The sequence below is a fragment of the Palleronia abyssalis genome (assembly GCF_900302445.1).
Classification (GTDB): domain Bacteria; phylum Pseudomonadota; class Alphaproteobacteria; order Rhodobacterales; family Rhodobacteraceae; genus Palleronia; species Palleronia abyssalis.
Map to the genome: position 1 here is coordinate 111100 of NZ_ONZF01000005.1, position 55668 is coordinate 166767.

At 63.5% G+C, this 55668-nt stretch carries 60 protein-coding genes (2 of these 60 cut by a window edge); 36 read left to right on the plus strand and 24 right to left on the minus strand.

Going from position 1 to position 55668, the window contains the following annotated elements:
• From PAA8504_RS12495 to PAA8504_RS12545, 11 genes are all read left to right on the plus strand, one after another.
• A protein-coding gene (locus PAA8504_RS12495) for a hypothetical protein (protein WP_108894524.1) crosses the window boundary here: on the plus strand, positions 1-55 show its 3' end. The gene continues 386 nt to the left of window position 1, outside the view; the window shows 55 of its 441 coding nt (coding positions 387-441); its start codon lies off the left edge, out of view; it ends in the stop codon at positions 53-55.
• Positions 52-459: a holo-ACP synthase gene (gene acpS, locus PAA8504_RS12500; protein WP_108894525.1), complete on the plus strand. Its 408-nt coding sequence runs from the start codon at positions 52-54 to the stop codon at positions 457-459. The genes PAA8504_RS12495 and acpS overlap by 4 nt, the downstream gene beginning before the upstream one ends.
• Positions 460-524: 65 nt before the next feature.
• On the plus strand, positions 525-1013 hold the full coding sequence (locus tag PAA8504_RS12505; RefSeq protein WP_108894526.1) for a deaminase: 489 nt from the start codon (positions 525-527) through the stop codon (positions 1011-1013).
• Positions 1014-1064: 51 nt separating this feature from the next.
• Positions 1065-1850, plus strand: a complete 786-nt coding sequence (lepB, locus tag PAA8504_RS12510; RefSeq protein ID WP_108894527.1) for a signal peptidase I — start codon at positions 1065-1067, stop codon at positions 1848-1850.
• A complete protein-coding gene (gene rnc, locus PAA8504_RS12515) occupies positions 1847-2524 on the plus strand; it encodes a ribonuclease III (protein WP_108894528.1) in 678 nt (225 codons plus the stop codon). Before lepB ends, rnc begins: the two co-directional genes overlap by 4 nt.
• Positions 2521-3408, plus strand: coding sequence for a DMT family transporter (locus PAA8504_RS12520; RefSeq protein WP_245897619.1), 888 nt, complete (start codon positions 2521-2523; stop codon positions 3406-3408). Before rnc ends, PAA8504_RS12520 begins: the two co-directional genes overlap by 4 nt.
• A gap of 13 nt (positions 3409-3421) precedes the next feature.
• The gene (era, locus tag PAA8504_RS12525; protein WP_108894529.1) at positions 3422-4321 is read left to right on the plus strand and encodes a GTPase Era; all 900 of its coding nucleotides are present in this window, start codon (positions 3422-3424) and stop codon (positions 4319-4321) included.
• Positions 4318-4650: a DUF1491 family protein gene (locus PAA8504_RS12530; RefSeq protein WP_370739691.1), complete on the plus strand. Its 333-nt coding sequence runs from the start codon at positions 4318-4320 to the stop codon at positions 4648-4650. Before era ends, PAA8504_RS12530 begins: the two co-directional genes overlap by 4 nt.
• An 82-nt stretch (positions 4651-4732) precedes the next feature.
• Positions 4733-5944 carry a zinc-dependent alcohol dehydrogenase gene (locus PAA8504_RS12535; protein ID WP_108894531.1) on the plus strand — a complete coding sequence of 404 codons (1212 nt, stop codon included), beginning with the start codon at positions 4733-4735 and terminating at the stop codon, positions 5942-5944.
• A 90-nt stretch (positions 5945-6034) separates the two neighbouring features.
• Entirely contained in the window at positions 6035-6757 is a 723-nt protein-coding gene (gene recO, locus PAA8504_RS12540; protein WP_108894655.1) for a DNA repair protein RecO, read from the plus strand.
• Positions 6758-6797: 40 nt separating this feature from the next.
• Positions 6798-6977, plus strand: coding sequence for a hypothetical protein (locus PAA8504_RS12545; RefSeq protein WP_108894532.1), 180 nt, complete (start codon positions 6798-6800; stop codon positions 6975-6977).
• A 32-nt stretch (positions 6978-7009) separates the two neighbouring features.
• Here PAA8504_RS12545 and PAA8504_RS12550 read toward each other — a convergent pair whose 3' ends face one another.
• From PAA8504_RS12550 to PAA8504_RS12560, 3 genes are read right to left on the minus strand one after another with little or no spacing between them, the layout of a single operon-like run.
• Complete coding sequence (locus PAA8504_RS12550; protein WP_108894533.1) at positions 7010-9289, minus strand: NADP-dependent malic enzyme; 2280 nt, start codon at positions 9287-9289, stop codon at positions 7010-7012.
• A gap of 51 nt (positions 9290-9340) precedes the next feature.
• The gene (locus tag PAA8504_RS12555) at positions 9341-9562 is read right to left on the minus strand and encodes a DUF3072 domain-containing protein (RefSeq protein ID WP_108894534.1); all 222 of its coding nucleotides are present in this window, start codon (positions 9560-9562) and stop codon (positions 9341-9343) included.
• Between the two features lie 57 nt (positions 9563-9619).
• Positions 9620-9841 carry a DUF3072 domain-containing protein gene (locus PAA8504_RS12560; RefSeq protein WP_108894535.1) on the minus strand — a complete coding sequence of 74 codons (222 nt, stop codon included), beginning with the start codon at positions 9839-9841 and terminating at the stop codon, positions 9620-9622.
• Positions 9842-9935: 94 nt separating this feature from the next.
• Here PAA8504_RS12560 and PAA8504_RS12565 point away from each other — a divergent pair, with 94 nt between their 5' ends.
• From PAA8504_RS12565 to PAA8504_RS12590, 6 genes are all read left to right on the plus strand, one after another.
• Positions 9936-10331 (plus strand): cytidine deaminase, encoded by a 396-nt coding sequence (locus tag PAA8504_RS12565; RefSeq protein ID WP_108894536.1) that lies wholly within the window; start codon positions 9936-9938, stop codon positions 10329-10331.
• Positions 10328-11635, plus strand: a complete 1308-nt coding sequence (locus tag PAA8504_RS12570) for a thymidine phosphorylase (protein WP_108894537.1) — start codon at positions 10328-10330, stop codon at positions 11633-11635. Before PAA8504_RS12565 ends, PAA8504_RS12570 begins: the two co-directional genes overlap by 4 nt.
• Positions 11632-12810 carry a phosphopentomutase gene (locus PAA8504_RS22510; protein WP_108894538.1) on the plus strand — a complete coding sequence of 393 codons (1179 nt, stop codon included), beginning with the start codon at positions 11632-11634 and terminating at the stop codon, positions 12808-12810. The genes PAA8504_RS12570 and PAA8504_RS22510 overlap by 4 nt, the downstream gene beginning before the upstream one ends.
• Positions 12807-13781 (plus strand): adenosine deaminase, encoded by a 975-nt coding sequence (locus tag PAA8504_RS12580; protein WP_108894539.1) that lies wholly within the window; start codon positions 12807-12809, stop codon positions 13779-13781. The genes PAA8504_RS22510 and PAA8504_RS12580 overlap by 4 nt, the downstream gene beginning before the upstream one ends.
• A complete protein-coding gene (gene upp, locus PAA8504_RS12585; RefSeq protein ID WP_108894540.1) occupies positions 13778-14410 on the plus strand; it encodes a uracil phosphoribosyltransferase in 633 nt (210 codons plus the stop codon). The genes PAA8504_RS12580 and upp overlap by 4 nt, the downstream gene beginning before the upstream one ends.
• Before the next feature lie 66 nt (positions 14411-14476).
• The gene (locus PAA8504_RS12590) at positions 14477-15616 is read left to right on the plus strand and encodes an SPOR domain-containing protein (protein WP_181375792.1); all 1140 of its coding nucleotides are present in this window, start codon (positions 14477-14479) and stop codon (positions 15614-15616) included.
• Here PAA8504_RS12590 and PAA8504_RS12595 read toward each other — a convergent pair.
• On the minus strand, positions 15613-16614 hold the full coding sequence (locus PAA8504_RS12595) for a hypothetical protein (protein ID WP_108894542.1): 1002 nt from the start codon (positions 16612-16614) through the stop codon (positions 15613-15615). The genes PAA8504_RS12590 and PAA8504_RS12595 overlap by 4 nt on opposite strands.
• A 92-nt stretch (positions 16615-16706) precedes the next feature.
• A complete protein-coding gene (locus tag PAA8504_RS12600) occupies positions 16707-18326 on the minus strand; it encodes an AMP-binding protein (RefSeq protein ID WP_108894543.1) in 1620 nt (539 codons plus the stop codon).
• A gap of 59 nt (positions 18327-18385) precedes the next feature.
• Here PAA8504_RS12600 and PAA8504_RS12605 point away from each other — a divergent pair, with 59 nt between their 5' ends.
• Together PAA8504_RS12605 and PAA8504_RS12610 are read left to right on the plus strand one after the other, a co-directional pair.
• The gene (locus PAA8504_RS12605) at positions 18386-19033 is read left to right on the plus strand and encodes a sulfotransferase family protein (RefSeq protein ID WP_108894544.1); all 648 of its coding nucleotides are present in this window, start codon (positions 18386-18388) and stop codon (positions 19031-19033) included.
• Positions 19034-19139: 106 nt separating this feature from the next.
• Positions 19140-19751, plus strand: a complete 612-nt coding sequence (locus PAA8504_RS12610) for a Hint domain-containing protein (protein ID WP_181375793.1) — start codon at positions 19140-19142, stop codon at positions 19749-19751.
• Positions 19752-19822: 71 nt separating this feature from the next.
• Here the strand turns inward: PAA8504_RS12610 and PAA8504_RS12615 are convergent, their stop codons facing one another.
• Genes PAA8504_RS12615 through PAA8504_RS12635 form a run of 5 tightly spaced genes read right to left on the minus strand, consistent with a single transcriptional unit; the run spans position 19823 to position 25990 of the window.
• Positions 19823-22024 carry a 3-hydroxyacyl-CoA dehydrogenase NAD-binding domain-containing protein gene (locus PAA8504_RS12615; RefSeq protein ID WP_108894546.1) on the minus strand — a complete coding sequence of 734 codons (2202 nt, stop codon included), beginning with the start codon at positions 22022-22024 and terminating at the stop codon, positions 19823-19825.
• On the minus strand, positions 22017-22493 hold the full coding sequence (locus PAA8504_RS12620) for a hypothetical protein (protein ID WP_108894547.1): 477 nt from the start codon (positions 22491-22493) through the stop codon (positions 22017-22019). The genes PAA8504_RS12615 and PAA8504_RS12620 overlap by 8 nt, the downstream gene beginning before the upstream one ends.
• Before the next feature lie 4 nt (positions 22494-22497).
• Positions 22498-23709 (minus strand): acetyl-CoA C-acetyltransferase, encoded by a 1212-nt coding sequence (locus PAA8504_RS12625; protein WP_108894548.1) that lies wholly within the window; start codon positions 23707-23709, stop codon positions 22498-22500.
• 10 nt (positions 23710-23719) lie between these two features.
• Entirely contained in the window at positions 23720-24349 is a 630-nt protein-coding gene (locus tag PAA8504_RS12630; RefSeq protein WP_108894549.1) for a glutathione S-transferase family protein, read from the minus strand.
• Between the two features lie 51 nt (positions 24350-24400).
• Positions 24401-25990 (minus strand): sodium:solute symporter, encoded by a 1590-nt coding sequence (locus tag PAA8504_RS12635; protein WP_108894550.1) that lies wholly within the window; start codon positions 25988-25990, stop codon positions 24401-24403.
• A gap of 58 nt (positions 25991-26048) precedes the next feature.
• Between PAA8504_RS12635 and PAA8504_RS12640 the strand changes: the two genes are divergently transcribed.
• Entirely contained in the window at positions 26049-26921 is an 873-nt protein-coding gene (locus tag PAA8504_RS12640) for a 50S ribosomal protein L11 methyltransferase (protein WP_108894551.1), read from the plus strand.
• Positions 26922-27021: 100 nt separating this feature from the next.
• Positions 27022-27375, plus strand: coding sequence for a hypothetical protein (locus tag PAA8504_RS12645; RefSeq protein WP_108894552.1), 354 nt, complete (start codon positions 27022-27024; stop codon positions 27373-27375).
• Here the strand turns inward: PAA8504_RS12645 and PAA8504_RS12650 are convergent.
• Positions 27369-27566, minus strand: a complete 198-nt coding sequence (locus tag PAA8504_RS12650; RefSeq protein ID WP_108894553.1) for a YjiS-like domain-containing protein — start codon at positions 27564-27566, stop codon at positions 27369-27371. The genes PAA8504_RS12645 and PAA8504_RS12650 overlap by 7 nt on opposite strands.
• A gap of 237 nt (positions 27567-27803) precedes the next feature.
• On the opposite strand from PAA8504_RS12650, the gene ruvC reads away from it, so the two are divergent.
• From ruvC to PAA8504_RS12720, 14 genes are all read left to right on the plus strand, one after another.
• Positions 27804-28301 carry a crossover junction endodeoxyribonuclease RuvC gene (gene ruvC / locus PAA8504_RS12655; RefSeq protein ID WP_108894554.1) on the plus strand — a complete coding sequence of 166 codons (498 nt, stop codon included), beginning with the start codon at positions 27804-27806 and terminating at the stop codon, positions 28299-28301.
• Complete coding sequence (gene ruvA / locus PAA8504_RS12660; RefSeq protein ID WP_108894555.1) at positions 28298-28960, plus strand: Holliday junction branch migration protein RuvA; 663 nt, start codon at positions 28298-28300, stop codon at positions 28958-28960. Before ruvC ends, ruvA begins: the two co-directional genes overlap by 4 nt.
• Before the next feature lie 54 nt (positions 28961-29014).
• The gene (gene ruvB, locus PAA8504_RS12665; protein WP_108894556.1) at positions 29015-30040 is read left to right on the plus strand and encodes a Holliday junction branch migration DNA helicase RuvB; all 1026 of its coding nucleotides are present in this window, start codon (positions 29015-29017) and stop codon (positions 30038-30040) included.
• A 36-nt stretch (positions 30041-30076) separates the two neighbouring features.
• Positions 30077-30703, plus strand: coding sequence for a hypothetical protein (locus PAA8504_RS12670; RefSeq protein WP_108894656.1), 627 nt, complete (start codon positions 30077-30079; stop codon positions 30701-30703).
• Entirely contained in the window at positions 30703-31080 is a 378-nt protein-coding gene (ybgC, locus tag PAA8504_RS12675; protein WP_108894557.1) for a tol-pal system-associated acyl-CoA thioesterase, read from the plus strand. Before PAA8504_RS12670 ends, ybgC begins: the two co-directional genes overlap by 1 nt.
• A 151-nt stretch (positions 31081-31231) precedes the next feature.
• Complete coding sequence (gene tolQ, locus PAA8504_RS12680; RefSeq protein WP_108894558.1) at positions 31232-31927, plus strand: protein TolQ; 696 nt, start codon at positions 31232-31234, stop codon at positions 31925-31927.
• 1 nt (position 31928) lies between these two features.
• Positions 31929-32399: a protein TolR gene (gene tolR, locus PAA8504_RS12685; protein WP_108894559.1), complete on the plus strand. Its 471-nt coding sequence runs from the start codon at positions 31929-31931 to the stop codon at positions 32397-32399.
• A 21-nt stretch (positions 32400-32420) separates the two neighbouring features.
• On the plus strand, positions 32421-33581 hold the full coding sequence (tolA, locus tag PAA8504_RS12690) for a cell envelope integrity protein TolA (protein ID WP_108894560.1): 1161 nt from the start codon (positions 32421-32423) through the stop codon (positions 33579-33581).
• Positions 33582-33626: 45 nt separating this feature from the next.
• Entirely contained in the window at positions 33627-34949 is a 1323-nt protein-coding gene (tolB, locus tag PAA8504_RS12695; protein WP_108894561.1) for a Tol-Pal system beta propeller repeat protein TolB, read from the plus strand.
• Between the two features lie 63 nt (positions 34950-35012).
• Positions 35013-35549 carry a peptidoglycan-associated lipoprotein Pal gene (gene pal / locus PAA8504_RS12700; RefSeq protein ID WP_108894562.1) on the plus strand — a complete coding sequence of 179 codons (537 nt, stop codon included), beginning with the start codon at positions 35013-35015 and terminating at the stop codon, positions 35547-35549.
• 4 nt (positions 35550-35553) lie between these two features.
• Positions 35554-36360, plus strand: coding sequence for a tol-pal system protein YbgF (gene ybgF, locus PAA8504_RS12705; RefSeq protein WP_108894563.1), 807 nt, complete (start codon positions 35554-35556; stop codon positions 36358-36360).
• 3 nt (positions 36361-36363) lie between these two features.
• A complete protein-coding gene (gene tilS, locus PAA8504_RS12710) occupies positions 36364-37590 on the plus strand; it encodes a tRNA lysidine(34) synthetase TilS (protein WP_108894564.1) in 1227 nt (408 codons plus the stop codon).
• Positions 37591-37674: 84 nt separating this feature from the next.
• Complete coding sequence (gene ftsH / locus PAA8504_RS12715) at positions 37675-39588, plus strand: ATP-dependent zinc metalloprotease FtsH (protein ID WP_108894565.1); 1914 nt, start codon at positions 37675-37677, stop codon at positions 39586-39588.
• Between the two features lie 78 nt (positions 39589-39666).
• Positions 39667-40254 (plus strand): MOSC domain-containing protein, encoded by a 588-nt coding sequence (locus PAA8504_RS12720; protein ID WP_108894566.1) that lies wholly within the window; start codon positions 39667-39669, stop codon positions 40252-40254.
• Positions 40255-40453: 199 nt separating this feature from the next.
• Here PAA8504_RS12720 and PAA8504_RS12725 read toward each other — a convergent pair whose 3' ends face one another.
• From PAA8504_RS12725 to PAA8504_RS12740, 4 genes are all read right to left on the minus strand, one after another.
• The gene (locus tag PAA8504_RS12725; protein ID WP_108894657.1) at positions 40454-40810 is read right to left on the minus strand and encodes a PaaI family thioesterase; all 357 of its coding nucleotides are present in this window, start codon (positions 40808-40810) and stop codon (positions 40454-40456) included.
• Positions 40811-40848: 38 nt separating this feature from the next.
• Positions 40849-41520, minus strand: coding sequence for a ligase-associated DNA damage response endonuclease PdeM (gene pdeM / locus PAA8504_RS12730; protein WP_108894567.1), 672 nt, complete (start codon positions 41518-41520; stop codon positions 40849-40851).
• A gap of 80 nt (positions 41521-41600) precedes the next feature.
• The gene (locus tag PAA8504_RS12735) at positions 41601-44042 is read right to left on the minus strand and encodes a ligase-associated DNA damage response DEXH box helicase (RefSeq protein ID WP_108894568.1); all 2442 of its coding nucleotides are present in this window, start codon (positions 44040-44042) and stop codon (positions 41601-41603) included.
• A gap of 50 nt (positions 44043-44092) precedes the next feature.
• Positions 44093-45400 carry an ATP-binding protein gene (locus tag PAA8504_RS12740; RefSeq protein ID WP_108894569.1) on the minus strand — a complete coding sequence of 436 codons (1308 nt, stop codon included), beginning with the start codon at positions 45398-45400 and terminating at the stop codon, positions 44093-44095.
• A gap of 132 nt (positions 45401-45532) precedes the next feature.
• Between PAA8504_RS12740 and PAA8504_RS12745 the strand changes: the two genes are divergently transcribed.
• Positions 45533-47134 (plus strand): hypothetical protein, encoded by a 1602-nt coding sequence (locus tag PAA8504_RS12745; protein ID WP_108894570.1) that lies wholly within the window; start codon positions 45533-45535, stop codon positions 47132-47134.
• Here the strand turns inward: PAA8504_RS12745 and PAA8504_RS12750 are convergent.
• The 9 genes from PAA8504_RS12750 to PAA8504_RS12790 all read right to left on the minus strand — a co-directional run.
• Positions 47107-47604 (minus strand): A24 family peptidase, encoded by a 498-nt coding sequence (locus PAA8504_RS12750; protein WP_108894571.1) that lies wholly within the window; start codon positions 47602-47604, stop codon positions 47107-47109. The genes PAA8504_RS12745 and PAA8504_RS12750 overlap by 28 nt on opposite strands.
• Positions 47604-48464: a tetratricopeptide repeat protein gene (locus PAA8504_RS12755; protein ID WP_108894572.1), complete on the minus strand. Its 861-nt coding sequence runs from the start codon at positions 48462-48464 to the stop codon at positions 47604-47606. The genes PAA8504_RS12750 and PAA8504_RS12755 overlap by 1 nt, the downstream gene beginning before the upstream one ends.
• Positions 48465-48505: 41 nt before the next feature.
• On the minus strand, positions 48506-49054 hold the full coding sequence (locus PAA8504_RS12760) for a tetratricopeptide repeat protein (protein ID WP_370739689.1): 549 nt from the start codon (positions 49052-49054) through the stop codon (positions 48506-48508).
• Between the two features lie 6 nt (positions 49055-49060).
• A complete protein-coding gene (locus PAA8504_RS12765; RefSeq protein WP_108894574.1) occupies positions 49061-50041 on the minus strand; it encodes a type II secretion system F family protein in 981 nt (326 codons plus the stop codon).
• Between the two features lie 3 nt (positions 50042-50044).
• Complete coding sequence (locus tag PAA8504_RS12770; protein WP_108894575.1) at positions 50045-51013, minus strand: type II secretion system F family protein; 969 nt, start codon at positions 51011-51013, stop codon at positions 50045-50047.
• Positions 51014-51016: 3 nt separating this feature from the next.
• The gene (locus PAA8504_RS12775) at positions 51017-52444 is read right to left on the minus strand and encodes a TadA family conjugal transfer-associated ATPase (protein WP_108894576.1); all 1428 of its coding nucleotides are present in this window, start codon (positions 52442-52444) and stop codon (positions 51017-51019) included.
• Between the two features lies 1 nt (position 52445).
• Positions 52446-53696: a CpaE/TadZ family protein gene (locus PAA8504_RS12780; RefSeq protein ID WP_108894577.1), complete on the minus strand. Its 1251-nt coding sequence runs from the start codon at positions 53694-53696 to the stop codon at positions 52446-52448.
• Positions 53697-53857: 161 nt separating this feature from the next.
• Positions 53858-54520 (minus strand): OmpA family protein, encoded by a 663-nt coding sequence (locus PAA8504_RS12785; protein ID WP_108894658.1) that lies wholly within the window; start codon positions 54518-54520, stop codon positions 53858-53860.
• Between the two features lie 5 nt (positions 54521-54525).
• Positions 54526-55668, minus strand: partial view of a type II and III secretion system protein family protein gene (locus tag PAA8504_RS12790; protein ID WP_108894578.1) — the 3' portion only. 264 nt of this gene lie beyond the right edge of the window; only the last 1143 of its 1407 coding nucleotides appear in the window; its start codon lies beyond the right edge, outside the window — the gene reads right to left on this strand; its stop codon occupies positions 54526-54528.

Consider the following 55668-nt stretch of genomic DNA (forward strand, 5'->3'; position numbering starts at 1 on the left):
CGTCACGGTCAACCAGCAGACTGGCGTCCTGACCGCGTCACACGGGGCCCCATGATCCTGGGCATCGGCACCGATCTAGCGAATATAGATCGGATCGCCGGCGTGCTGGACCGGTTCGGCGACCGGTTCCGCAACCGCGTCTTCACCGAGACCGAGCAGCGCAAGGCTGAACGCCGTGCCGATACGCCGGGCACCTATGCCAAGCGCTGGGCCGCGAAGGAGGCATGTTCCAAGGCGCTGGGTACCGGGCTGCGCATGGGGATCGCGTGGAAGGACATGGCGGTGACGAACCTTCCGACGGGCCAGCCGGTGATGCATGTCACCGGATGGGCGGCGGACCGTCTGGCGCAGATGACGCCCGCGGGGCATGAGGCGATCATTCATGTAACCCTGACGGACGACCATCCCTGGGCGCAGGCCTTCGTGGTGATCGAGGCGCGGCCCTTGGCCGCGACCTGAGGGCGGAACGCGCCGCCCGAGGATGGCGTTGGCGCGGGCAACTTCCCCGAAAGGACACCCGCCGCATGTCGAACGACCACACGATAGAGCCTACCGAGGCCGAACTTGGCGCGCTGGGCAAGGCGATCCGCCGTGCGCTCGAGATCAGCGAGACTCATGACGACCGCGCGCCCATCGTCGCGGCTTGCCTGATCGACGACGAGGTCGCGGCCTGGGGCGACAACGAGGTCCATGTCGCCAACGACCCCTCGCGCCATGCCGAGATCGTGGCGATGGCCAATGCCTGCGGCGACCGGCCCGAAGGCATCGATGGCGCGTCGGTCGTCACGACGCTTCAACCTTGCGAGATGTGCCTGGGCGCGATGCGCATGGCCGGTGTCACCCGCGTTGTCTTCGCCGCAGGCCGTCCGGCCGTCCGCGATAAGTATTTCGTATATCCGGGCCTCAAGCTCGAGGATTTCGCGGGTTCGGCCGACGGGCCTTTCGGATGGGCGGGACCAGTGATGCAGGATGACGTCCTGCGCCTTTATGCGGACCCCCAGCGCGAGGATTGACACCCGGTTGAGAGCCGACCATCTAGGCGCGGCACCAGCGGGAGAGCGCAATTGTCCAAGGGCGAAAAGGAAGGCGGTATCCTCGAGACCGTCAAGACGGTAGTCTATGCGCTGCTGATCGCGGGGGTCTTCCGTACCTTGTTCTTCCAACCTTTCTGGATTCCCTCGGGCTCGATGAAGGACACGCTTCTGGTCGGCGACTTCCTGTTCGTGAACAAGATGGCTTACGGCTATTCGCAATATTCCTGCCCGTTCTCGATCTGCACCTTCATCGATGGACGGTGGCTGGGGTCCGAGCCTGATCGCGGCGATGTCGTCGTCTTTCGCCACCCCGTCACCGGGTCGGACTTCATCAAGCGCCTGATCGGGATGCCGGGCGACCGCATCCAGGTTCGCGATGGTGTCCTTTACATCAACGATGAGGCCGCACCGCAGCAGGATGCTGGTACTTTCGTCGAGACGTTCGACAAGCAGGGACCCGTCGGCAACCTGCCCCAGTGCGAAAACGCGGGCGTGGCCCTCGGGCAGGACTGCCTGAAGTCGCGCGCCATCGAGACGCTGCCGAACGGGGTCGAACATTCGATCCTGAACGTGCGCAACTCGCGGCTGGACAACACTCCAGTCTATACCGTCCCCGAAGGACACTTCTTCTTCATGGGCGACAACCGCGACAACTCCACCGATAGCCGCGTCAGCCAGAACGCCATGGGCGTCGGCTTCGTGCCGTTCGAGAACCTGATCGGGCGGGCCGACCGGGTGATGTTTTCGTCCGCGGGCCGGTCGATGCTGTTCTTCTGGACATGGCGTCCCGACCGCTTCTTCGAGAAGATCGTGTGAAGCTGTCGGCCGAGCAGACCGCGTTTGCGCGCCGGCTTGGCCATGATTTCGCGCGCCCCGAGCTTCTGGTCCGTGCGCTGACCCACGGCTCCATCGCCAGCGTCACGCGCCCCGACAATCAGCGGCTCGAGTTTCTGGGCGACCGCGTGCTTGGCCTCGTGATGGCCGAGGCGCTGCTGAACGCCGACGCGGATGCGGCCGAGGGGCAACTGGCCCCTCGGTTCAACGCGTTGGTCCGCAAGGAAACTTGCGCCGAAGTCGCCCGCCAGATCGGGCTGGGCGATGTCCTGCGCCTGGGCCGGTCCGAAATGATCTCGGGCGGACGCCGGAAGGAGGCGCTTCTAGGCGACGCGATGGAGGCGGTGATCGCCGCGGTCTATGTCGATGCCGGGTTCGACGCCGCCCGCGCATGCGTCGTGCGTCTATGGGGAGAGCGGACACAGCAGGTCGAGGCGGACGCCCGTGATCCCAAGACCGCGCTTCAGGAATGGGCGCAGGCCCGCAAGCTTCCGCCCCCGGAGTATATCGAGGTGAAGCGCACCGGCCCCGACCACGCCCCCATCTTCACCATCGAGGCGCGGCTGGCGGATGGACAGTCCGAGCAAGCCACTGCGAAGTCGAAGCGCGAGGCCCAGCAAGCCGCCGCGCACGCGCTTCTGGATCGACTGGGGTGAAGGACAATCTGACCGGAAGCGCCCTGATGGTCGCGGCCATGCTGGGCTTCGCAGTAGAGGACGCGCTGTTCAAATCCGCCACTGCGACAGTCTCGCCCGGCCTTGGCACGCTTCTGTTCGGGTCCACCGGCCTGCTGATCTTCGCCACGTTGTCGCGCCTTTCGGCGGAATCCATCTGGCCCCGCGGACTTTTCGAAGGGGCCATGCTGTGGCGGTCGGGGTTCGAACTGACGGGCCGCTTGTTCTTCGCCCTGGCGCTTGCCTTCGCGCCTCTGTCGTTGACCTCGGCCATTTTGCAAGCCGCGCCGCTTGCTGTGACGGCGGGGGCCGCGCTTGTGCTGGGCGAACGGGTCGGGATGTCGCGTTGGGTCGCGATGGCGGTGGGCTTTCTGGGCGTCCTGTTGATTTTGCGGCCATGGGGTGCGGCCTTCACGCCTGCCTTGATCTTTGCCCTTCTGGGCATGATCGGGTTCGCGGGGCGGGACCTTGCCACGCGGGCCAGTTCTCCCACATTGTCATGGCGCCAGCTCGGAACCTCGGGCTTTGCCATGGTGGTGGTCGCGGGCGCTCTCATCACCTTGTTCGAGCCTGCCAGTCAAGGACCCGATCCCCGCGCCGCGGTGCGTTTGATCGCGGCTGGCTGCGTCGGCACGTGCGCCTACACCGCGCTGACCGGGGCGATGCGCACGGGCGAAATTTCCGTGGTTGCTCCGTTCCGCTACTCGCGCCTTCTGTTCGCTTTGGTCCTTGCCTTCCTCCTGTTCGGGGAACGCCCCGACGTGCTGACCCTGCTGGGCTGCGTGTTGATCGTGGGCAGCGGCATCTACACTCTCATCGGTTCTGGTAAAGCGCGGCGTTCTGGCGTATCAGACGGCCGCCCTTGAGAGGATCCCGTCCATGACACGCGCCGGTTTCGTCGCCCTGATCGGAGAGCCCAATGCGGGCAAATCTACGCTTCTGAACCGCATGGTCGGCGCGAAGGTGTCGATCGTGACCCACAAGGTTCAGACCACCCGTGCCCGCATCCGCGGTGTCGCGATGGAGGGTGACGCGCAGATCGTCTTCGTCGACACGCCGGGCCTGTTCAAACCCCGTCGCAGGCTGGACCGCGCGATGGTCGCGGCCGCTTGGGGCGGCGCTGCGGATGCCGATGTCGTGGTGCTTCTGGTCGAAGCACATCGTGGACTGACCGAGGGGGTCGAGGCGATCCTGACCGCGCTGGAAGACCGCGAAGCGAAAGACGTCATCCTGGCCATCAACAAGATCGACCGGGTCGAGGCACCAACCCTGCTGGCCCTGACCAAGAAGTTGAACGACCGCTTTCCCTTTGCCGATACCTTCATGATCTCCGCCGAAAAGGGCCACGGCATTGCAGACCTGCGCAAAGCGCTGGCCGAAAAGCTACCCGAAAGCCCGTGGCTGTATCCCGAGGATCAGATCGCCGATCTGCCGATGCGCATGATCGCCGCCGAGATCACGCGCGAGAAGCTGACCCTGCGCCTGCACCAGGAACTGCCCTATCAGCTGACGGTCGAGACCGAGTCATGGGAAGAGCGGAAAGACGGCTCGGCCCGGATCGACCAGATCATCTATGTGATCCGCGACGGTCACAAGGGCATCGTGCTGGGCAACAAGGGCGAGACGATCAAGGCCATCGGCAAGGCCGCCCGCGAGGAACTGACCGAGCTGCTGGGGCGTCCCGCCCACCTGTTCCTTCAGGTCAAGGTCCGCCCCGGCTGGCTGGACGAGGCCGAGCGCTATTCCGAGATCGGCCTCGACTGGTCCGACGGCGCCTGATGGCCCGCCTTGCCACCTGTATCTGGGTTTCGGCCTATCTTCATCGCCTCGCGCAAGAGAATATCCCGGCCTACGTCACATCTCGCGGCGACGACACCGCCGGGGCGGTTTTCGTGAAATGCGCTACGCTCGACGGGCAGGCCCGGGTGATGGCGCGGCAATACGATTTCGACGCCGACGCCCGCCTCTGGACCGAATGGACCAGCGGCACGGAAGGGGATGTGGACGCCGCGATCACCTCCGAGCGCGGCCGCGACCCGGACCTGTGGGTGATCGAACTGGAATCGCGCGAGGGTCGGACACTTCTGGAAGACCCGTCCCTGGCTTAAGCCATCCCATCTCGCGGGAACGGTTGGCGGCGTCGGGAATTGACCCGTCGTGTAAACAGTTAACCTTTTCAGGAGGCCAGCCATGAAAGCGGTCGTATTTCATGACGTGGGCGACATCCGTCTCGATGATGTGCCCGATCCCCAAATCCAGGAACCCACCGACGCGGTGATCCGCATCACCTCGTCTGCGATCTGCGGGACGGATCTGCACATGGTAAGGGGGACTTTTGCCGGTATGAAGCCTGGCACCATCCTTGGGCACGAGGCCGTGGGCATCGTGGAAGAACTTGGCGACAAGGTACGCAATTTCGAGGTCGGGGACCGCGTTGTGGTCTGTTCGACCATCGCCTGCGGATCGTGCTCCTACTGCCGAGCGGGCTACTATTCGCAATGCGACAACGCCAACCCCAACGGCAAGCGGGCGGGAACCTCGTTCTTCGGGGGCCCAGAACCGACCGGACCGTTTGACGGGCTTCAGGCCGAAAAGGCCCGCATCCCCTTCGCCCATACGACGTTGGTCAAGCTGCCGGACGAGGTCAGCGACGATCAGGCGATCCTGATCTCCGACATTTTCCCGACCGCGCATTTCGGTGCTGACGCGGCGGAGATCGTGGAAGGCGACAGCGTCGCGATCTTTGGCGCAGGACCCGTGGGATTATTCGCGATCATCTCGGCCCGCCTGATGGGCGCCGGCCGCATTTTCATGGTGGATGAACGCGACGACAGGCTGGCTATGGCGCGTAAACTTGGCGCCGAAGTCATCAATTTCTCGAAGGAAGATCCGGTCGAGACAATCGTGGAGATGACCGGAGGTATCGGGGTCGATCGGGTGATCGACGCGGTCGGCGTCGATGCGCAGCACGCCCATGGCGGGCCCGCGCAAGACGAAGCCGAACAGAAATCGGATAAGTTCGACCAGCAGGTTGATACAGTGGCCCCCGAACAGAACGTGCAGGGTGACCTCTGGAAACCCGGTGATGCGCCCAGTCAGGCGCTGGAATGGTCCGTTCAGGCGCTGGCCAAGGCGGGTACGCTATCCATCATTGGGGTCTATCCCCCGACCATGCAGAACTTCCCCATCGGCATGGCCATGAACAAGAACCTGACCATCAAGATGGGCAACTGTCCGCACCGCCGGTACGTCCCGTACCTGGTCGATCTGGTTCGCTCGGGCACCGTCGATCCCGTCCAGGTGCTGTCCCATGTCGAGCCCGTCGAGAATGCCATCGACGCGTTCGAGACGTTCGACAAGCGCAAGCCCGGCTGGGTGAAAGTCGAACTGGAAACCGCCTGACCTATCGGTAGGCGCCACCTGCGACAACGGCGGGGGCTTTCCCCTCGCCGCCGCGACCGTCATATCTGTTTCATCGAGGGGACAGACATGATCGAATGGCGTGAGGAGGGCATGGTTCTGTCGGTCCGCCGTCACGGCGAGAATGACGCCATTCTCGAAGCCCTGACGCACGATCACGGGCGGCACGCTGGTGTCGTGCGGGGCGGGGGTGGACGGCGTCTGGCCCCGCTGATGCAGCCCGGCGCGCAATTGTCCTTCACTTGGCGCGCCCGGATCGCGGATCATCTGGGTCACTTCGCGGTCGAGCCTGTGCGATCCCGTGCGGCGGTTCTTTCGGACGGCCTCGCGCTGGCGGGGCTAAGCTCGATGACGTCACTTCTTTCCTTCGCCTTGCCGGAACGAGAGGCGCAACCCGGGCTTTACGAGGCGACCCTAACGGTGGCCGACCTGATGGAGGCAGATTCCCTCTGGCCGCTGGCCTACCTGCGATGGGAGATGGGGCTGCTCGACCGGTTGGGTTTCGGGCTGGATCTGACGCGATGCGCGATCAGCGGGACGCGCGATGACTTGGCTTATGTCTCGCCGAAATCGGGCCGCGCCGTGGCCCGCGATGCCGCCGGGGAATGGGCTGACCGCCTATTGCCGCTGCCATTGTGCATGATGGGACAGGGGCCTGCGACGATCCCCGAGATCGTGCAGGGCCTGCGCATCACCGGCCATTTCCTGGAAAACCGCCTTGCCCCATCCCTGGGCGACCGGCCACTGCCGGTCGCACGCGAAAGGCTGGTGGGCCGCTTGTCGCGCATTGGCTGAAACCGACGCGGTTCTGGTCGCAAACGGAGCAGATCACCCGATGAGCGCGGCGCATCCTTCGCTGATGATGGACAATGCGCCCGTCATTCTGCGGAAAGACCATGCCCATGGGCGACAAGAACCCAAAGAAGAAACCGAAATCCCCGAAGCCCGCGCCAAAAGCCGAAATAGAGCCTTTGGCGCCGCTCAAGCCGGCGAAAGGCGGCAAACGCTAGGCTGAAGATCGCCGCGCCTGCCGTTCCGGCGCGGCGGTCACCCGTAATGGGCGACCGGGGTTCCTGCGATGGCGCTCATGTTCAGAAGTCCGCGCGCAGTGATCGAGGTCGTGACAATATGCGCCCGGTTCCCCAGCCCCATCAGGATCGGTCCGACCTCCAGCCCGTTCGCCTTCATCTTCAGGATGTTGCGTACGCCTGACGCGGCATCGGTGTTCGCGAAGATCAGGACGTTCGCCGCTCCGGACATGCGCGAGTTGGGGAAGATGCGGGCCCGGACATCCTCGTCCAGGGCTGCGTCCGCGTGCATCTCCCCTTCGTAAACAAAATCGCGCGGCGCGCTGTCCAGGATCTCCAGCGCCGCGCGCATCCGGATCCCGGTATCGCAATCGAAATTGCCGAATTGCGAATGCGAACACAGCGCGACCTTCGGCATGATACCGAACCGCTTGACGTGGCGGGCCGCGCCGATCGCCGTTTCGGCAATCTGTTCGGGCGTCGGCTGCGGGTTCACGTGCGTATCGGCAACGAAAAGCGGCCCGTCTTCGAGGATCATCAGCGACAGCGCGGCGATGGGTTGGCGCCCCTCGGTCGCCAACACCTGCGTGATGTAGTTCAGGTGCCAAAGATACTGCCCGAACGTGCCGCAGATCAGGCTGTCGGCCTCGCCTCTATGTACCATGATCGCGCCGATCGCGGTGGTGTTAGTGCGCATGATCGCCTTGGCGATGTCGGGCGTCACGCCGCGCCTTTGCATGATCTCGTGGTAGGTGGTCCAGTAATCGCGATATCTGGGGTCGCCTTCGGGATTCACCAGGTCGAAATCCCTATCAGGACGGATCGACAGGCCCGCGCGTTCGGCGCGCTGGGCGATCACGTCCGGACGGCCGATCAGGATGGGGCGATCGGTCGTCTCTTCCAGCATCGCGTGGGCAGCGCGCAGGACCCGCTCGTCCTCGCCCTCTGCAAAGACGATCCGGCGCTGTGCCGTTGCCGCCGCTTCGAAAACAGGGCGCATCAGAAAGGCCGAACGGAAGACGCTTGCATCCAGCTTGCGTTTGTAAACGTCGAGGTCCGCGATGGGCCGTTCGGCCACGCCCGATTCCATCGCGGCCCGTGCGACGGCGGACGCGACGACGCCCATCAGGCGGGGGTCGAAGGGCTTGGGGATCAGGTAATCCGCCCCGAAGCTCAGCTGTTCGCCCTGATAGGCCGCGGCCGCTTCGGCACTCGTGGTCTTGCGGGCCAGTTCGGCGATGCCTTCGACGCAGGCGATCTTCATCTCGTCGTTGATCGTCGTGGCACCAACATCCAAAGCCCCGCGGAAGATGAACGGAAAACATAGGACGTTGTTGACCTGATTGGGGAAATCCGACCGCCCCGTTGCAATCAACGCGCCGGGCGCGACCTCGCGGGCGGCGTCGGGATCGATCTCGGGCGAGGGGTTGGCGAGGGCGAAGATGATCGGACGGTCCCGCATCCTGGCGACCATCTCGGGCTTCATGACGTTCGGCCCCGACAATCCCAGAAACAAGTCGGCCCCGTCGATGACGTCGCCCAACGTGCGCGGTCCACCCGGCTGCGCATAGGCCGCCTTCTGTTCGGTCATCGACGTTTCGCGTCCCTCGTGAACCAACCCGTCCAGATCGCACAGCCAGACATTCTCGCGCTTGACCCCCAGCTTCAGTAGCATGTCGAGGCAGGCGATGCCGGCCGCCCCGCCCCCGGTCGAGACGACCTTGATCTCCTCGAACGTCTTGCCGGCCACGCGCAGGGCGTTGGTCGCCGCGGCGCCGACGACGATGGCGGTGCCGTGCTGGTCGTCGTGGAACACCGGGATGTTCATGCGCTCGCGGCAGATCCGCTCGACCACGAAACAGTCGGGCGCCTTGATGTCCTCAAGGTTGATCGCCCCGAAAGTCGGCTCCAGCGCGCAGACGATCTCGGCCAGCTTCTCGGGGTCGGACTGGTCCAGCTCGATATCGAAGCAGTCGATATTGGCGAACTTCTTGAAGAGGACCGCCTTGCCCTCCATCACCGGCTTCGACGCAAGCGCGCCGATGTCGCCCAGGCCCAGGACGGCCGTTCCGTTCGTTACTACCGCGACTAGGTTGCCTCGCGCGGTATAGTCTCGGGTCGTGCGCGGGTCCGACACGATCTCGCGACAGGCCTCGGCCACGCCCGGGGAATAGGCCCGCGCCAGATCGCGTCCGTTCGCCAATGGCTTGGTCGCCCGGATCTCGAGCTTCCCGGGCGTCGGTTCGCGATGGTAGGCGAGGGACGCCTCGCGCAGGGCGGTCTGTTTGTCGTCGGTCATGGCGTATCCTCCCGAAAGCGCGGCGTCAGCTTTCGGGGATACGCCAAGGGGTCAACCCCTGCCAGTCCGTTCCTGCAGAGCGTCGATCAGTTTCGAGGCTTCGGCCTTCGTCAGGTCAGGATTGAAGTCCTCGCCGCATTCTTCGCACAGCGTCTTGAGGTAGGACGCCTGCGCACCTGTCATATCTTCGTCGCCGGTGGTCCACTCCTCGACCGGCTTGTCGGCGTTCGAGGGGGCTTCGGTTTTCGGATGCTGCATCGGATCGTCTGCCATGGTGTCACCTGTTCCGGTTACGTTCCGTGACGAACACCGGGGCAAAGCACCAGTTCCCTAGGCTTTCTCCAATGCGGCAATCCGCGCATCCGCTTGTTCCCGGGTCAGCGTCGTATCGAACGCTTCATCGTGTTTTTCGCAAAGGTCGCGCAGCCTTGCCGCCTGAACCTCGGTCATCGGTTCGTCGGCGTCGGTGTTTTCATCGTGAACGACGGCGCCGGCGACGGGAAACGACGCCGTGCCTGTCTTCTTGTCGGCGGGAAAATCATCGTCTGACATGGTGGGCCTCCGTTGGGTTTACATAGGGAAATGCCGCGGGGTCGGTCGGGGTTCCCGCTTGCCAAAGGGCGGGTCAGGGCGCACGATAAGAGGCATGGAAGACCTTATTGCTGCCGCCGCCGCCGTGCGTGAAAACGCCCACGCCCCCTATTCCGGCTTCAAGGTCGGCGCCGCCTTGGTGACGCCCGAGGGGCAGGTCTTTGCCGGGTGTAATGTGGAAAACGTCGCCTATCCCGAAGGCACCTGCGCCGAGGCGGGCGCCATCGCCGCGATGATCGCGGGCGGGGCGACGCGGATCGCTGGCATTGCCGTGATCGCCGACAGCACGTCGCCCGTGCCGCCTTGTGGCGGCTGCCGGCAGAAGATCGCCGAATTCGCTGATGCCGACGTTACGGTGACCATGGCGACGGTGGGGGGAGAGCGGAAAGACGTCTCGGTCCGCGACCTGCTGCCCGGGGCCTTCGTTGCCGGGCATATGGGGCAGGTTTGACGACCCGCGCCCTGCTGAGCGACCTTCGTGCAGGGCACGTGCCGGACCCGGACATGCTGGCCCGGTTCGCGCAAGAGGTTGCAGACGGCACGGTCAGCGCCGGGCAACTGGGCGCCTTCGCGATGGCGGTCTGCATGGGCCCCGGCCTGGGGGAGGCCGGGCGCGTCGCGCTGACCAACGGGATGGCCCGCAGCGGACGCCACCTGTCCTGGGACCTTGGCGGACCGATCCTGGACAAGCATTCCACGGGCGGCGTCGGCGACCCGGTCAGCCTTGTCCTTGCGCCCATGCTGGCGGCGGCGGGGGCCTATGTCCCGATGATCTCGGGCCGGGGTCTGGGGCATACGGGCGGAACTCTGGACAAGCTGGAGGCCATTCCGGGCGTGTCGTGCGATCTGGACACCGATACCTTCCGATCCGTGGTGCGCGAGACGGGGGCGGCCATCGTCGCGGCGACGAGTGACATCGCGCCCGCCGACCGCCGACTCTATGCTGTCCGGGATGTGACCTCGACGGTGGATCAGATCGACCTGATCACCGCCTCGATCCTGTCGAAAAAGCTGGCCGCGGGGCTGGATGCGCTTGTCTTGGACGTGAAGGCCGGATCGGGAGCCTTCATGACAGACATCGCGGCCGCACGAGAGCTGGCCCGAGCGCTGGTCACGACCGCGAACGGGGCGGGGTGTCGGACGGCCGCGCTGGTCACCGCGATGGACGAACCCCTGGCCCCGTCATGCGGCAATGCTCTGGAGATCATTGCAGTCATGGAGGTTCTGACCGGCGTCGCCGCCGACGCCCGCTTACGGGAAGTGACATTGGCCTTGGGCGGAACCCTGATGCGGATCGGGGGCCTAGCCGGCGACGATGCCGAAGGCGCGGCCCGGTTGGCCCAAACCTTGGATGACGGCAGCGCGGCCGAGCGGTTCGGCCGGATGATCGCGGCGATGGGGGGGCCGGTGGACTTCGCCGCAAGGTGGAAGGATCGGCTTCCCGCGGCACCTGTGGTACGGACGGTCGCCAGCGAAGCGACCGGAACGCTTGCCGCCATTGACGGGACCGCGCTGGGCCTTGCGGTCGTCGCGTTGGGCGGCGGTCGGGCGCGGGAAGACGATACCATCGACCCGTCCGTGGGTCTTAGCCAGATCGCCCGCATCGGCACCGCGTTGGACCCTGGCACCCCGCTGTGCCGGATCCATGCCGCCAGTGACGCGGATGCGGATGCCGCCGAAGCCGCCGTTCGCAAGGCGTTGCACGTGGGGGACGCGCCAAGCCTCAAACCCCTGATACTGGAGCGTCTGCCATGAGCCGCGCGTTTCTCGTCGTCCTCGACTCGGTCGGGATAGGCGGCGCACCGGACGCCGCCGATTTCGGGGATGAAGGCGCCAACACGGTCGGCCACATTGCAGAGGCGCTGGATGGGGGCGACACCCCGCTTCGGCTTCCGAACCTCGACCGGCTGGGACTGGGGCGTGCGTTGCAGCTTGCCTCGGGTTTGGCGGCGCCAGGACTGGGGGTCGCACCCGAAGGCTACTGGGGCGCTGCGACCGAAGTCTCGCCGGGAAAGGACACCCCCTCGGGGCATTGGGAGCTGGCCGGTCTTCCGGTGCCGTGGGACTGGACCTATTTCCCGCACGACGATCCGTGCTTTCCCGAGGACCTTGTCGCGCGCGTCTGCCAGCTTGCGGGTACGGACGGCATCCTGGGAAACCGGCACGCCAGCGGCACCAACATCATTGAGGACGAGGGCGAAGCGCATCTTCAAACCGGATGGCCGATCTGCTATACCTCGACCGACAGCGTCTTCCAGATCGCCGCCCACGAAGAGGCGTTCGGGCTGGACCGCTTGCTGAAGCTGTGCGCCGATCTTGCCCCGGAGTTGCACGAACAAAAGGTCGGGCGCGTCATCGCCCGCCCCTTCGTCGGTACCGCGGACGCCGGCTGGACGCGGACGAAGAACCGGCAGGACTTCGCCATCGCGCCGCCCGCACCCACGCTGTGCGACTGGGTCAAGGATACGGGCGGGATGGTGCATTCAGTGGGCAAGATCTGCGACATCTTCTCGATGCAGGGGATCGACACAAAGGTGAAGGGCAGCGACTCCGATTTGCTCGATGCTTTGCTGGGCCATATCGAGACGGCCGGGGATGGCACGCTGACCTTCGCGAATTTCGTCGAGTTCGACAGCCTGTATGGCCACCGCCGCGACGTGACCGGCTATGCGCGGCATCTGGAATGGTTCGACGGGGCTCTGCCGTCAATCCTGGACCGGATGCGGTCGGACGACCTTCTGGTGATCACGGCCGACCACGGGAACGACCCGACCTGGCGCGGCACCGACCACACGCGCGAGCGTACGCCGGTCCTTGTGGCGGGGCGCGGCGCGGGAGAGATCGGTCATGTCGCATTCGCCGACGTGGCGGCGAGCATCGCGCAGCATCTTGGTGCGCAGAACAACGGACCGGGAAGGAGCTTCCTGTGAAGGACCTGCCAAAAGTCGAACTTCACCTGCACCTCGAAGGCGCAGCACCCCCGTCCTTCGTGCGCGGCCTCGCCGCCGAGAAAGGCCACGACCTGTCGGGCATCTTCGCCGAGGACGGAAGCTATCGCTATAATGGATTTCTCGAGTTCCTGAAGGTCTACGAAGCCGCGACCGAGGTCCTGCAAACGCCCGAGGATTTCGGCCGTCTGACGAAAGAGGTCCTGCATCGCTCGGCCGAGCATGGGGTGATCTATACCGAGGCATTCCTGTCCCCCGATTTCTGCGGGGGTCGCGATGTCGGCGCATGGCGCGAGTATCTGGCCGCCATCCAAGAGGCCGCGCAGGACGCCAAACGCGATGCGGGGATCGAGATGCGGGGCATCATAACCTGCATCCGCCATTTCGGCCCCGACAAGGCGAAGGAGACGGCACGCTGTGCGGCCGAGACCGCGGGCGATTTTGTCACCGGCTTCGGCATGGGCGGGGATGAAGGAAAAGGGCGGCAGGGCGATTTCGCCTACGCCTTCGACATGGCGCGCGAGTCCGGGCTGCGCCTGACGACGCATGCGGGCGAATGGGGCGGTCCGCAGTCCATCCGCGATGCGCTGGACGATCTGCGCGTCGAACGGATCGGCCACGGCGTGCGCGCGATCGAGGATCCCGCGCTGGTCGACCGCCTCGCCGAGGACGGCATCGTGCTGGAGGTCTGCCCGGGGTCCAACGTCTCGCTGGGGATCTACCAGTGGAAGTCGCATCCCATCGCCAAGCTGCGCGACAAGGGCGTTCCGGTCACGATCTCGACCGACGATCCGCCGTTCTTTCACACCACGATGACCGGCGAGTACGAGCATCTGTCCCATGTTCACGACTGGGACGAAGGCGTATTTCGAGACATCGCCCGGGTTGCCGCCCGCGCCGCGTTCTGCGACGAGGCCACGCGAACCGCGCTTCTGGAAAGGATCGACGCATGAGCCAGCATCTGACCGTCGTTCAGCACCCCCTGATCCAGCACAAGCTGACGATCATGCGGTGCAGCGACACCTCGACCGCGGTGTTCCGCCAGCTTCTGCGCGAGATCAGCCAGCTTCTGGCCTACGAGATGACGCGCGACCTGCCCATGACCTCGACCGTGATCGATACACCGGTGGCCGAGATGGAGGCGCCGACGCTTGCGGGCCGAAAGCTTGCGCTGATCTCGATCCTGCGGGCGGGCAACGGGCTTCTGGACGGGATGCTCGATCTGATCCCCTCGGCCCGGGTCGGGTTCGTCGGGCTGTACCGGGATGAAGAGACGCTGAAGCCCGTGCAGTATTATTTCAAGGTTCCCGCAGCGCTGGACAAGCGGGTGGTGATCGCCGTTGATCCGATGCTGGCCACTGGCAACTCATCGGCCGCAGCCGTCGACCTGCTGAAAGAGGCCGGGGCCAAGGATATACGGTTCCTGTGCCTTCTGGCCGCGCCGGAAGGCGTCGCCCGGATGAAGGAGGCGCACCCTGATGTGCCCGTCGTCACAGCCGCGCTGGACGAGCGTCTGAACGAACTAGGGTATATCGTGCCGGGATTGGGCGATGCGGGCGACCGGATGTTCGGGACGAAGTAAGCCGGCCCTTGCCGACACCCCCGGACTGCGCCACTTTGTTGCCACAATCACGTCTGGGAGGACATGATGCTGAAACCTGCCGCGCTGGGTCTGGCCCTGCTTCTTTCGTCTTTCACGCCAGCCACGGCGCAAGTCGCCCGTGTCGATCTGGCGGATGCACCGCCGCCCGCGGAATTCCCGCCGAACTCGTTTTCGGGCCGCCAGTATGTCGATAGCCGCGGATGCGTCTATGTGCGGGGCGGTGAGGGGGCGACCTCGATCTGGGTGCCGCGTGTCACATCCGGCCGCAAGGTTTTGTGCGGGTTCAAGCCCACCCTGACCGCGACGGCCAACACACAAGCTCCGGTCGTGCCGGACAGGGCACCGGCCGTGCGGACAGCGGGCTTGGCGCCCGCGCAAACTCGCCCCGCCGCGCCGGTTGCGGTTGCCCCGACCGCCGCGGCCCCGCGAACAGCGCCACAGGCCGGACGGTATGTGCCGCCGCGGGTGACCTATAGTTACAGCCCGTCGCCATACACAGGCCGGACGCCGCGACCAGTTGCACAGGTCCCCCGCACCTGGCCCGTCGCGCCGTCGATCCCGCCGCGAACCGTTCCGGCGGGTGAAGCGGGCGGCCGGATCCTGGCGGGCGACTTGCCGCCTGGATCGGTCATCGGCATTCCGCCCTCTGATCAGCCGCAGATCCCGCCCGGATACCGCCGCGCATGGGAGGACGGTCGCCTGAACCCGTATGCGGGCAAGCAGACCCTGACCGGCGCCTTGCAGCAGGCCCTAGTCTGGACGCAGACCGTTCCCCGGCGCCTGAAGACCGCCGACGGGCGGGACGTGACCAGCCAGTACAATTACCTGGTCTACCCGTTCACGGACTATGACAAACAGCGCGCCGCGCTGGGGTCCGGGCGGTATGTCACCGTGCAGACGACGGCGGGCTCCGCCGTCGTTCCGGCCCCACAGGCGCAGCGGTCCGTCTCGATCTCGACGAAGTCGACCCCGACGGGCGGACGCTACGTTCAGGTCGCCAGCTTCGGGGATGCCGGCAACGCCCAGAGAACGGCCCAAAGGTTGTCGGCCGCCGGATTGCCCGCCGCAATCAGCCGCCAAGGTGGGCTTCAGGTTGTGCTGGCCGGACCGTTCCCACGGGATCGGCTTGCCGGGGCCTTGGGCCGGGTGCGAGGTGCGGGTTTCGCGGACGCGTTCGTCCGTTAGGAGGGGCTGCAGATCGACTGCAGGGCCACCCATTGGCCATCGGACAGTATGGCCCGTTCCGTTGTGCGGGGTGCGGGCAGCGCGGTATCGCCGGCCACGCCGCGGGCCGACGTATAGGCTTCGGCGCCGAGCGCGGCTTCGGCGAACCGTTCGATCACCCGCGGCGCGGGAACGCGAGGTGGCGGATTGGCAACGAGGCGATCCGCATAGGCGCGCAGATCCTCGTCCGAGACTTCGCCTGTTGTCATCAGGCGGATTGCCGACCACGGCCCCGACGCCTGTAAAAGGCGTGCGATGGGGTCCAGCATCTCGGCCCTCTCCAGCGCGACCAGAACCTGGGCCGCGGCGGGCCCGGGGCCGTCGTGATCCTCGATCGCCGAATATCCCAGGACAACAATCCCGCCGGGCAGCGCCAGGGCGGTATCGATATCCTCGCGTACAACAACGATCTGCCCCCGGGCGGACCCGATCAGTCGCCTGTTCAGCGCATCCAGGGCCTGACCCGCGTTCGGATTGCGGCAGGGCGGGCCTGTCAGCCTTGCGACTTGGTCCAGAAGACGCGCCCCGGTGTCGGCGCGAACTGCGGGCGGCGCGACGGTCGTCGCCTGCCGGATCAGCGCGCCGGGCAACCAGAACACCCCCAGAAGTCCCAACCCCACAAGCGCCGCAACCATCACGGCGTTGCGCACAAAGCCGCGCCGGGGACGGGTTCGCCGCACGGCCCGGTGGACCTTGCCGATGGCGTCGATCATCAGGTCGTCGTCGATTTCCAACGTCTCGCCGGCCTCGGCACCGGGCGAGAACAGGGCCGGGCGTTCACCTGGGTTCAGACGTTCGATGGCGGGAAGGGACCAGTGGGCCAGCGCACGCTCGTCCGGGGTATAGATCGCAAGGGTCGCATCACCCAACGTGACCAGTACGTCGCGCCTTTGCGCGTCCCGCTCCGGGCGCCAGAGGCCCATGGCCTCCAGCCTCTCGAACTCGGTCAGTGCCGTCATCTATTGCCCGTCGCGTGCGCTTTGGCCCGCCCTGCCTTATTCATGTGACCGGACTTTACGCCGCGACGGGGCCTTGAACAACGGGGAACGGATCACGCGAACCGCCTGCGAAGTTCGAATTTCTGGATTTTCCCGGTCGACGTCTTGGGCAACTCCTCGAAGAACACGTGTTTGGGGGTCTTGAAGCCCGCCAGACGGTCGCGGGCATAGGCGATCAGTTCGGCCTCGTCCGCGGTCTGTCCGTCGCGCAATTCGACGAAGGCGCACGGCACCTCGCCCCATTTCTCGTCCGGTTTGGCGACCACGGCACACAGCGAGACGGCCGGATGTCCCGAAAGGCAATTCTCGACCTCGATGGACGAGACGTTTTCCCCGCCCGAGATGATGATGTCCTTCGCCCGGTCGGTAATCTTCACGTACCCGTCGGGATACTGGACCGCGATGTCGCCCGACATGAACCAGCCGTTCCGGAACGAGGCACGCGTGGCCTCGGGGTTCTTGTAGTACCCTTTGGCGACCCCGTTTCCACGAATGGCGATCTCCCCCGGGGTCTCGCCATCCCACGGGACCGGCGTGCCGGTCTCGTCCAGTACCAGAACCGCTTCATTCATCGGCATCGGGACGCCCTGGCGCGACTTGCGCTCGGCCCGCCCGTCCGTGTCCAACGGGGTCCAATCCGGGTTCCACGTGCATTCGGTCGCCGGTCCGTAGGTTTCGGTCAGGCCGTAGACATGGGTCACGGTGAAGCCCAACTCCTCGATCCGGCGCAGAGTCGAGGGCGGGGGCGGAGCAGCGGCCGTGAAGACCTCGACCGGGTGATCGAATTCGCGACGGTCGGCGGGCTTGGCGTCGATCAGAGCGTTGAGGATGATGGGCGCTCCGCCGAAATGGGTGACCTTCTCATCCGCGACGGCATCGAAGATCGCCTTCGCGGTGATGTCGCGGCAGCAAACGGTGCAGCCGCCCATCGCCGGCATCATCCAGGTGTGGGTCCACCCGTTGCAGTGAAACAGCGGAACGATGGTCAGATGGCGCGGATACATGACCATCCGCCACGACAGGGGGGTCGCGAGGGTGCACAGATAGGCGCCCCGATGGTGATAGACGACGCCCTTGGGGCGACCGGTCGTGCCGCTGGTGTAGTTCAGGGCAAGGCTTTCCCATTCGTCCTTGGGCATGATCCATGGGAACTGGGGATCGCCGGCTTCCAGCAGGCCCTCCCATGTGCGGTGCCGTCCGGTTGGGGTATGACCGGCATTGGGGTCTGCGACCTCGATCACGACCGGCGGGGGGCCATCTAATTGCGCGATGGCCTCTTCGACAAGGCCAAGGGAGGCCTGATCCACGATGACGACTTTCGCCGCGCCGTGATCCAGGATGTAGGTGACTGTATCCGCCTCCAGCCGGGTATTCACGGTGTTCAGCACGGCGCCGCAGGCCGGCACCCCGAAGGACGCGATCGCCTGGGCGGCGATATTGGGCAGAACGGTCGCCACGACTTGGCCGGGCGTGACTCCCAACGCTGCGAGCGCACCGGCCAAGCGACTGCAATCGGCATGGTACTCCGCGTATGTCCAGCGCCGGGGACCGTCGACCAGCGCTTCGCGGTCGCGAAACACGGTGCGGGCGCGGACAAGATGGGACAACGGCGTTAGCGGCACGAAATTCGCGGCCGTCTTGTCGAGCCCGGTTTCATCGTCCATCCAGCCCATCGTACCCTCCCTGCGCGGCGAACAGGCCTAGGGTATCGCAAGCGGACAGCGAGGGCACCATGATCATCTCTCCCGGTCGGGGGTATATTTTCGTCCACATTCCGAAGACGGGGGGCACGTCACTGGCGCTGGCGCTGGAAGACCGCGCGATGAAGGACGACATCCTGATCGGGGACACGCCGAAAGCAAGGCGACGGCGCGGTCGAATGGCGGCGCTGACGCCCCGGGGGCGGTTGTGGAAACACGCGCGGCTGGCGGATATCGACGGGATCCTTGCCCCGGATCAGATTGATCGGATGACCGTCGTCACGATCGCCCGCAATCCCTGGGATCGGATGGTCAGCTATTACCACTGGCTTCGCGCGCAGCGGTTCAACCACCCGGCCGTGGCGCGGGCCGGTCGTATGTCGTTCGCGGAATTCCTGCGCGATCCGGCCACCCGGGCCGAGATGTCGCGGGACCAGCTGCATGATTATCTGAGAATGGCAGACGGCCGGAGTGCACCGGCATTGGTGCTACGGTTCGACCGTTTGGCCGACGACATCGCGTTGCTGGAGGACAGGATCGGTACACGCCTGACCCTGGGCCATGCGAACCCGTCGGCCCGGCCGCAGGGCTATGCGAAGCTGTACGATGACGAAACGGCTGGGATCGTCGCCGCCGCCTATCGGGATGACATCAAGAGGATGGCCTTTACTTTTTCCTAACACTTTTCTGAGTTTGCCGCTTGTCCGCCCAACTTCTGCCGCGTCTTCGGGGGCTATTAACCTTCGTCGCAATCATGCGCGAAAGCCGCAAACGGGGTGCAGAACCATGTTCGCCATCGCAACCAGGGCCGACCGGACGGACGGCCCGACCTTGGATATTCATGCATCCGGCCTCGTTTCGGGGACGCGGGTCGCAACGACTGTCGGTTGGCGCCCGGTCGAAACGATCCTGCCGGGGGACGGGGTTCTGACATTCGATGAAGGGATGCAAACGGTCATTCGTGCGCACCGGTCGGTCCTCTGGGACGATCCTTTGTCCTGTCCGCCGACGCTGTGGCCCCTGCGCGTTCCCGTGGGTGCGCTGGGCAACCAATCCCAGATGCTGTTGCTGCCCGAACAGCCCGTCCTTCTGGAATCGGACACGGCCGAAGAGATCTTCGGCGACCCGTTTACCGTCATGCCGGCCCTGGCATTGGACGGATTCCGCGGTATCTGCCGGGAAAAGCCGGTTACGCGGGTCGAAGTCATTTCCCTGTGCTTCAAGGTGGATCAGGTCATCTTTGCGAATATCGGGGCGATGTTTTACTGCCCGCGGGTGCTGAGTGGGGAAGCGCGCGCCGATTTCCTGGAAGAGGCACGGTATACGTCCCTGACCATTGCCCAGGGCGAGACCTTGGCTTCGATCATCGAGATGGACGAGGCGCGGGCCATCGCCTGAGGACATACCTTCCGCTCAGCAAAAAGCCGGGGTCTGCAGACCCCGGCTTCTCCGTGTCGGTTCCGAATGGCTCAGGCTGCGGCTGCGGCGCCGTCACCATACTCGGCATAGAACGTCCCGCCCGACTCGGCCATCTTCCGAAGCAGGTTCGGTGTGGCGAAGCGTTCGCCTTCCTCGGCCGTCAGGGCCTCGCAAATCTCGACAGCGCGAGCCGCCCCGAGGATGTCGAGCCACGAGAACGGCCCGCCGGACCATGGGGCAAAGCCCCACCCCAGAATGGCGCCCACATCGCCTTCGCGAATATCCTCGAGCACACCTTCCTCGAACGCGCGCACGGCTTCCAGAACCTGCGCCATCATCAGGCGATGCTGAACGCGGGACAGGTCCGGCTGTTCGTTGGCAACGGGATACCGGCCTTCCAGCCCGTCCCAGAGACCCAATCGCTTGCCGCTGTCGTCGTAGGCATAGAAGCCAGCCTTCGTCTTGCGCCCCAGTCGACCTTCGTTCGCCAGCCAGAACAGGACGTCATCCACCTCGTCGTTCGGGTATTCGTCGCCCATGGCCGCCTTGGTGGCCTTGGCGATCTTGACGCCCAGGTCGATCGAGGTCTCGTCAGTCAGCTGCAATGGCCCAAGCGGGAAGCCCAGCAGCTTGGCGGCGTTTTCGATCAGGGCAGGTTCGACCCCCTCCTTCACCATGCGGACCCCTTCGTTGATGTAGGGGATGATGCAGCGGTTGGCGTAGAAGAAGCGGGCGTCGTTCACCACAATGGGCGTTTTGCGGATCTGGCGCACGAAATCCAGCGCCTTGGCCACGGCCCGGTCGCCCGTCTTTTCGCCCTTGATGATCTCGACCAGCATCATCTTGTCGACGGGGCTGAAGAAGTGGATGCCGATGAACTGATCGGGGCGTTCGCTGGCCTCTGCCAGTTGCGTGATCGGCAGGGTAGAGGTGTTGGTGGCGAAGATGCAGTCCTTGCCGACCACGGCTTCGACCTTCTTCGTCACCTCGGCCTTGATGCCGGTATCCTCGAACACCGCTTCGACGATCAGGTCGCAATCTGACAGCGCCTCGTATTCCGTGGTCGCGTTGATGCGGCCCAGGACCTCGTCTTTCTTATCCTGCGTGACCTTCTTGCGGCTGATGCCCTTGTCGAGCAGCCCCTCGGAATAGGCCTTGCCCTTGTCGGCATTGGCCTGCTCCTGATCGATCAGCACGACCTCGATCCCCGACAGGGCCGAGACATATGCGATCCCGGCGCCCATCATTCCCGCGCCCATGATGCCGACCTTCTTGACTGTCTGGTCAGGCGCTTCGGGGCGGTTCGCGCCCTTTTCCAGCGCCTGCTTGTTGAGGAAAAGCGAACGGATCATCGCAGTCGAGGACGGGTTCATCAGCACGTTGACGAACCACCGCGCCTCGATCTTCAGGGCCGTGTCGAACGGGACAAGCGCGCCTTCGTAGACCGCCGACAGAAGCGCTTTCGCAGCCGGGTACACGCCCTTGGTCTGGCCGTTCACCATAGCCGAAGCGCCGACGAAGGTCATGAAGCCCGAAGGATGGTAAGGTTCACCCCCCGGCATCTTCCAGCCCTTCTGGTCCCACGGCTTGACGATATCGGCATCCGTGGCTTCCAGCACCCAGGCCTTCGCACGGTCGAGCAATTCGTCCGCCGGGACGACCTCGTCAACAAGCGACGCGCCCTTCGCCTTCTTCGGGTCCAGCATCTTGCCTTCCAGAAGCACCGGAGAGGCGGCCATCGCGCCAACCATACGCGAATAGCGCGTCGTGCCGCCGCCGCCGGGGAAGATGCCGACCATAATTTCGGGCAGGCCGATCTTGGCCTTGGGATTATCGGCCATGAAACGGCGATGGCAGGCCAGCGCGATTTCGGTCCCGATGCCCGCGCAGGTGCCGGGGATGGCGACGGCGACGGGTTTGCCGCCCTTGTTCTTGTCGTCCATGCCGGCCCGTTCCAGCTTGCGCAGGATCCGGTGGCCTTCCATCGTGAAATCGAACAGGCCCTGCGCGGGGGTGTCCCCGGCTTCCTCGCGGATCGTCGCCAGGGCGTTCAGATCCATGCCGCCGGCAAAGTCCTTCTTGCCGGACGTGATGACGATGCCCTTCACCGCGTCGTCGGCCAGTACATCGTCGATCATCGCGTCGACATCGCCGAAGGCCTCCCGGGTCATCACGTTCATCGAACGCCCTTCGGCATCCCACGTGATGACGGCGAGGCCATCCGCGCCCTTCTCAAGTCTGAAATCAGCCATTCTTCTCTCCCTCCGGGCCCTTGCCGCCCGTCCAATCCAGTTCCTCGCCGCGCTCGTCCACCTTGGGAAAGAGGAACGGCCAGCGATCGTTGTACATTCCGGTTCCCACGCTGATCGCCTTCCAGCCATCACGCGACAGGTTTAGTGTTGCCGTGCTCATGTAGGGGGGGCAGACGTTGGTCGCGCCGCGCAGGATGCGGGTCTCGTACTGCCCCGCGATCAGCCCTTCGCCCAACTCGGACACCTGGCGGACGGTCGACACCATATGTGTCGCGGACTGCTGTTGCAGCATCCTGCGCCAGGCATCAAAACCGCTTCGCAACTTCTCGACGCTGTCGATGATGATGACGGATGTCCGCGTCGTCACCGCGAACGGGATTTCGACAAGACCAAGGTTGGTCGTGAAATCAGCTTCGAAGAACGAAGCGTTCCGTGCATCCAGCCAGGCCTGAAAATCGAGTTGGGGCATGGGGTCACACGCGTTCAATGATCGTTGCGGCCCCCATTCCGCTGGCCACGCACAGGGTCGCCAGGCCGACTTCCTTGTCCGACCTCTCCAGTTCGTCGAGGAGTATGCCGAGGATGATCGCCCCGGTCGCCCCCAGCGGGTGACCCATCGCGATCGCGCCGCCGTTGGGGTTCAGCTTTGCATGATCGATGTCGAAAGCCTGCATGAAGCGCAAGACCACGGCCGAGAATGCCTCGTTCACCTCGAACAGGTCGATATCCGAGATCGACATGCCCGATTCCTTCAGAATCTTCTCGGTCACCGGTACGGGGCCAGTCAGCATGATGGTCGGGTCGGTGCCGATCTTGGCATTGGCACGGATGCGGGCACGAGGCTTCAGCCCGCGTGCCTTCCCGAACTCTTCCGAGCCGATGAGGACGCCCGCAGCCCCGTCCACGATCCCCGAGGAATTGCCGGCGTGGTGGATATGGTTGATCGCTTCCAAATGCGGATACTTCATCAACGCGATGCGGTCGAAACCGGGCATGGTCTCGCCCATGTCCTTGAAGGACGCTTTCAGGCTGCCAAGGCTTTGCATGTCGGTGCCGGGGCGCATGTATTCGTCACGATCCAGGATCGAAAGCCCGTTGCGATCCTTGACGTCGATCACCGATTTGTCGAAGCGCCCTTCCTGCCAAGCGGCGGCGGCGCGCTTTTGGCTTTCCACGGCGAAGGCGTCGGCATCGTCGCGGCTGAAGCCGTATTCGGTTGCGATGATATCCGCAGCGATGCCCTGCGGAACGAAGTAACTGTTCATCGCGATCGACGGATCGACGGCGATGGCCGCCCCGTCCGAGCCCATGGCGACGCGGCCCATCATCTCGACCCCGCCGGCGATATAGCCGTCGCCCGCGCCACCACGGATTTGATTGGCGGCGAGGTTCACCGCCTCCAGACCCGAGGCGCAGAAGCGGTTGATCGACAGGCCCGGGATGCGTTCGTCAAGATCGCTGGCCAGCACGGCCGTCCGCGCAAGGCAGCCGCCCTGTTCCTTGACCTGCGTGGCGTTGCCCCAGATGACATCCTCGACCGCGTGGCCTTCGAGGCCGTTGCGTTCCTTCAAGGCGTTCAGCGTCACCGCCGACAGGCGCGCGCTGGTGACCTCATGCAGGCTGCCGTCCTTGCGACCCTTGCCACGGGGCGTACGCACGGCGTCGTAGATATAGGCCTCGGTCATCGTGTCCTCCTCATCGTGCCCCGCGGGGCATCAGGTCGTAGGGGTGCTTCCATCCCGGAATCCCCTCGATATTCGTCAGCCAACGGTCGATCGCGGGCCAATCTGTCCGGTCGAAGCCAAAAGGCTCTGGGTAAAAGAGATAGGAGCAGCACGACAGATCCGCGATAGTGACGTCCCGTCCGACGATCCAGTCACGCCCCGTCAGATGGGTGTCGAGGACGGCATAGGTCGCCCGCAGCCGGCCTTGCATGAACTGGATGACCTCGGCGGGCCGTTTATCCTCGGGCAGGAAGTTCATCAGGAAGCGGGCCACACCCGCCTGGCTGGACATCTTGTGGTTGTCCCAGAATTGCCAGCGCAGGACCTCGCGCCGGTCTTCCGACGTGGCGCCGTCAAGCTTCCCGTTTTTTTCGACCACGTAATACTGGATGACGCCCGATTGCGTCAGCCGCACGTCGCCGTCGATCATGACCGGCGCTTCGCCCATGGCATTCAGGTCTGCCTTGTAGGAATCCGTCCTGGTTTCCCCGTTGAAGAAATCGACGAAGACCGGTTCCCAGTCGAGCTCTGTCAGTTGCAGGGCGAGGGCGGCCTTGTAGGCGTTACCGCTCTCGCCGAAGCAGTGCAGTTTGATGGTCATACGCGTTCCTTTCGGATGTTTGCGCGGACCTTAGGGCAAGTCTAACGGCCGTCACCAGAAAAGGATCAGGATCGCCCCCATCGCCGCGATCAGTGCGCCGATGGAGAACAGGACCGTTGTGAACGACCAGTTCCCGTCAGTCACGGCTTCGTCCGGGCGCCAGACAGTCTGATCCAGAACGTCCTTCTCCGGGGCCTCGGTGAACAGGCTGACAGCCACGAGGATGACCATGGAAACGCCGACCATCAGGCCGATATTCGTCGTGAAGTGCAGCGGCCATATGCCGACCTGGGTCAGGACGAAGGTCGCCAAGGCTATCGCGTGCCCGGCAATCAACGCGGTGAACGCGCCGGTCGCCGTTGTCCGACGCCACAGGGCGCCCAGCATGAACACGGCCACCACCGGGGGCACGAGAATCGAGAACGCCTGCTGCAGATAGGCCCAAAGCCCCCCCGCCTGCGCGATAAGCGGCGCCCAGATGATCGCGATCAGCATCAGGATCAGAGTGGTCATCCGCCCGTATTTCCGCTCGGTCTTGCTGTCGAGATCGCGAACCTCGTTCCGGACGAAATCGTGCACCACAAGCGTCGAGGCTGAATTCAGCGTCGAATCCACGCTCGACATGATGGCCGCCACCAGTCCGGCCAGCACCAGTCCCCGCAATCCGATGGGCAGTACCTCTGCCACCAGCGTCGGAAACACCTGGTCGGGGTTCGACAGCTCGGGCAAGACGGACACCGCCATGGCGCCGGGCAGCACCATGATGAACATTGGCAGGATCTTCAGGAAACCGCCCAGGATCGCACCGCTTTGGGCGTCCCTCAGCGATGCGGCGCCGAGCACGCGCTGCACGATGTACTGGTTCGTCACCCAATACCAGAAGCCCAGGATCGGAACCCCTAGGATCAGGCCTGGCCAAGGCAGGATCTCGTTTGACCTGGGCTGGACGATGGACAGCTGCCCCTCGCTGACATTGTCGGTGACGTTCGACCAAGACCAGTCGTTCATGGAAAACAGGATCATGGTCATCGTCGCGGTCCCGACGATCAGCACGATCGCCTGCATCACGTCGGTAAACACCACCGCCTTGAGGCCACCACCCGCCGTATAAAGGCCGGCGAAGATCCCGATCGCCACGCAGATCTGCCATATGGGGATGTCGGGCAGGAAGGCCCGGGTCACCACCGCGCCCGCATAAAGGCCGCCGGCGGTGTCCACGACGATAGTTAGAACGATTGTCACGGCCGAGAAATATAGCCGCGACTTTCTGTCGTAGCGCAGTTCGAGATACTCGGGGATCGTGGTGATCCGGCTTTTCAGGAAGATCGGTGCGAAGATCAGCGCCATAAGGATCAGCGGTACACCCGCCATCCACTCGTAGGCGGACACCGCAATACCGGCGTCGTAGGCCGCGCCCGTCAATCCGATCAGCGTAGTAGACGAAATATTAGAGGCGAAGAGCGAAAAGCCGATGATGCCCCAGGTCAGGCCGCGCCCGGCCAGGAACAGGTCCTCGCCCGACTCGGTCCTGCGTGAGACCCAGACGCCGATGGCAATGACCACGGCAAAATAAAGGGCGATCACGCCCCAATCCCATGCCGCAATCGCCCCGGACAGGTCTTGCGAGCTTTCCTGATCCATGAATAACCCCTCCGATATTCCCTCGCCCTCAATCCCTCCCCGAAAAGGTTGTTCCCCGATGCCGACTTTCACCGCCCTTACCCTGGTGCCCGAAGAAGGGGCCGCCCGCGGCCTGGGCGACGCGATGGAACGCCTCGACCCCGAGCCTACCGGCGTCGGAGTGTTCGAGATGGAGGACGGATCGGGGCTCTGGGAAGTCGGCGGATATTTCGTCGAAACCCCCGATGTCGCTGGGCTGGCGCTTCTGGCCAAAACCTTTGGCGCGCGGGACTTCGTCATCAGCGAATTGCCCGAGATCGATTGGGTCGCGAAGGTCCGTCGCGAACTGTCGCCAGTCGAGGCCGGACGCTTCTTCCTTTACGGCAGCCATGACGCGGACAAGGTTCCCGCAGACAGCGTGCCCTTGCTGGTCGATGCTGCCATGGCCTTCGGAACGGGCCATCACGGGACGACGAAGGGATGCCTCGTGGCGTTCGACCGCCTTTTGACACAGGGTCTTCGCCCCGAGCGAGTCATCGACGTAGGCTGCGGAACCGCGGTTCTGGCGATGGCGGCGGCGCGCACGCTTCCGGTGACGCCGATCGCGTCTGATATCGACGCGGTGGCCGTCGAAGTGGCCGAGGCGAATGTGGCCATGAACGGGCTGGCCGGGTCGATCGTTTGCCTTGAGGCAACCGGCTTCGATCACCCGCGGATCGCGGCGGCCGGGCCCTTCGATCTGGTGTTCGCGAATATTCTGAAGGGGCCGTTGGTCGCGCTGGCCCCCGATATGGCCCGTCACACTACCTTGGGCGGGCGGGTGATTCTATCCGGATTGCTGAATGCGCAGGCCGAGGAGGTCATCCAGGAGTATTCTCAATTTGGCCTCAATCTTCTTGAAAAAGACCAGATTGGTGACTGGACGACCCTGACTTTGACACGGGAATCCTAGAAACACCCCATTTTCGACGCCTTTTCATTATCTGCCCCAATCGCGCCACAATTGGCTCGGATCTTGCCCCCATTCGAACGCAATCTCGATGGAGGGTCCGATGCACCACAAGAGCGTGTCCTACGCCGGATTCGCGCAGAATCCGGCGTTTCAAGCCAAGGTGGCCGGGGTCGTTGGCCGTGATGCCACGAAGCGCAGGGCGACCGGACGGAGGTCGTCCCTTTCCGTATGGGGGCTTCCCAGGATCGTTGTCGCCCTATGGGCGCTGAAGATCGTGCTGGTTATCCAGATGGGTGGTACCGGTTATACCGAGGTCATTCGTCCCCTGCAGGAAGGCAATGCCGTGGCACGCGCGGTGGGCACGATCCTCGAGCCTGATGTCATCACACTCGAGGCCGCGCGATATGCGCTGATCGGCAAGGATCTTCTGCGCGATATCTCGTACGTCTACTGAAGCCGTTCCAGATCGGCCCGGGTCAGCCCAAGATCGGCCAGTTGCCAGTCCGACATGCGAAGCAGGGTCTTCGGGCAGCGGGACCTTTTGGGGAACCGGTCGGCGACATTGAACAGGAAAGTTGAAATGCGGCTGGCGACAACCGTGCTGAGCGGTATGGCCGAGGAGCGGTGCAGGTCGTAGACGGTCATTGGAAACTCCGGCGTTGATACGTCGCGCCTGTGCCGCACGATGCCTCCCAAGGCAAGTGGAAGTTGCTGAAATATATAGGCTTTTTTAGATCTCGCAATGTCGCGATTCTGCCAGCGTGCGTCGCTTTTTTAATGCGCTGTCGCAAATGGATTTTGAACCGGTCGCAATTGGACCACTTGGCGGATGTTCGCGCTTCGTGCTAGGTTGTTTTCAAAACAACAACTAGGGCAGGCAGGATGCGCGTTCTTGGGATTGATCCCGGTCTTCGATGTCTCGGATGGGGCGTGATCGAGACCGAAGGCAGCCGGATTAGGCATGTCGCCAATGGCCTTTGCCGATCGGACGGTGGCGACGCCCTCGCGATTCGATTGATGGCGCTGCATCGACAGGTTGCCCAGGTCATTGCGGATCACGCCCCGGACGTGGCTGCGATCGAACAGACCTTTGTCAACTCGGATGGGGCGGGATCCCTGAAACTGGGTCAGGCCCGCGGGGTGGCCCTTCTGGCGCTGGCCCAGGCCGGACTTGAGATCGGGGAATATGCGCCGAACAAGGTCAAGAAGACCGTCGTCGGCGTCGGCCACGCAGCCAAGCCGCAGATCGATCACATGGTGCGGATGCAGCTTCCGGGCGCGGTCCCGGAAGGCCCGGACGCCGCGGACGCGTTGGCGATCGCGCTGTGCCACGCGGCCCATCTCGCCACGATGCGGGCCTGGGCGCAGGTGCGCGCATGATCGGGCGGCTGTCGGGACGGATCGGGTATATCGGCGACGATCATGTCCTGATCGACGTGGGCGGCGTGGGGTATGTGGTGTTCGTCTCGGACCGCACGCGCACCGCGCTGGCCGGGCCGGGGGAGGCAATCTCGCTCTATACCGATCTGCTGGTGCGCGAGGATATCCTGCAGCTTTTCGGGTTCCAGACGCTTCTGGAAAAGGAATGGCATCGTCTTTTGATGACGGTGCAGGGCATCGGCGCCCGTGCCTCGCTTGGCATCCTGGGGGCGCTGGGCCCAGAGGGTGTAGGCCGGGCGATTGCGCTTGGCGACGTCTCGGCGGTTCGGGCGGCACCGGGCGTCGGGCCGAAGATTGCGCAACGTGTCGTCAACGAATTGAAGGACAAAGCGCCGGCGATCATGGCGCTTGGCGCCCGGGAGGAGCCGCCGGTGACGACCGCGCGGCCCGCTGCGACCGTAGAGGTGCAGGCGCCCGAAGCCCCCGTTGTCGCGCCCACGCAATCGGCGCAGGCCGAGGCGATGTCGGCGCTTGGCAATCTGGGCTACGCCCCGGCGGAAGCGGCGCGGGCCGTCGCGCAGGCCGCCCGGGATACGCCCGACGCGGACACGACGACACTGATCCGGGCCGCGCTGCGCAGTCTGGCGCCCGGGGGGTAGGCCGATGTCGTTCCAAACACAAGTGCCACCAGCTCTGCGTGAGGTGCTGCCCCAATGAGCCCGCCCGACCCGACCTTGCGCCCCGAGCGGTTGCCCGACGATGACGGTCCCGCGATGCGGCCGCAGTCGCTTGATGCGTTCACCGGCCAAGCCGAGGCGCGTGCCAATCTCAAGGTCTTCATTGAAAGTGCGCGGATGCGCGGCAAGGCCATGGACCACGCCCTGTTCCACGGCCCCCCGGGTCTGGGTAAGACGACCCTCGCGCAGATCGTCGCGAAGGAACTGGGGGTGAATTTCCGGATGACCTCGGGGCCGGTTTTGGCGAAGGCCGGCGACCTTGCGGCGATCCTGACCAATCTCGAAGCGCGTGATGTCCTGTTTATCGACGAGATCCATCGGCTGAACCCGGTGGTCGAGGAAGTGCTGTACCCCGCGCTCGAGGATTTCGAGCTTGACCTCGTCATTGGCGAGGGTCCGGCCGCGCGCACGGTCCGTATCGAGCTTCAGCCCTTTACCCTAGTCGGGGCGACAACGCGTCTGGGCCTGTTGACAACTCCGTTGCGGGACCGCTTCGGCATTCCGATCCGCCTGCAATTCTACACGGTCGAGGAACTGCAAGCCATCGTGGCGCGCGGTGCTCGGCTTATGGGGATCGAGGCAGATCCGGACGGGGTCCGCGAAATCGCGGCGCGGGCCCGCGGCACCCCGAGGATCGCCGGGCGATTATTGCGGCGGGTGGTGGATTTCGCCCTTGTCGAAGGAGACGGCCGCTTGAGCCGGGAGCTTGCGGATCAGGCCCTTACGCGGCTTGGCGTCGACAAGCTGGGCCTGGACGGTGCGGACCGCCGGTACCTGACCCTGATCGCCGAGCATTATCAAGGTGGCCCCGTCGGGATCGAGACGCTGTCCGCCGCTTTGTCGGAAAGCCGCGACGCGCTTGAAGAGGTGATCGAGCCCTACCTGCTGCAGAACGGCCTGATCCAGCGGACCCCGCGTGGACGGATGCTGGCGCAGGGCGCCTGGACGCATCTTGGCCTCATGCCGCCCACCGTGCGCGGCGGCGACCTGTTCGACACCTGACCTAGCCCTAGCATTCGACCCATGACCGATACCGCGATGACCCCCGAAGAGATCAAGGACCTGTTCACCCGGTCCGACGGAACCTACGCCTTTGCCAGGTGGGGCCGACCCATTGCCCCCGTGGTGTTCGGCGTCGACGACCCAACCCTGTCCGTCATCAAGGGCGCGCTCGAGGCGGTGCTGCAACTGGCGGGACACGAACTGACGGAGACCGACCCCGAACTTGGGGTCAACTTTATGGTCTTCTTCATGCGCGAGTGGGACGAGCTGCGGCATGTCCCCGACCTCGACCGCCTGATACCTGACCTATACCCGCTTCTGGACCGGTTGGAGGGGATCGCGGCGAACCAGTATCGGATCTTCCGCTTCGACGAGGCCGGCGCGATCCGGGCCGCCTTCGTCTTCGTGCGTATGGATGAAGAGATGTCGAAGGTTCCGGCCGAGACCGTCGCGCTGGCCCAGGTCGTGCAGACCATCCTGCTCTGGTCGGACACGGCATTCACCAACCGGTCCGCACTGGCGCAAGCTCCGGGCGGGGCAGTGATCCTGCGGCCCGAGATCGGGGCGCTGATCCGTGCCGCGTATGAGCCAGTTATGCCCGCGGTCGCCGACGATGCCGCCCACGCGCTTCGCCTTTCTGCCCGCGTTGGCCGACCAAGCTGATGTTCGAGGTCACGGTCTATTACGAAGATACCGACATGGGCGGGGTCGTCTATCACGCGAATTACCTGAAATTCATCGAAAGGGCGCGCTCGGATTGGGTCGCCGCGCTGGGTGTCGATCAGCTGGCCCTGCGCGAGGCGGGAACCGTGTTTGTGGTTCGGCGCATCGCGGCCGATTTCCTTGCGCCGGCCCGATTGGGGGACGTCCTGCGCGTCTCGACCGAGGTCGAGACGGCGGGCGGGGTTCGGCTGACGTTGGTTCAGACGGTGCTGCGCGGCGACGAGGCCCTGTTCCGCGCGACGGTCGAGGTGGTTGCGATGGATCCCCAGACCGGGGCGCCCAAGAGACTGCCCGAAGTCATTCGCGCGCAGCGCTGACCGCGCCGGGCAAAACTTCGCCGATCCGGGCCGTTCCCCGGCCGTCTCACTCTATCGTGCAGTTTATATGGCTTTTGCACGAGGACTCCGCTAGGTAAGAGCGCAAAGAGGCTGAACACGGCCCGCACGGCGACGTAAACGAGCAGGACATATGGAAACCGAAGCCCTCGCAGCCGCGTCGGAGATTGATTTCTCCATGCTGGGATTATTCGCCCGCGCCTCATTCATCGTGAAGCTGGTGATGCTGCTTCTGATTGCGGCCAGCGTCTGGTCTTGGGCCATCGCCATCCGCAAGGTGTTGACGTTCCGGTCGGCCCGGTCCGAGGCGGCCGAATTCGACGCGGTCTTCTGGTCGGGCGAGCCCCTGGACAAGCTGTATCGCGAACTGGGCCCCGAGCCGGACGGCCGCGCGGCCGGCGTGTTCGCAGCCGGCATGACCGAATGGCAGCGATCCCACCGTGACGATGGCCGGATGATCCCCGGCGCGCAGGCCCGGATCGAACGCAGTATGGACGTGGCCATATCGCGCGAAGCCGAGGACTTGGAAAAGGGGTTGCCGATCCTGGCGACCATCGGCTCGACCGCCCCCTTCATCGGCCTTTTCGGCACGGTCTGGGGCATCATGACCGCCTTCATCGACATCGCCGAGCAGCAGAACACCAACCTTGCCGTCGTGGCCCCCGGCATCGCCGAGGCGCTTCTGGCCACCGGCCTGGGCCTTCTGGCGGCAATCCCGGCGGTTATCTTCTACAACAAGCTTTCGGCGGACCAGGGCCGGATCGTGGGCAGCTACGAAGCCTTCGCCGATGAATTCTCGACCATTCTGTCCCGGCAATTGGACGGCTGACATGGGGGCAGGGGTCGTTTCCAAGGAGGCGAGCGGCAGCCGCAGACGGCGGCGCAGCCGCGTCCGTCCGATGTCCGAGATCAACGTGACGCCCTTTGTCGACGTTATGCTGGTGCTTTTGATCATCTTCATGGTGTCGGCCCCGCTTCTGACCGTCGGCGTGCCGATCGAGCTGCCCGAAACGGCCGCCGAGGCACTGCCGACCGAGCAGGAAGAGCCGCTGACGATCACGCTGACCGCTGAAGGTGCGGTCCTGCTGATGGACAACGAAACCGAAAGCGACAACCTGATCGCGCAGCTTCGCGCCATCGCTGCAGAGCGTGAAAGCCGAAAGGTGTTCCTGCGCGCCGACGGGGCGATCCCCTACGCGCAGGTGGCCGAAGTGATGGGCGCTCTGAACGCCAGCGGGTTCAATCAGATCGGGCTTGTGACGGATTCGGGCGGGCGCAGGCTCGACGGAACGGACCAGTAGGCGAGGGGGCCCTGAGGGGGCATGGACACGCCGCTTATCATATCCTCGGTGGCGCATGTCGCGCTGATCCTGTTCCTTCTTCTGGGCGGGATTTTTCAGCGCGATCCCTTGCCGCCGGTCGAGTCGGCGGAAGTTACCGTGCTGAGCGAAGAGGAATTTGCCGCGCTGACCCGCCCCGAGGTCGGCGAGAGCGAGCCGCCCCCGATGGTCGAGGCCGAGGAGCCTTCGGCCGCCATCGACCAGACCGCCCCGGAGGAAGCCGAGATCCCAGAGGCCCCGCGCGTCACCGAACCGGCCCCGGAGCCCGAACCAGCACCGGAGCCCGAGCCGGTCCCCGATCCCCTCCCCGAGCCTGATCCCGTCCCGGAGGCCGAGATTGCCCCCGATGCCGCGGCCCCTGAGGCGCTGCCCCTGGATGACGTGAATACGCCCCGCCCGGCACCCCGTGTGGCCGAGGAAGCGACGCCCGAGCCTCCGCTGGAGGCTGAAACCGCCGACGCGCCAGAGGACGCCATCGCCCCGGAGCCCGACGACACTGCGGCCGAGGTGGTCGAAGATGAAGCCCCCGAGGCGCCGCCGGAAGCGACGACCGAGATCGTGACCGAGGCCGAAGAGCCGTCCTCGACCGTCGCCGACGCCGCGCCTGACAGTTCCTCCCGTCCCCGCAGCCGCCCCGAGCGAATTGCAGCCGTCGAACCCGAGCCCGAGCCGGAACCCGACCCCGAGCCGGCGCCCCAGACGCCTGGAGAGACATCCCGCGCCTCGTCCGACAACATTCAGGACGCGGTCGACGACACCATTGCGGGCCTTGAGGAACTGGTCGAACAAGGCACCCTCGAAGGCGCACCAGCCGGTCCCCCGCTGACCCAAGGCGAGACCGAGGCCTTTCGCCTGCAGGTCCGGCGCTGCTGGAACGTCGACGTGGGGTCCGAGGCCGCGAACGTTGTCATCACGATCCGCTTCAATATGACCCCGGACAACCAAGTGGTTTCCAGCTCGATCCAGCAGATCGCGGCCAGCGGCGGCTCGGCCGAGGCGATCCGGACGGCTTACGACTGGGGCCGACGCGCCATCCTTCGCTGCCAGGTCGAAGGCGGCGGTTATCAACTGCCGGTCGATAAATACGCCCAGTGGCAACAGGTCGAAGTGACCTTCAACCCCGCCGAGATGCGGATCAGGTAGGGACATGCTATGACCGCCCCCGAACCTAGAATTGGAGACAAGGCGATGAAGTTTCTTCGCGGCCTCGCGACGATGGCCCTTGCCCTGCTGCCGATGGCCCCGGCGACGGCACAGGACGGTCCCTTGCGCATCGAAATCACCGAAGGCGTGATCGAGCCGCTGCCCTTCGCGCTGCCGACGCTGATCGCCGAAACACCTGATGCGCAGCAGTGGGCGGAGCGGATCACGCAGGTGATCGCGGATGACCTGACCGGCACCGGCCTGTTCCGCCGCATCCCGCAGGACGCCTTCGTCAGCCAGATCACCGAGTTCACCCCGTCGGTCAACTATGCCAACTGGAAGGCGATCAACGCGCAAGCGCTGATTACCGGGGCCGTCGCGACCGGCGCGGACGGGTCGCTGACCGTCAAGTTCCGCCTGTTCGACGTCTTCTCCGAGGCGCCGTTGGGCGAGGGCTTGTCGCTGTCGGGTAGCCAGCAAAGTTGGCGACGCCTGGCGCACCGGGTGGCCGATCAGGTCTACAGCCGGATCACGGGCGAGTCGGGCTATTTCGATAGCCGCGTGGTCTTCGTGTCCGAGCAGGGACCGAAGAACGACCGGCAGAAGCGGCTGGCCGTGATGGATTATGACGGCGCCAATGTGCAGTACCTGACCGACAGTTCTTCGCTGGTGCTGGCACCGCGCTTCTCTCCCACGGGGGACCGCGTCCTCTACACCAGCTATCAAAGCGGCTTTCCCCGCATCTATGAGATGAACGTGGGTTCGGTCAGTCAGCGGTCCCTGCAGGTGCCGGCCGAATCGATGACCTTCGCGCCGCGCTATGCGCCCGACGGACAGACCATCGTCTTCTCGGCGTCGATCAACGGCAACACGGACATCTACCGCCTGCGCCCGGGTGGCGGGCCGGAACAGCTGACCAACGCCCCCTCGATCGAGACGGCGCCCAGCTATTCGCCGGACGGTAGCCAGATCGTCTTCGAAAGCGACCGCTCAGGCTCTCCGCAGCTTTACATCATGCCTTCGAATGGGGGCGAGGCGCGGAGGATCAGCTTCGGCGCGGGGCGCTACGGGACCCCGGTCTGGTCACCGCGGGGCGATTTGATTGCTTTCACCAAGCAGAACGAGGGGCGGTTCCACATCGGCGTCATGCGCACCGACGGCAGCGAGGAGCGTCTGCTGACGGCCAGCTTCCTGGACGAGGGGCCGACTTGGGCGCCGAATGGCCGCGTGCTGATGTTCACTCGCGAAAGCGCCGGTGCGGGCGGGCAACCAGCCCTGTATTCGGTCGACGTGTCGGGGCGGAACCTGCGTCGGGTCGAAACACCCGCCGCCGCGTCTGACCCCGCATGGTCGCCGCTGCTGCCTTGACGATTCACAGGACCGTTCATCGGTGCTAACAACACGTAAACCTATTCGCAGGAGAGCGCATTGATGCGTATCATCGGAAAACTTGGCCTTGTGCTCTGCGTCGCAGCTGTCGCGGCGTGTTCGAACCCCAATCGTTTCGGCGCAGGCGATCCGGGCGCTGGGACCGGCGCCGGCACCGGTATGGCCGGCGTGAATGACGGCGCGATCACGCAAGGTGCGCTCGATCCGTCCTCGCCCGCCTATTTCAACGAGACGATCGGGGATCGGGTGTTGTTCGCCGTTGATCAGTCCACCTTGGGCGACGCCGCGCGCCAGACCCTGATCGCCCAAGCCAACTGGCTGACCCAAAACCCGTCCTACACGGCCATCATCGAAGGCCACGCGGATGAGCAGGGCACGCGCGAATACAACCTTGCCCTCGGTGCGCGCCGCGCCGCTTCGGCCCGTGATTTCCTAGTCAGCCAAGGGGTCGCATCCAGTCGTCTTCGCACCGTCACCTACGGCAAGGAACGCCCGATCGAGGTCTGCTCGACCGAGGCCTGCTATGCCCAGAACCGCCGCGCCGTTACAGTGATCGCCGCCGGCGGACTGACGAGCTGATCGGATGCTGCGCGGTGTGATTTTCAGTCTCGCCCTGCTTCCGGGCCTCGCCTGGGCCCAGAGCGATGAGACGCTGGCAGACATCAAGCAGGACCTTGCGGTCCTGTCGACCGAGTTGCAGGGCCTTCAGCGCGAGTTGTCGACCACCGGCGGGCCGTCGGTGAACCTTGAAGGCACGGGTGCACTGGCCCGCATCGACGCGATGGAGGCTGAATTGCGTCGGCTCACCGGCGCCACGGAGCGCATGGAGAACCGGATCAACGATGTGGTGTCCGACGGGACCAACCGGATTGGCGACCTCCGTTTCCGTGTTTGCGAAATCGAGGAAGGGTGCGACTTTGCCACGCTGGGCGAGACGCCCGCCCTTGGCGGCGTCGACACGCCGCCGCCGAGCCGGCCGGCGCCGGTGACGAACGGGGCCCAGCTTGCCGTTGGGGAACAGGAAGACTTCGATCGGGCGAAGGAGGCCCTCGACTCCGGTAGCTTTCGCAGCGCCGCAGACCAGTTCCAGGCCTTTACCGAGACCTACACGGGCGGCCCGCTGACCGGTGAGGCGCATTATCTTCGCGGCGATGCCCTGAGCCAGCTCGGCGAGGACGCCGAGGCGGCGCGCGCCTATCTCGACGCGTTCTCGGGGCAGCCCGAGGGTCCGCGCGCGGCCGATGCGCTGTTGCAACTCGGTCTCAAGCTGGAGACGCTGGGACAGACCGCGGATGCCTGCGCCACGCTGGGCGAAGTCCCGGGGCGGTTCCCGGCGTCCGAGGCCGCCGCCGAGGCTGAGGCTGCGCGGGCCCGTTTGTCCTGCTCCTGACCCGTGGCCGACAGGGCCGATCCGGTATCCTGCCTTGCCGGGATTGCGATACCTGACCACCGGATCGGCATCGCCGTATCCGGTGGTGGGGACAGCCTGGCCGCCCTCGTAGCGGCCTGCGAAGCGGGCCTGAACGTCCGGGCGGCGACCGTCGATCACGGCCTGCGCCCCGAAAGCCGACGCGAAGCCGAGACGGTCGCGCAATTCTGCGGCGAGCGTGGCATCCCGCATCGTATCCTGTCGTGGAACTGGGACGGAACTGGCAATCTGTCCGCAAATGCACGTGAAGGGCGTCTACAGGCCCTGGCTGAATGGGCATCCGCCGAAGACCTTGCTTGCGTGGTCCTTGGCCATACCCGGGACGACGTCGCCGAGACTTTCGTGATGCGTCTGGCGCGCAAATCAGGCGTCGACGGTCTCTCCACCATGCGCGCCTCTTTCACGGTCGATAATGTCCGGTTCGTCCGGCCGCTTTTATGTGTGTCGCGTGCTTCCCTCCGCGCGTTCCTCACCGCCCGCGGGCACGACTGGATCGAGGATCCGACCAACTGCGACCCGACCTATGAGCGCGCGCGCATCCGGGCCGGACTGACCGCATTGCAGGGCCTGGGGATTGATGCGGATACGCTGGCGGCTGTTGCCGATCAGATGCGCGGGGCGCGCACGGCGCTAGATGCCACGGCATTGAACCTTGTCGATCGGCATTGCCGCCAAACGGCTGGAGCCCTTGTCATATCTCACCGGCTCCATGACGAGCCTGAGGAACTGGTGCGGCGCGTCTATGTCGCCTCGCTTCGGTGGGTGGGGGCACAAGCATACGCCCCGCGGCGCGACGATGCCGCACGTTTCATCGCCGCGGCGAAGGCAGGCCGGGATGCCACTCTGCACGGCGTTCGCCTTATCTCGCAGTCAAGCGAGGCGCTAATGGTGCGTGAATACGATGCCGTTCGCGGACGCTCCGGCCGGGTGAACGATCCCTGGGACCAAAGATGGCGTCTTGCAGGTCCCAGTCTGGACGGGGCCGAGGTACGTGATTTGGGTCCGGACGGGCTTTCGCAATGTCCTGACTGGCGCAAGACCGGGCTGCGCCGCGAGATCCTGCTTCCCACCCCGGCAATCTGGCAGGGTGACTTCCTTGTAGCGGCCCCCCTCGCCGGGCTGAGCGATGGTTGGACGGCTATGACGGCGTCTTTCCGCGACGAATTCGCGCCAATGGACTCTATCGATTGAATCACTGGCGCTAGTGGTTATCTATTGGGTCGACTACGGGCGCGGGTATTCCTGCGACCGACACTCCCACCCTAGGAGGTTTTCTTGGGAAACGCGCGTAATATCGCTTTCTGGGCCGTTCTGTTCTTGCTCGTCCTGGCGCTCTTCAACCTGTTCTCGGGTGGGCAATCATCGCTCAACGCGCGTTCGGTCAGCTATTCGGATTTCGTCGAACAGGTCGAAAGCGGTGAGGTTTCGACTGTCACACTCGATGGTGAGCGGGTGCTGTTCCGCGGTGCCGACGGGCAGGACTATTCGACCGTCCGCCCCGACGAGGGCGGTGAACTTACCGATCGCCTGCTGGCCAACGACGTCACCATCAACGCCAAACCGCAGGAGCAGTCCGGATTCACTACGATCCTGATGACCTTCCTGCCATTCCTTCTGCTGATCGGCGTCTGGATCTACTTCATGAACCGGATGCAGGGCGGCGGCAAAGGCGGGGCTATGGGCTTTGGCAAGTCCAAGGCCAAGCTTCTGACAGAGAAGCATGGCCGCGTTACCTTCGACGACGTGGCGGGCATCGACGAGGCCAAGGATGACTTGGAAGAGATCGTAGAATTTCTGCGCAACCCGCAGAAATTCTCCCGCCTCGGCGGCAAGATACCCAAGGGTGCGCTTCTGGTTGGCCCTCCGGGTACGGGTAAGACGCTGTTGGCCCGCGCCGTGGCGGGCGAAGCAGGCGTGCCGTTCTTCACCATTTCGGGGTCCGACTTCGTTGAGATGTTCGTGGGTGTGGGTGCGTCCCGTGTCCGGGACATGTTCGAACAGGCCAAGAAGAACGCGCCCTGCATCGTGTTCATCGACGAGATCGACGCCGTTGGCCGTTCGCGCGGCGTGGGCTATGGCGGGGGCAACGACGAGCGCGAGCAGACGCTGAACCAGCTTCTGGTCGAGATGGATGGGTTCGAGGCGAACGAGGGTATCATCATCGTCGCCGCGACCAACCGTCCCGACGTGCTCGACCCCGCGCTGCTGCGTCCGGGCCGCTTCGACCGCCAGGTCCAGGTGCCGAATCCCGACATTAAGGGACGCGAGAAGATCCTCGGCGTTCACGCCCGCAAGGTGCCGCTGGGACCGAATGTCGACCTGCGCATCATCGCGCGCGGCACTCCGGGGTTCTCCGGCGCGGATCTTGCGAACCTCGTGAACGAGGCCGCGTTGATGGCAGCGCGCGTCGGTCGGCGCTTCGTCACGATGGACGATTTCGAAAATGCCAAGGACAAGGTCATGATGGGTGCCGAGCGTCGGTCCATGGTCATGACGGAGGATGAGAAAAAGCTGACCGCCTATCATGAAGCCGGGCATGCTGTCGTGGGCCTGAACGTCCCGCAGCACGACCCCGTTCACAAGGCCACCATCATTCCTCGGGGACGCGCCCTGGGTCTCGTCCTCTCACTGCCTGAGCGGGACCAGCTTTCGGTCAGCTACACGAAGTACACGTCGAAGATCGCCATGGCGATGGGCGGGCGAGTCGCGGAGGAGTTGAAGTTCGGAAAAGAGAACGTCACTTCCGGTGCCGCGTCGGACATCCAACAGGTGACCAAGATTGCCCGTGCGATGATCACACAATTCGGGTTCGACGACGAGATCGGGTATATTGATTATGCTAACGAACAGCAGAGCTACCTTGGCGGCTACTCCGGCGGCAAGGATCATTCGGCAGCGACCCAGCGTTTGATCGACGAGAAAGTGCGCGCGCTGGTCGACGAAGGTTACCAGACCGCCAAGCGTATCCTGACCGAAAAGCGAGACGAGTGGGAGCGGTTGGCCCAGGGTCTGCTGGAGTATGAAACCCTGACAGGCCCCGAGATCACGAAGGTCATCAACGGAGAACCGCTGAACCGCGGTGACGACGATGACACGCCGGATCAGGGAAACACTTCGTCTATAGCCTCGATCCCCAAGACAAAGCCCAAGGCCAAACCCGATGGCGGACTGGAACCGGAACCCACCTGATCAGAGGGGCCGCGCAAGCGGCCCTTTTTCTTTCTTCGGGATCCGCTAGAGGATAGGTTCAGCCACCCGGAGATCACGATGCCCGCGCTCATTCCAACTGACTACTCGGCTACGGTCGTCTGGCTTGGCGTGGTGCCATACCGAGCGCGCGCGGAGATCGACGGGCGCGCGGTGGATGAAATGCCCCTCGACTTCGGGGGGATGGCCGGAGAGCATCACGCCGGGCGTATCAGACCCTCGTGTTCGCGCGTGATCGCCCAGCATCCCCGCGACACCGAGATTGCCAATGTCCGCCAACTGTCCGTGGTGTCGCTGGAGGAAATGGATCAGATCGCCTGCAAGATCGGTTTGCCCGAGCTAAAGCCCGAATGGCTGGGGGCGTCCGTGGTCTTGACCGGTCTGCCTGATTTCAGCCACTTACCGCCCTCTTCCCGTCTGCAGGGACCGGACGGCGTCACCCTGGTGGTCGATATGCAGAACCGCCCTTGCAACCTGCCGACCAAGACGATCGTGGAAGAGGTTGGAGATCCCGGTCGGGGCTTCAAGGCCGCCGCCGAAGGGCTCAGGGGAGTGACGGCTTGGGTCGAGCGGCCGGGAACGCTGAGTCGCGGCGACCGCCTGCGGCTGCATATCCCGGACCAACGGGGCTGGTCGGGCGCACGGTAACGACTCGGATGGGAACCAGGCGATCCTTCGCTGTGTTACAATGTCAAGCACAACGGAGACGTGACAATGAGCAGCGTTATCTTCGCGATCCACGGCGGAATGTTCTTGGGAATCGCACTCGGCGCCCTGGCGTTAATCTAAACCTTTAATGGACTACCGAGCTTTGCCGCTGCCTAAATCGAGCAGCGGCGAAGTCTTTTTAAACTGGTATCATCGTTCCCTGCAGAAGCGCGATATCCTTCTCAATACCGTCGGCCACCGCCGAGACAGTTGCGGTCACGACGACTATTCTCCGGCCCGTCTTCACCACTTTTCCCCGCGCGATCAGCCTGTCCCCTGCACAGGGGCGAAGCAGGTTGATCTTCATCTCGACCGTCATGACCTCACCGGCGAAGGTGGTCAGCGCCGCATACCCAGCAGCTGAGTCCCCGATAGAGAAGGCCAGACCCGCATGGCCATAGCCATGCTGTTGCAACGCTCCGTCATGCACCGGTGCCTCGACGGTTGCAAAACCCTCACCGAGCTCGGTCATTTCCGCGCCAAGCGTCGTCATCATGCTCTGGCGGGCGAAACTGCGTCGGATCTCGTCGTAGGTCACGCGCGGGCGCCTTGGGGCACTGGGACCGCGCAGGGTCTTTGCCCTGTCAGGATGGCGCACGCGTCCTCTGCCATCAGCGAACGCAGCGCCGGGTTCAGCCAGTCCAACCCCCCGGTATAGGTTCCGTATGCGGGCAGGATGGCGTGCGTGCCGTCGTAAAGACAGCATGGACGAGAGACCGAGCGTCCCCGCAGAACAAGCCGTGCCTTGGGGTGATAGTGACCCGAGATTTCACCGGGGCTTCGGGTCGTGATGTGACGGAAGACCAATGGTCCGACCGAAAGCTCCGGCCGGGACCGTCCTCCAAGATCATGCAGGGCCGGATCGTGGTTCCCCGTGATCCACACCCAGTCGCGCCCGGCCTGCATGCGGGCGATCCACAGCTTTTCGGCAATCCCCAGCCCTTCCCGCGCAGCATCGTCGTCGAAACTGTCGCCAAGGCAGATCACCCGCTGCGGCTTGGTCGCCAGAACGTCGGCGTCAAGACGTGCAAGGGTGTCGCGGGTTTCGTAGGGCGGCAGCATTTGCCCAGACCGTCTGGCCACCCGTTCGGATTTGCCAAAATGGAGGTCCGATACGACAAGGGTGCCTGCCTTGGGCCACCATAAGGCCCCCGTCGACAGGAGGCGCAACCGCTCGTTCTGAAGCGCGAATTCAAAGAAGTTCATGGTCCGTTCAATAGCCATTGCCCACCCGGCGCACAAGCGAGCGATGCGATTATCGCCGCGAGGGGCGATGCACAAGGTGTTCAGAACGGCACACGCCAGCGCCGCGCGTCTTCTTGCGTAATCGCCAATCCGGCCCCTTCCATCAGGCGGGCGGCTTCGTCTTCCAGCAAGCGTTCCGTGCCTGCGCCCTCGACCGGGACACGCCCGGCTTCCAGGAACAAAGGAGCGGCGAGGGGTGTGGGACGGTCCGTTACGACATGGTCGATACGGCCGGCGGTGCGTGTCAGAAGCTCTTCGATCCTACCGAAATCGACTAGTCCCTTCAGTGCTTCCTCCCGAGTGATATCCAGAAGCAGGTGACCGGGATCATGCCGCCGTAGGGTGTCGTAGAGGATATCGGACGAGAAGGTTGCCTGCTTGCCCGACCTTCGCTGCCCCCGCGTCTGCCGGTCAATCAGCCCGGCAATGACAGCGGATTGCTTGAATGTGCGTTTCATGACGGCATTGGCGCCCAACCACGTTTCGAACGCGGTGCGCAGATCGTCTCCGTCGAACAGGGGGGCTGGATCCTCCAACCGGTCGAGGCCCCAGATCAGCGTCGCATAGTCGGTCGACACGAAGCCTAAAGGGTGCAAGCCGGCCGTTTCCATCTGGGCGGTCATCAGAAGACCGAGGGTCTGCATGGCGTTCCGCCCCGCGAAACCGTAGACGCACGTGTACTCCCGGCCGAGGAACGGAAAACTCTCGACCAGTATACGGTCGGTTTCGGGCAGGCGGGACTTGTTTCGTTGCAGGTGCAACCAGTCCCGGGTCGCGTCGGGAAGCTCAGGCCAATCTTCCTGCCCGAACATCTGCAAGATACGGCGGCTGAGCTGCGTGGAGGTCGCGAATTTCGTCCCCATGAAGGTCGCGATCTTCGGCGGCTTTTCGGGGCGGCGGGTCACTTCGACCACCATCTCGCGCAAGTTCTCATAGCGCACGATCTCGCCGCCGATCAAAAAGGTGTCACCGGGGGTCAGGGTCGCCGCGAACCCTTCCTCGACCTCGCCGAGCGGGGTGCCTCCACGCCGGTTCTTCAGCCGCACCTTCACCAGATCCGTGTCCATGATGGTCCCGACGTTCTGCCGGATCCGTTGGGTCCCACGGGGGTCGCGCAGGGACCAAAGGCCGTCTCGCTCGATCAGCCTTTGCCACTGGTCATAAGCGCGCAAGGCGTAGCCGCCGGTGGCGACAAAATCGAGGCAGCGGTCGAAGGCCCCGCGGCTCAGGTCGGCATAGCCGCCGACCGTCTTCACTTCGGCGTACAATTCCTCGGCCCGGAACGGTCCAGAGGCGGCCCTGATTAGAATGTGTTGGCACAAGACGTCCCTGGGGCCGGGCCCGCGAGGATCGCCATCCAGGTCGCGTTCCTTCACTGCCTCGAGCGCGGCAACACATTCCACGACCTCGAATCGATTGGCCGGGACCAGAAGCGCCTTGGAAGGCGCATTATAGCGATGGTTGGCTCGGCCGATCCGCTGAACAAGACGCTTTACGTTCTTCGGCGCCCCCACCTGAATGACCAGATCGACATCGCCCCAGTCGATGCCCAGATCCAGCGATCCGGTACACACTATGGCGCGCAGGCTGCCGTTTACCATCGCCTCTTCGGTCTTGGCCCGCTGTTCACGCGACAACGAGCCATGGTGGATGCCGATGGGGAGAGCCTCATCATTCTGAAGCCATAGGTCGTGGAAGAACAGCTCTGCCTGCGCCCGCGTGTTGTGGAAGATCAAAGTGGTCTTGTGCCGCTTGACCTGATCCAGAACCGCGGGAATGGCATACCTTCCTCCGCCGCCGGCCCAGGGTGGTGCGATCCCGGTTTCCAACATGGCGATATCCGGGGCCGGTCCCGGGTCGGCATAGAGGATCTGGCACGGGTCGGGATGACGCGCCAGGAAACGGGCGATGGCTGAGGGATCCTCGACTGTTGCCGAAAGACCGACGCGGCGAAGTTCCGGGACCAGAGCTTGCAGGCGTGACAGGCCGAGCATCAGTTGATCGCCCCGCTTGGATTCTGCCAGCGCATGAATTTCGTCCACGATGACCCGCTTCAGGCCCGCGAAAATCCGCGGCGCATCTTCGTAGGACAACATCAGGGCCAAGCTTTCAGGGGTCGTCAAAAGAATATGGGGCGGATCTGCGCGCTGGCGCCGTTTTTGGGTGTAGGTGGTGTCGCCTGAACGATCCTCGATTCGGATCGGCAGCCCCATCTCGGTCACCGGGGCAGTCAGGTTGCGCCTGATGTCGGTGGCGAGCGCCTTCAGCGGCGAGACATAGAGAGTATGGAGCCCCTCATGCATGCCGTCCGCGAGTTCAGCCAGCGATGGCATAAACCCGGCGAGGGTCTTGCCGCCCCCGGTCGGCGCGATGAGGAGGAGGGCGTTGGCATCGGCCTGCTCCAGCATTTGCGCCTGGTGAGGATGAATGGACCAACCACGGGCGGCAAACCAGGCATCGAAGCTGGGGGGAAGGATGGTCATGATGCGCCATGTAATGCGCCGATCCCCCGGATGCCATGCGTCCGTCCGACCTAGTGTTCGACGTCACCTTCTTCGACGAACAAGTTCGCCCAAGCCCGGTCGATCAAGGCCGGCGTCATCTGGTTCGGAATCCCCTCGAACGCGCAAATAGAGATGATCTGGTCGATCAGGAACACGGGCTGATAGTTGGCATAGACGTTGTCGATTTCAGGGTATCTGACCTTCATCAGATGGACCAGCGAGGCTTCGTCCAGGGGCATTCCCTTCTTCTTGGCAACCATCGCAAAGATCCTGAGGAAATCACGCTGGTTTGGCCCATCGATCTTGATCTTGTAAAAGATCCGACGCAGCGCAGCCTTGTCGAAGATCTTGTTCGGGTGGAAGTTGGTCGAGAAGATCACCAGCGTATCGAAAGGCACCTCGAACTTCTCGCCCGACTGAAGCGCCAAGATATCTTTCGACTCTTCAAGAGGCACGATCCAACGGTTGATAAGGGATTGGGGCGAATCCTCCTGCCGGCCGAGATCGTCAACGATGAATACGCCACCGGTAGATTTCAGTTGCAGCGGTGCCTGATAGGTTCGCGCGGTCGGGTTATAGACAAGGTCCAGCATTCCCAACCGAAGCTCGCCCCCCGTTATGACCGTGGGCCGGGTGCAAAGGACGTAGCGTGCGTCGTGTCGTTTCCGCAGGCGAAGGGCATTCGGATCGTCCGCCAGTTCCTCCACAGCCGTATGGACGATGGGGTCGTAGACGGTGATGACCTGACCTGCGTATTCGATGGCCCGAGGCACATAGATCGTATCGCCCAAAGCATCTCGAATCCCGTTGGAGATCGACGATTTCCCGTTTCCGGGGGGGCCGTACATCAGTATGGATCGCCCCGAGCCGACCGCGGGGCCAAGCTGATCGAGCAGATCGTCGGGCAGGATGAGATGGCCCATGGCGCCGGTCAGCCGGTCGCGGGTCATCGAAATGTTGCGGATCGACTGGCGTTTGACCTGCGCGGCATACGTCGCCAAGGGGACCGGCATCGCGCCGAAGTACTCAGATTGCCCCAGGGCGTCCAACGCCCTTGCCTTCCCGGTGTCGGATAGCTTGAACTCCATCTCGTTCCCGGCGCCGGCGTGAAGCGTGCCGGTCGCCTCGAGCAGTTTCTGCTGACGTGCCTCGTCGATCAGGGCTTGCGCCACGGTCAGAGGCAAGGCGATCGCGCGGGAAATCTCGCTGACGGTGGCGGCATTCGTCCGGAAAACCGTCTTCAAGACGATATCCCGCATCATCACCCGTGGCAGGCCCACGTCTTCGACGGTCTTGGGGGCCGGCGGCTGCGTGGGTGGGCTGACGGGCATGTTCATGAGGCATTATCCCTTGCTTGATAGCGTGTCCGCGGCGCCGCGGTGCGTCCGCCGGACGGGCGTGCGTTGCGCTTTCCCTTCGTGGCCGGCGGAACGGGCGATACTAAGGCGAAAAGGTGAAGGAAGACGGGAATGACCCCCAGATTGTTCGCGATCCCGACGGTCTTTGCGTTCGCGGTAATCCTAGGTGTGACCGCGCTGAACCTGTCGACCGCGGCCATCTACGGCACCCAGTTCGAGGGGGACGTGATCCATTTGATGGACATCGTCCTTCGCATGGCGGTCGGTGAATTGCCGCATCTTGATTTCATGACCCCCATAGGCATCCTGGCCTTTGCCCCCATCTCGATTTTCGTCGCGACGGGGGTCGAGCCCGGTCATTCGGTCTTCTTGGGGCAGGCGGTCGTCGCAGTTGCGCTGACCCCCTTGGTCGTTTGGGTTGCTGTGAGCCGGTTCGATGGCTGGCTTCGGCTGATCTATGTCGCTGTGGTTCTGGTCTTTGCCCTGGGCTTGGTACAGGGGACGGCAAGCCCCCAGGTCTCTTTGTCAATGCATTATAACAGATGGGGCTGGGCGCTGGCCTTCGTTGCATTGCCCTGCGCAATGCTCCCATCGAGAAGACACCACGGACTTGCGGACGCCCTCGCGATCGCGTTGCCCCTTGCCGCATTGATCCTGTTGAAGGCGACTTTCGCGATCGCGTTGATCCCAGGGATTGTCGCGCTTTTGCTGGGCCGACGGCAGTATAAATGCTTGGCCCTGGGACTGGGGATCGGGACGTTCGCTCTTGCGGGCTTCACGCTTTGGTCCGGTCTGGAGTACTGGTTTGCCTATAGCGACGATCTATTGGCAACCGCCGGATCGGCCTCCCGGGCGTACCCTGGCCTGCCAATCGACAAGATGATCGTCGCGCCGGATCATCTGGTGGGTCATGCAGCGATACTGGCTTCAATCATTTTGCTCCGCCGGATCGGCGACAGGGTCCTGGGGCTGGGTCTACTGCTGCTGGTTCCAGGATTCGTCTATATAACATGGCAAAATTTCGAGAATGACCCTGTATGGACCGCAATCGCCGGTATTGTGCTTCTTGCCAGCAGTGGCCAGTCGGCCAGGCCCAACCAGGGGCTGGTGATCGCTGCCGTCGTGCTTCTGGGCGTTTCAGCCCCTTCGGTGGTGAATATTGCGTATTCCCCGATCCGCAATGCCAGCGCAGACCCCGCCGAGTACACCGAGCTGATCCCCGGACATCACGACCTGTTGACCCTCGAGTTCAGGGCCCGGCGGATGGACCTTCGGGTCTATGGCACCGAACAGGGGAGCGCGGATTTCAGCTTTGCAGATATTGGCGCCGATCTGCAGGGGGGTGCCGAGGCACGGTGTACGCTGGAGCTTGGGTTGGCCCGGTGGCTCGGCCTTGCCGCAGAGGAACTGGAAACGACAGGGTTCGGCCAAAAGCGTGTGCTCGTCGCGGATCTGATCGGTCCGCTATGGCTGTTCAGCACTGATTTTCCGAGGTTGGCGGGCTCTGCCCCATGGGTCTATGGCGGCGCGCCGGGGCTCGATATGGCAGAAATGCTGCTTGTGCCGACCTGTCCCACGTCCCGTGCGACACAGACGATGATGCTCGAATTCCTCGCGAACGCGGGATACGCTCTTGAACGATTGCATGAAACAGACCGCTACGCCCTGTACGACCTTCGCCCGGATCAGCCTATTGCGGCGAACGTGAAATAGAGGCTGAGCGTCGGCCCCAGTGCCAACCCCATGGGGAACTTCGGATTTGTCCAGCTTTCCCAGTGGGGCAATGCGTTGCGCACTCCGGGGATTGCCCGCAGCACACGGTGCGCGATGAACGTGACCAGAAGGATCACGGCCAGAAGATAGATCACCGCAACGGCATCCTGTGGCATGATAAACGGGGTGGCCGCCGCGATGAATTTCGCGTCACCGGCCCCCAGAATGCCGCCCGCATTCAGTGCGAAACCGATCGCCAAGGCGATTATGCCGAACAGGAGATGCCAGGCAAATGTCGACACCGGGAACGCGAAGGCGCCAGAGGCGAGAAAGACGGCGATCAAACCGATGACCGCATTATTTCTGATCTTCATCGAGCGTATATCCGACAGTGCCACCCAGATGCAGAAGGGCAGGGTGAGCACCAGGAACGTCACGGCGGCCCCTTGGGGCAGGGTCAGGTCGAACATCAGTTCCGGACGTTGGACGACAGCGCCTCAAGCGCAGTATGAGCTACGTCGAAATGTTGCGGGTGCGTTTCGATCGCCTCGCGCAGAAGCCCCTCACCGACGGCGACGTCGCCCTGCTTGATGGCGGCTAGGGCCAGCGTGTGCAGAAGCTGGGCGCGCTCGGTCTGAGTCGTCTGCACTGCAGGCAATGTATAGTTACGCTGGGCCCCACGCGCGAGCGCGATGTTGTTCTTTGCGGTAAAGAGGTCGGGTTCATAGGAAAGTGACTGGGCGAACAGACGCTCGGCCTCGGCATAGGAACCCCGGCTCAACTTGGAGAAACCCCAATTGTTGAGCACGCCCGCAGGCGCATTCGTAAGACCGACCGCGGTTTCATAGAAGCTGTCCGCCTTGGCCCAATCGCCATGGCTGTCAGCAATCATCGCTTCGAGTCGATAGCGTTTGTAAGGCCGAAAATTAGGCGGTAGTTGGTTGACCTGTCGTTCGGCCTCGGCCCACTCGCCGCTGCGGATCAGGGCATCGGCCAGGGAAAGCGTGTCTTCCTCGGTGGCCTCCTTGTGGTTGGTCACCTTCATCCAAACGGGGATGGCTTGGCTAGGCTGCTTGGCTCGGACCAGTGCCTTGGCTAGGTTGCGCTGCAGGTCGATGCGCCCGGGGTCTTGGCCGGTCGCCCTGCGGAAATAACTAACCGCCTCGTTGGGGTCCGCCGATGACAGCATGAGGTCGTTGAGGTTCGACTCGTCGACCACGTTCAGGTCTTTCAGAGCACGGTCCACCTCGGCAGAGCCGGAGCGTCCGCCACAGCCCGACACCATGACCATTGCGCCCAAACAGAGCGTTGCGAGAATCCTGTGGCGCATTTTGACTGCGTCCTTGTCTGCCCGATCCCGGCTTGCGCTTCTCAGGTCGCGGACAGCAGCCTGTAGTTGCCGTTACCGCGACGAACGAGTGCGAAGCTCATGTTCTCCTGGGGAGTGTAGACGGAATTGTCGGCCAGAGATAGCGCCCGGGTCAGATTGGCGCGGATATCGTCACTTTGGCCACTATCGGCAGCAAAAGCTGCCCGGAAGAACAGGCTGGCTTCGGCGACCCGCCCCGTTTCCATCAGCACGACGCCCAGATTGTTCAGCGCCGGGACGAAGCTATCGTCCTTTTCAATGGCTTCGCGGAACCGATCCTCCGCCTGCCCAAGCCGCCCAAGTTTCAGATCCGTCGCCCCCAGGGCCGAAAGAACATCTGCCGTCATTCCGATCTCGGCCGCTTTGCGCAGATAGGCCTTCCGCGCGAGCTCATATTCTCCGGCTTCCATAAGCCGGTGGCCCACGACTAGTCCGTCGACGATGTCGGCATTTCGATCCACGCCCGGGGGGACGGCGCTAATTGGCCGATCCGGAAGCGCGCCGGTGCAAGAGGATAGCAGCAGCACAAGGATCGAAACACAGATGCGCAATTCGGATTACTGTCCCATTTTTCCCAGAGTTTCGGCGATGTGGTAGACGGATGGCCCCAAAAGGATGATCAAAAGCGGCGGCACCGTCAGCATCATTGTCGCCAGGGTCATCTTCGTCGGCAGTGTATTCGCTTTTTCTTCCGCGCGCATGACCCGCTTATCGCGCATCTCCTCGGCATAGACCCGCAAGGCTTCCGCAATCGAGGTACCGAAGGCGGCGGACTGGATCAACACGGTTACGAAGTTCGAAACGTCCGACACGCCGGAACGTTCGGACATGTCCCTGAGCACTTGCGGTTTGTCCTTCCCGGCCTTGATCTCCTGGCTGACCATTTCGAACTCGTCAGCAAGCGCTGGGAAGCCCGCCCGGATCTCTTTCGACACCCGGGCGATGGCGTGGTCCATCGACTGACCGGCTTCCACGCAGACCAACATCATGTCGAGAGAGTCGGGAAACCCGTTGACGATCTGCTCCTGACGTTCCTGCAATCGTTTCGTGACCCAGTATTTCGGAAGGCCATAGCCGATAGCCCCGGGGACGACGGTGTAGAGCATCATGTTGGTCGTCGAAACTTCGCCGCTTGAACTGCTGGCGATCGCGTAGATCAACCCGAATGCCAGGAAAAGCAGGGCCAAGGCAAACTGCGCGAAGTGGAACAGGCGCACGGCGTTCGCCCCGCGATACCCAGCGCGGACCAGCTTCAGCTTTACGGCTGAATACTCCTCGGCGTTCTGAGGCTCGAGGAAGGTCGAGTATTTTTCCAGTTTCTCGTGTCGCCCGTTGTCCAGCCTGAGGGACTGGCCGTCCGCAGTCTCGGCACGGCGCACTTCTCGCGCCATCTTCTGGAACTTTTCCATCGGATCGGGGCGGCGTTTCAGCAAGACCAGCAGAGCGATGGCCACAAGCCCAATCCCGATCGCCCCAGCGACAAGCAGCGGTCCGAGGGGGCCAAATAGCTGGACGATAAGGTCGGTTAACGCGGACATGGGTCAGACCTTAATATTCACGAGGGCCTTCATCACGAAGATGTTGGCGATAAGGAAACCGGCCACTACGACACAGGCAGGAATGAAATAGACCGTCTCCTTCACCTCGTCGAAATATGTCGGCTGGATGACATTGATCATGATGAGCGCGCCGATGGGAAAGATCGACAGGAACATGCCGGACCATTTGGCCTCGGCAGTGATGGCCTTGACCCTGCGAAACAGTTTGAACCGCGCGCGGATTACCTTGGCGAGGCCATGCAGAACCTCTGCGAGATTGCCGCCCGATTGCTGTTGAATGGTCACGGCCACGGCGAGAAAGCGCAAATCCTGCATATCGAGCCGTTCGGCCATGGATTTCAGAGCCTCGCCGACATCGCGGCCATACGCGCTCTCGTCCGCGATCACACCCATTTCCGAACCCAAGGGATCGGGCACTTCCTTGGCGACGGCGTTCAACGCCGAAGAGAACGGATGCCCGACACGCAGGCTGCGCACCATCAGTTCGACGGCATCCGGCAGTTGTTCTTCAATGAGGGCCATTCGCTTCTTGGCCTTCTGGTTGACCCAGACAAACACCCCTCCGAAACCTATGGCGATCGCGCAAACGATGCGCACCGGCGTCTGGGCGCCGGTTCCCAGCGTCAGACCGGTATAGGCCAACAGGGAAAAGGCGATCATCACGCCTATAAGCTGCGCGGGCGTGAAGGCGATATTGGCCTTCTGAGCCTTGGCCGAAAGCAAAGAATAGAGCGGCAGCTTCCGGCCCTGCATGTGCTGCGTCATTTCCTTGCGAAGCTGCTGCAGGACTTGTTCGCGACCTTGCCCCTTGTCCAGCATCTCCAGCCGGCGATTTACCCGGGAATTCAAGGAAATCGACTTGCCGAAGACGGTCAGGTAAACCCCTTCGACCAGAAGCAGGACGGCCGCGAAGATGACGCCGTAGACGATCAGTTCCGTCGGGATCTGCATTGCTTAGCCTTTCACCGGCTCGTAGATATCAGCCGGCAAGTTGAAGCCCCACATCTTGAACCGCTCGGAAAAATGGGATCGGACGCCGGTTCCGGTGAAATGCCCGAGGATCTTGTTGTCCGGGGTCAATCCAGTGCGTTGGAACCGGAAGACTTCCTGCATCGAGATCACGTCGCCCTCCATGCCGGCGACTTCAGTGATCGAGGTCATGCGTCGCGTTCCATCCTGCAGACGGCTGGCCTGCACAATCAGGTGAACGGCCGACGCGATCTGGCTTCTGACGGCCTTCAGGGGCATCTCGATCCCTGCCATTGCAATCATGTTCTCCAGGCGGCTGACTGCATCGCGGGCCGAGTTGGCGTGAATTGTCGTCATTGACCCGTCATGCCCGGTATTCATGGCCTGAAGCATGTCGATGACTTCTTCGCCGCGGGTCTCGCCGACGATAATGCGGTCGGGACGCATGCGCAGGGCGTTCTTGAGGCAATCGCGCTGACTGACGGCGCCCTTGCCCTCGACGTTGGCCGGGCGACTTTCCATCCGTCCCACATGGGTCTGTTGAAGCTGAAGTTCTGCGGTGTCTTCGATCGTCAGAATGCGCTCGCTATTGTCGATGAAGGATGAAAGCGCATTGAGTGTAGTCGTCTTGCCGGACCCGGTACCGCCCGAAACGATGACGTTCAGACGCGTGGAAACCGCAGCCTCAAGATACAATGCCATTTCGTCGGTAAAGGCGCCAAAACTGACCAGGTCAGAAATCGCGAGCTTTTCCTTCTTGAATTTACGGATGGAAACCAGCGATCCGTCGACGGCAATCGGGGGCACCATGGCGTTGAAGCGGGAACCGTCGGCGAGGCGCGCGTCCACGTAAGGATTAGATTCGTCCACCCGCCTCCCGACCGCCGAGACGATCTTGTCGATGATGCGCAGAAGGTGACGTTCATCCTTGAACGTGATGTCCGTCAGTTCCAGCCGGCCGCTGCGTTCCACGAATATCTGCTGCGGGCCGTTCACCAAGATATCGTTTACGCTGTCGTCCTTCAAAAGCGTCTCAAGCGGGCCGAGACCCTTCACCTCGTCATAAAGTTCCTGGTTCAGCTGCTGCCGTTCGTCGCGATTCAGAACAACCCCAAGGTCTCCCAGGGCCTCGGATGAGATCGCCATGATCTCTGCCTTCAGGTCCTGCTCGTCCGCTTGGTCCAGCGCGGCGAGGTTCAGGTTCTCGAGAAGTTCCTTGTGCAGCTTAACCTTGATATCGCCCAAACGCTCTTTCCGGCGCTTGTCCCGGTCAGGAGGGGCGACCTGCGCAGCCGACTGCCGCATCGGGCGGACGTTTTCGGGCAGCTTGGTCTTCGGGAGCTCCGAGTTCTGCGCGGGCAGAGCGGCGGCCCGGGAAGGAGGTGCTCCCGTCTTCTTGTATCGAGAGAACATCTCAGGTCTCCAGCGTGCTGCGGTTTAAATTATGGGCCGATTCCGCGAGCTTCAGGATCTCTTTGCGGAGAGGGTTCTTCTTGGCCGACACCGCCAAGGGAAGGCCGCCGTCATTCGCCTCCGTCACAGCCGCGCCGCCATCGGGAAGATGCACCTCGATCGAGACACCCAGGCTTTCGGCAAGGCGCTTGAGACGGCTTTTGCCGGTCAGATCCATGAATTTTGGTGCGCGGTTCATGATGAAACGCAGCTTCTCGAACGGAAGATCCTCTGCACGCAAGGCGCGTATCAGCCTCAGGGCGTTCTGCGCGGAACGCATGTCGATCTGCATCAATGCAAAGTAAACATGCGCACGATTTAGGACGGTTTCGGTCCACTGAACGACCGTCGACGGCATGTCGATTACGACATAGTCGAACTGAGAACAGGCGATATCCAGAAGCCGGTCGACTTCGTTTTGCTGGAGCATGTCCAGGGGCAGCAGCTCCGGCGGCGATGTTAGAACGTGCAGGCGGTCGTCATGCCTTACCATCGCCTGCATCAGGCTTTCCGCGTCCATCGTTTCGGTCTCGGACAGAAGCTCTATCACGGCATCGCGCTGTGGCACATCGAGGTAGGTTGCGACGGCGCCCATCTGCAGGTCCAAGTCCAAGATGCATACCCGGGGCAGGGAAGGCCCCCCGAGCTGGCTGAGCTCGTTTGCAAGGTTGACGGCAAATGTGGTCGCCCCGACACCTCCCGCCAAGCCGTGAACCGGAAGCACCACGCCGTTGCGATCCGTTCCACCGGTCCTGACCTGAAGCACCGTCGCGGCATTCGCCTTGTCGTGGTCAGGCGCTGTAGCCGGTTCCGGCTTCGATAGCCTGTCGATCGCATCCTGCAACGCCCGATCCGGGATCGGATAGGGAATGAATTCTGCCGCCCCGAGCCGTAGAAGCCGGTGCAGAAGCATTGGACTTATGCCTTCGGCGATCAGCAGGACCGATATGTTCTTGGCGACCGCGGTACTGATCAACTGGGCGATGCTATCGGCAGCTGCTTCATCCTCGCGATCGAGCGCAAGTGCGATGAAACTCAGCGTCTCGGAATCGGGTTGGGTCAGAAAGGTCCCGGCATCCTCGATCGACAGATCCCCCCATGCCTCGCCGAGTGCCATCTCCATGTCCTCGATCAGAATTTCGAAATTCTGAATATCCCGAGATACCGTACAGGCGTGGATCGCAGAACTCTCTGCAAGGGCTGCACTGGTCATGCTGTCACCATTCCATTCAGACTTCCGGCTGAATAACCGCCCCGCGAAACGGACTCGGTCTTTGCCTCCGGAACGATGGTGGTGGAGAATGTGGGCGACATTACGGCCGAAAAGCCGAAACTATCCGACATTCCTGAACGATGGGGTGTGACGCGGCTGTGTTAGTCGCTTTCCCCGCCAATCCCGGTGCCGCTGTCGGCCTCGACGAACCGCGATTCGACTTCGGCGCTCGCGATATACTCGCGGGCAATCAGCTCTGCATACTTGCCATACATCAGATCACCACCCGACCCGGCGAACCCAGACACTTCGGTGATCGTGCGCCTGTTGGCCCGTTCGCGGCCTTGGGTGACGATCAGCGGTTGTGTCTCCCCGAAGGAGACAAGGGCCGCAAGACGGGCGCGATTGACGCCGTTCCGGACAAGCTCTGCTACAACGGCTTCGGCCCGCCGACGACCCAAGGCTTCGTTATACGAAATTGATCCGACGAGGTCCGTGTGGCCGTACACCCTGAACGCGACTTCCGGGAATTGACGTATCCAAGCGGCCTGACGGGCAATGGTTGCGCGCGCAGTCGAGCTGAGGGCTGCACTGTCGAACGCAAAGGTCACCATGGTGTCGACTTCGGCCGAGAACCGATTGTTCAAACCTTCGACCTGCGTAATGCGCCCCGACTGGACCATCAGGTTATTCATCGTCGCGTTGCCAAAATACCCCTGATCCAAACCAGAGCCTAGCGGTGCATTCGGACCAAGCGGGCCAGGGGAAGCACAGCCCAGCAAGGCTAGAACCGAAACGGCAGAGGCCGCGGTATGAAGTTTCATGAAGTTCATTCCATCACGTAGCCGTAGGACCCCGAGAAATCCTGACGGGCAACTTCGCCTGCCGCACCGGGCAAAACTCTCCGCGTACCGCCTTGTCCCTCGGTCTTTCCGAAAAGGAAGAATTCACGTTCCGTGGGGAGGGTCACGCGGTCGGTCGGTAGCGCGAGGGCCTCGCCCCGCACCGGCGAAACAAGATGCGCCGTGATAATGATGACGAGTTCGCTTTGGTTGCGCGTATAATCGGCCGATCGGAACAGCGCGCCCAGGATCGGAATATCGCCGAGCCATGGGACTTGGGAAGACAGGTCGCGGAAATCGTCCTCCAAGAGACCGGCGATCGCAAAACTCTCTCCGTCGCGGAGTTCCACGGTCGTCTCGGCTTCCCTGCGGGAAAAACCGTCGATGCTGAAGCCCGAAAGCGTGACCCCGACAGTGGGGTCGATACTAGACACAGCGGCCTTCAGTTCGACATTGATCATGTCGTTTGCCAGGACCGTCGGAATGAAATTCAATTCCACGCCAAACGGCTTGTAATCGATGGCTATGCCATCCTCATCCTGGATCGGAATGGGGTATTCCCCGCCCGCCAAAAAGTTCGCAGCCTGTCCCGACAGCGCGGTCAGGTTGGGTTCGGACAGGGTGCGGACCACGCCCTTCGTTTCCAGTGCCTCCAGCAGGATCTCCAGCTGCAAAGAATTGCCACCGAAACTGAATCCGAAGGCCCCGGCAGCTTCGTCCGACAGCTCGATCGGGGTGCCAATCCCATTTTCGTTTGCTAGGTATGTCCCAGTTTCGGCCCGGAAATCCTCGGTTCCGATCGCCACGGAGGAGGCCAAACGCTTCGAGACCGAGCGGGCCATTTCGGCGAACCTGACCTTCAGCATAACCTGTTGTGTGCCGCCAACCGACATCAGGTTCGACACCCGTTCGGGCGCATACCGCTGCGCAAGCTCCAAAGCGCTGTCGAGTGCAATGATGCTGGACACTGTTCCGGACAGGACGATCCCGTCGTTTGCGGTTCGCACTTCGATCCGCTCGTTGGGAAGAATCTGGCGGAGCCGCTCTTTGAACTCTCCCAGATCGGGGACGACTTGGACGTCCACATTCGTGATCAAGCGCCCCTCGGCATTCAAAAGCGTGAGAGTCGT

Bases quoted from the DNA above. Each gene is read 5' to 3' on its own strand.
- PAA8504_RS12740 (WP_108894569.1), bottom strand. From the start codon at position 45,400: ATGAACATGCCCGTCAGCCCACCCACGCAGCCGCCGGCCCCCAAGACC.
- PAA8504_RS12770 (WP_108894575.1), bottom strand. From the start codon at position 51,013: ATGCAGATCCCGACGGAACTGATCGTCTACGGCGTCATCTTCGCGGCC.
- PAA8504_RS12535 (WP_108894531.1), top strand. From the start codon at position 4,733: ATGAAAGCGGTCGTATTTCATGACGTGGGCGACATCCGTCTCGATGAT.
- tolR (WP_108894559.1), top strand. From the start codon at position 31,929: ATGGGGGCAGGGGTCGTTTCCAAGGAGGCGAGCGGCAGCCGCAGACGG.
- PAA8504_RS12670 (WP_108894656.1), top strand. From the start codon at position 30,077: ATGACCCCCGAAGAGATCAAGGACCTGTTCACCCGGTCCGACGGAACC.
- PAA8504_RS12630 (WP_108894549.1), bottom strand. From the start codon at position 24,349: ATGACCATCAAACTGCACTGCTTCGGCGAGAGCGGTAACGCCTACAAG.
- PAA8504_RS12610 (WP_181375793.1), top strand. From the start codon at position 19,140: ATGTTCGCCATCGCAACCAGGGCCGACCGGACGGACGGCCCGACCTTG.
- PAA8504_RS12545 (WP_108894532.1), top strand. From the start codon at position 6,798: ATGAGCGCGGCGCATCCTTCGCTGATGATGGACAATGCGCCCGTCATT.
- era (WP_108894529.1), top strand. From the start codon at position 3,422: ATGACACGCGCCGGTTTCGTCGCCCTGATCGGAGAGCCCAATGCGGGC.
- PAA8504_RS12775 (WP_108894576.1), bottom strand. From the start codon at position 52,444: ATGTTCTCTCGATACAAGAAGACGGGAGCACCTCCTTCCCGGGCCGCC.
- PAA8504_RS12565 (WP_108894536.1), top strand. From the start codon at position 9,936: ATGGAAGACCTTATTGCTGCCGCCGCCGCCGTGCGTGAAAACGCCCAC.
- PAA8504_RS12620 (WP_108894547.1), bottom strand. From the start codon at position 22,493: ATGCCCCAACTCGATTTTCAGGCCTGGCTGGATGCACGGAACGCTTCG.
- PAA8504_RS12600 (WP_108894543.1), bottom strand. From the start codon at position 18,326: ATGGGCTGGATGGACGATGAAACCGGGCTCGACAAGACGGCCGCGAAT.
- PAA8504_RS12615 (WP_108894546.1), bottom strand. From the start codon at position 22,024: ATGGCTGATTTCAGACTTGAGAAGGGCGCGGATGGCCTCGCCGTCATC.
- PAA8504_RS12595 (WP_108894542.1), bottom strand. From the start codon at position 16,614: ATGACGGCACTGACCGAGTTCGAGAGGCTGGAGGCCATGGGCCTCTGG.
- PAA8504_RS12645 (WP_108894552.1), top strand. From the start codon at position 27,022: ATGCACCACAAGAGCGTGTCCTACGCCGGATTCGCGCAGAATCCGGCG.
- PAA8504_RS12640 (WP_108894551.1), top strand. From the start codon at position 26,049: ATGCCGACTTTCACCGCCCTTACCCTGGTGCCCGAAGAAGGGGCCGCC.
- tolA (WP_108894560.1), top strand. From the start codon at position 32,421: ATGGACACGCCGCTTATCATATCCTCGGTGGCGCATGTCGCGCTGATC.
- ybgF (WP_108894563.1), top strand. From the start codon at position 35,554: ATGCTGCGCGGTGTGATTTTCAGTCTCGCCCTGCTTCCGGGCCTCGCC.
- pdeM (WP_108894567.1), bottom strand. From the start codon at position 41,520: ATGAACTTCTTTGAATTCGCGCTTCAGAACGAGCGGTTGCGCCTCCTG.
- PAA8504_RS12720 (WP_108894566.1), top strand. From the start codon at position 39,667: ATGCCCGCGCTCATTCCAACTGACTACTCGGCTACGGTCGTCTGGCTT.
- ruvB (WP_108894556.1), top strand. From the start codon at position 29,015: ATGAGCCCGCCCGACCCGACCTTGCGCCCCGAGCGGTTGCCCGACGAT.
- PAA8504_RS12505 (WP_108894526.1), top strand. From the start codon at position 525: ATGTCGAACGACCACACGATAGAGCCTACCGAGGCCGAACTTGGCGCG.
- PAA8504_RS12765 (WP_108894574.1), bottom strand. From the start codon at position 50,041: ATGTCCGCGTTAACCGACCTTATCGTCCAGCTATTTGGCCCCCTCGGA.
- PAA8504_RS12650 (WP_108894553.1), bottom strand. From the start codon at position 27,566: ATGACCGTCTACGACCTGCACCGCTCCTCGGCCATACCGCTCAGCACG.
- PAA8504_RS22510 (WP_108894538.1), top strand. From the start codon at position 11,632: ATGAGCCGCGCGTTTCTCGTCGTCCTCGACTCGGTCGGGATAGGCGGC.
- tolB (WP_108894561.1), top strand. From the start codon at position 33,627: ATGAAGTTTCTTCGCGGCCTCGCGACGATGGCCCTTGCCCTGCTGCCG.
- ybgC (WP_108894557.1), top strand. From the start codon at position 30,703: ATGTTCGAGGTCACGGTCTATTACGAAGATACCGACATGGGCGGGGTC.
- PAA8504_RS12780 (WP_108894577.1), bottom strand. From the start codon at position 53,696: ATGACCAGTGCAGCCCTTGCAGAGAGTTCTGCGATCCACGCCTGTACG.
- tolQ (WP_108894558.1), top strand. From the start codon at position 31,232: ATGGAAACCGAAGCCCTCGCAGCCGCGTCGGAGATTGATTTCTCCATG.
- PAA8504_RS12625 (WP_108894548.1), bottom strand. From the start codon at position 23,709: ATGACCGAGGCCTATATCTACGACGCCGTGCGTACGCCCCGTGGCAAG.
- PAA8504_RS12605 (WP_108894544.1), top strand. From the start codon at position 18,386: ATGATCATCTCTCCCGGTCGGGGGTATATTTTCGTCCACATTCCGAAG.
- ruvC (WP_108894554.1), top strand. From the start codon at position 27,804: ATGCGCGTTCTTGGGATTGATCCCGGTCTTCGATGTCTCGGATGGGGC.
- PAA8504_RS12755 (WP_108894572.1), bottom strand. From the start codon at position 48,464: ATGCGCCACAGGATTCTCGCAACGCTCTGTTTGGGCGCAATGGTCATG.
- upp (WP_108894540.1), top strand. From the start codon at position 13,778: ATGAGCCAGCATCTGACCGTCGTTCAGCACCCCCTGATCCAGCACAAG.
- PAA8504_RS12735 (WP_108894568.1), bottom strand. From the start codon at position 44,042: ATGACCATCCTTCCCCCCAGCTTCGATGCCTGGTTTGCCGCCCGTGGT.
- acpS (WP_108894525.1), top strand. From the start codon at position 52: ATGATCCTGGGCATCGGCACCGATCTAGCGAATATAGATCGGATCGCC.
- PAA8504_RS12750 (WP_108894571.1), bottom strand. From the start codon at position 47,604: ATGTTCGACCTGACCCTGCCCCAAGGGGCCGCCGTGACGTTCCTGGTG.
- PAA8504_RS12555 (WP_108894534.1), bottom strand. From the start codon at position 9,562: ATGGCAGACGATCCGATGCAGCATCCGAAAACCGAAGCCCCCTCGAAC.
- PAA8504_RS12590 (WP_181375792.1), top strand. From the start codon at position 14,477: ATGCTGAAACCTGCCGCGCTGGGTCTGGCCCTGCTTCTTTCGTCTTTC.
- pal (WP_108894562.1), top strand. From the start codon at position 35,013: ATGCGTATCATCGGAAAACTTGGCCTTGTGCTCTGCGTCGCAGCTGTC.
- PAA8504_RS12635 (WP_108894550.1), bottom strand. From the start codon at position 25,990: ATGGATCAGGAAAGCTCGCAAGACCTGTCCGGGGCGATTGCGGCATGG.
- PAA8504_RS12725 (WP_108894657.1), bottom strand. From the start codon at position 40,810: ATGATGACGACGCTTGGCGCGGAAATGACCGAGCTCGGTGAGGGTTTT.
- ruvA (WP_108894555.1), top strand. From the start codon at position 28,298: ATGATCGGGCGGCTGTCGGGACGGATCGGGTATATCGGCGACGATCAT.
- PAA8504_RS12560 (WP_108894535.1), bottom strand. From the start codon at position 9,841: ATGTCAGACGATGATTTTCCCGCCGACAAGAAGACAGGCACGGCGTCG.
- PAA8504_RS12785 (WP_108894658.1), bottom strand. From the start codon at position 54,520: ATGAAACTTCATACCGCGGCCTCTGCCGTTTCGGTTCTAGCCTTGCTG.
- PAA8504_RS12745 (WP_108894570.1), top strand. From the start codon at position 45,533: ATGACCCCCAGATTGTTCGCGATCCCGACGGTCTTTGCGTTCGCGGTA.
- PAA8504_RS12550 (WP_108894533.1), bottom strand. From the start codon at position 9,289: ATGACCGACGACAAACAGACCGCCCTGCGCGAGGCGTCCCTCGCCTAC.